We start from the raw sequence: 57025 nt of genomic DNA on the forward strand, positions 1-57025 counted from the left end.
GGGCGGCGAGAAGGAAGCGTTCGCGTTCCTCGATGCGCTGAAGATCGCCAAGCTCGCCGTGTCGCTCGGCGGCACCGAGACGCTCGCCTCACATCCGGCGGCGATGACGCATCTGTCGGTCGCCGACGAGCGCAAGCAAGCGCTCGGCATCACCGACAATCTGGTGCGCATCTCGATCGGGGTCGAGGATGCCGACGATCTCATCGCCGATTTCGCGCAGGCCCTCGACGCGATCTGACGCGTTCAACGGGGGGACAGGTCTGCGGCGCTACAGCGCCGCAGACCCCGCTTGTGAAAGGTGCGCGATGCGACCGATGATGATGACGCTGGCCGCAGCGATGCTGGCCTTGCTCCCCGAGGCGGTGCTCGCCGCGCCGCCGACGGGCACGCCGACGGGCATATGGACCAACCCGCAAAAGTCGGTCCGCGTCGTGTTCCAGAAGTGCGGCCGCGCGATGTGCGGCAAGATCGTCTGGGCGAGCCCCAAGGCGCAATCGGATGCCGAACGCGGTGGTGGCGGGCCGCTGGTCGGCACGATGCTGTTCAGCGATTTCGTCGAGCAGCGGCGCGGGCTGTGGAACGGTAGCGTGCTGATCCCCGACATCGGCCAGACCGTCACGGGGACGATCGAGCAGACCGGACCCGACACGCTCGTCGGCGAAGGCTGCCTGCTCGCCGGCTTCGGCTGCAAGCGCCAGACCTGGACGCGGACGCGCTGAACGCTTGCCGCGCAGCCGTGATCGGGCGATGACGGCGGGATGATTGATTCCGACTTCATCGCCGGCCTGCCCAAGGCCGAACTCCACCTCCATATCGAGGGCAGCCTCGAGCCCGAACTGATGTTCGCGCTCGCCAAGCGCAACGGCATCGCGATCCCGTTCGCCAGCATCGAAGACGTCCGCGCGGCCTACAATTTCTCGCGGCTGCAGGACTTTCTCGACATCTATTATGCCGGCGCCGACGTGCTGCGCGAGGCGCAGGATTTCCACGATCTCGCCGCCGCCTATTTCGATCGTGCGGCCGCCGACGGCGTCGTCCATGCCGAGATCATGTTCGATCCGCAGACGCACACCGCGCGCGGCGTCGCGTTCGAGACGGTGATCACCGGCCTGCTCTCGGCGATCGACGAAGCCAAGGCCAAGCACGGCATGTCGGTGCAGCTGATTCTGTCGTTCCTGCGGCATCTCGACGAAGCCGACGCGATCGCCACGCTCGATGCGGCACGGCCGTGGGTCGACCGGATCGCCGCGGTCGGGCTCGATTCGTCCGAACTCGGCCACCCGCCCGAGAAATTCGCGCGTGTCTTCGCGCAGGCGCGCGCGCTGGGGCTCAAGCTCGTCGCGCATGCCGGCGAGGAAGGCCCGCCCGAGTACGTCTATCAAGCGCTCGACCTCCTCGGCGTCGACCGGCTCGACCACGGCAATCGCAGCCTCGAGGATCCGCTGCTCGTCACGCGGCTCGCGCGCAGCGGCATGACGCTGACGGTGTGCCCGCTGTCGAACCTCAAGCTGTGCGTCGTAGACGACATGACCGCGCATCCGATCGACCGGATGCTGCGCGAGGGGCTTCGCGCGACGGTCAATTCGGACGATCCGGCCTATTTCGGCGGGTATATCGCGGACAATTACCGCGCGATCGCGGCGGCACGCGGCCTAGGCCGCGACGATCTCGTCACGCTTGCGCGCAACAGCTTCCTCGGCTCGTTCCTGCCCGACGCCGCCGTCACCGAGCATCTTGCCCGGCTCGACGCCTATGTCGCGCAGGCGCCCGCCGCATAGGCGCCGCGCTCAGCCTTCGCCGACACGCTCGATGTCGGCGCCGACTGCGCTCAGTTTCTCCTCGAGCCGCTCATAGCCGCGGTCGAGGTGATAGACCCGGCTGACTTGCGTCTCGCCGTCCGCCACGAGCCCGGCGATGATCAAGCTCATCGACGCGCGCAGATCGGTCGCCATCACTTGCGCGCCGGTCAGCTTGGGCACGCCGCGGACCACCGCGGTGCGGCCGTGGACTTCGATGTTCGCGCCCATCCGCGCGAGCTCGGGCACGTGCATGTAGCGATTCTCGAAGATCGTCTCGGTCAGCACGCTCGCGCCGTCGGCCATGCACAGCATCGCCATGAACTGCGCTTGCATGTCGGTCGCAAAGCCCGGGAACGGCGCGGTCGACAGCGTGAGCGGCTTGATCCCGCCCGAGGCCGAGACGAGCAGATTTTCGCCGCGCTCCTCGAGCATGACGCCCGCGTCGATCAGCGCGGCGGTCGTCGCGCGCATGTCGTCCATCTTGATGCCGACGAGTTCGACCGAACCCCCGGTGATCGCGGCAGCACACGCATAGCTGCCCGCCTCGATCCGGTCGGGCATCACGCGATAGGTCGCGCCGTGGAGCCGGTCGACGCCTTCGATCTCGAGCGTCTCGGTGCCAATCCCGCTGATCTTCGCGCCCATCGCGACGAGCAGATTGCACAGGTCGACGATCTCGGGCTCGCGCGCCGCATTCTCGATCCGGCTGCCACCCTTGGCGAGCACGGCCGCCATTACGACATTCTCGGTCGCGCCGACCGAGACGATCGGGAAGGTGTAGATGCCGCCCGACAGTCGCCCGCCCGGCGCGATCGCCTTGACGTAGCCCGCCGCCATCTCGAGCTGCGCGCCGATCGCCTCGAGCGCCTTGAGATGCAAGTCGATCGGGCGGTTGCCGATCGCACAGCCGCCCGGCAGCGACACCGTCGCCTCGCCCGCGCGCCCGATCAACGGGCCGAGCACGAGGATCGACGCGCGCATTTTCCGCACGATGTCGTACGGCGCCTCGGTCGCGGTGAGCTTGCCCGCGCGGATCGTCATCACGCGGCCGAAATCCTCGGGGCGCGCGCCCTCGATCCGCGTCGAGCAGCCAAGCTGGTTGAGCAGATGCCCGAAACTGTCGACATCGGCGAGCCGCGGCAAGTTGCGCAGCGTGACCGGCTCTTCGGTCAGCAATGCGCACGGCATCAGCGTCAACGCGGCGTTTTTCGCCCCGGAAATCGGAATGCGGCCAGAAAGGCGGTTGCCGCCACGAATGAGAATACGGTCCATGCCCTCGTTTATCGCCTCGCCTGAAAGGCGCAAGCAGGTTACACCGTGTTATAAAGGTGAAACACGCGTCTCGACCGGTTGATCGATTTTAATGCATTGTTTCTTGCGCGCTGCTTTGTGCACCTAATCAAGGGGGATTTTTCGCGCGTGCCAGGAAGTTACTTCGCCGACCGTTTGACCGGGATGGTCGTGTTAAGCGAAAACGAACGGCTCGCGCTGGCACGGTTGGAGGAGCGTGAGCGGCCAGTCCGCCGTGGCATGACGCTGCACCGCGAGCGCGATCGTACCGGCGACGTCTATATCCTGCGCAAGGGGACGATGATGAGCTCGGTGCTGCTCGACGATGGCAGCCGGCAGATTTTGCGCTTCCATTTCCCCGGCGACATGCTGGCGACCGCGAGCATGATCTATCGCGAGGCGCCCGAGACGATCACGGCGGTCTCCGAGTGTATCGTCGCCCCGTTCGAGCGATCGGCCTTCGCCGCGCTGTATACCGAGCATCCACGGCTCGCCGCGCTGATCATGGTCTATAATCAGATCGAGCGCGCGGCGCTGACCGACCGGCTGGCAGCGCTCGGTCGGACATCGGCCAAAGCGCGTGTCGCCGCGATCCTGATCGAGATGCGCAACCGCATGCAGACCGAGGTCGACGGCACGGCCAGCTTCGTGCTCGGCCTGACGCAGGAAGAGATTGGCGACGCGACCGGGCTCACCGCGGTCCATGTAAATCGCATGCTGCGCCAGCTCGAGGAGGAAGCGCTGATCGCGCGCGAAAGCGGGCGGATCAGCTTTCTCGACGAGCGCGCGATGCTGCGTACCGCGAATTACATCGACCGGTACGCCAAGCTCAATCTCGATTGGTTGCCGCCCGCGAACTGAGGCGCCGCCGGGCTCAGGCCTTTTCGAGCGTGCATTGCAGCGGGTGCTGGTTCTGCCGCGCAAAGTCCATCACTTGCGTCACCTTGGTCTCGGCGACTTCGTAGCTGAAGGTGCCGCAGACCCCGACGCCCTTTTGATGGACATGGAGCATCACGCGCGTCGCGGCTTCCATGTCCATGCGGAAATAGCGCTGCAGCACGAGCACGACGAATTCCATCGGCGTGTAATCGTCGTTGAGCAGCAGCACGCGGTACGGCGTGGGCTCCTTGGTCTTGGAACGCGTCCGGGTTGCGACCCCGGCGCCGGTGCCGTCCCCGTCATCGGTGCCATCGTCACGGCGTTCCGCCATCGAGATTCGGGTGCTGTCGATCATGTGTCGCCAAAATATGGCATTGCCGGGGGGAAGGGCAAGGGGCTCGGATACGAAAAGGGCGGCCCGTCGCCGGACCGCCCCCACTTATCGAAAGATCGCGCGTGCTTATGCGGCGACCTTGATCTTCTCGGCTGCCAGCGCGACGCGGTTCGAGATCGGCTGGGCGATCTCACCGGCGAGCTTGAGCATCGATTCGGTGTTCTTCGAGGTTTCGGCGACCATCGCGTCGAACGCGCTGCGCATGAAGTCGCTGTGGAGCTTGAGGAAGTCGGTCGGCGACTTGACGCTCGACAGCGTCTTCATCGCAGCCGTCGCGCTCTCGAGCTGCTTGCGGCCATATTCGGCGGCTTCCTGGCCCATCGTCTCGATGCCCTTGGCGGCGATCTTCGACGACTCGACGAGCGCCTCGATGTTGCCCTTCGAGAATTCGTTCATCTCTTCGATCATCTTCGAACCCTTTTCCATTGCGGTCTTGGTGCGATCGTTGACGTCGGCGAACATCGCCTGCGCACGGGCCTTGGTGGTGTCAGCGGCGGACTGTACGGTTTCCATGATCTTGGCTTCCTTCTGAGCGACGGCCGCCGCGGCTGCGACGACGGGGGTTGGGGCTGGCGTGGTAATGGGGGCAGACACCGGCAAGGCGGGCGCGAGCGCCTCGATCACCGGCTCGGGTGCTGCAACGGGCGCGACTGGCGCAACCGGCTCGACTGGCGAAGCCACGGCTGCAGGCGCGGTGGTCACTGATGCTGGCTTGGGTGCAGCGGCGGCGCGCTTCTTCGCAACAGGCTTTGCAGCGGCAAGAGCGGCGGGAACCGAGTCGGACGGCGCAGCAACCGCAGCGGCGATCGATGCGATCGAGGGCGGGGTCGCGGGGGACTTCGGGTCGTTGCTGGCCATGACGGGATTGCTCCTGCTCTATTGCTGCGCGGCAATATACGCCGGAAACACGCCACGAACAAGCGAAATGTTGCACTGCAACATAAGCGTAACGACTTGCCTTCGCAGGCGCTTCACCGCATCGATCAGCGCGCCCGGACGTAGCGTCCCGGCGCATCGTCGAGCACCGGCAGACCGCCCCCGCCCGGCTGACGCGCGCCCGTCGCGGCGACGCTGTCGGCACCGTGATCGCGCAGCCAGCCGAGCCAGTCGGGCCACCAGCTGCCCTTGGTCTCGACAGCACCCGCGATGAAGTCTGCCAAGGTAGTGACAGGCGCTGGATTGAGCCAATATTGGTATTTTCCCGCACTCGGCGGGTTCACCACGCCCGCGATATGCCCCGATCCCGCCAGCACGAACTTGCGCTCGCCGCGGAAATGCTCGGTCAGCACCCACACGCTCTCGGCCGGCGCGATATGGTCCTCGCGCCCCGCCTGGATATAGGCGGGCGTCTCGACTCGCCCGAGGTCGATCGGCACGCCGAGCGCGCTCAGTGCGCCCGGCTTGGCGAGCAGATTGTCGCGGTACAGATCGAGCAGATAGCGCATGTGCCACGTCGCCGGCAGGTTGGTCGTATCGCCGTTCCAGTGGAGCAGGTCGAAGGGCGCATAGTCCTTGCCGAGCAGATAATTGTTGGTGACGTAATTCCAGATCAGGTCGCGCCCGCGCAGCTGGTTGAACACCGACGCCATGTAGCGCCCGTCGAGAAACCCGTCGGGCGTCAGCGTCTTGAGCAAGGCGATCTGATCGTCGGCGACGAAGTGGAGCAGCTCGCCCGCCTTGGTGAAATCGACTTGCGCGGTGAAGAAGGTCGCGGTGCTGACCTTGTCCGCCTCGCCGCGTGCCGCGAGGATCGCCAGCGTCGCCGCAAGTGTCGTGCCCGCGACGCAATAGCCGATCGTGTGCACCGCAGGCACGTCGAGCCCGGTGCGGATCAAGTCGATCGCCTCGATCTGCGCGGCGATATAGTCGTCCCACGCCACGTCCTTCATGCTCGCATCGGCCGAGCGCCACGAGACGAGGAAGACGGTGATGCCTTGCTCGACCGCCCAGCGGATGAAGCTCTTCTCGGGCGTCAGGTCGAGGATGTAGAAGCGGTTGATCCATGGCGGGAAGATCACCAGCGGCGTCGACAGCACGCTTTCGGTCGTCGGCGTATATTGGATCAGCTCGTAGAGATCTGTGCGATGGACGACCTTACCCGGCGTCACCGCGAGATTGCGGCCGACCTCGAACGCGCTCGCATCGGTATGCGTCACTTGCCCCTTGGCGAGATCGGCGAGCATGTTCTGCAAGCCCTTGAGCAGATTCTGCCCGCCGGTCTCGAGCGTCTTCTCGAGCACTTCGGGATTGGTCGCGGGGAAGTTCGACGGGCTGACCGCATCAAGGAAGCCGCGCGCGGCAAAGCGCATTTGCTCGCGCTGCTTGTCGTCGACGCCCTGCACCGCCTCGACTTGCGCGAGCATCTGGTCCGAAAACAGGAAATAGCTCTGCCGGATCCAGTCGAACAGCGGGTTCTCGCGCCAGCGCGGATCCTTGAAGCGCTTGTCGCGCGCCTGTGCGGGGGTTTCGGCGACCGGCTCGGCTTGGCCGGGGATCAGCATGCGCTGCCACAGCGTCAGGCTCTCGCTCCAGAAATCGCGCGTCCGCGCGAGCGTCTCGGGATCGGTCAGACCGGGGATCGCTGGCAGGCCGGAGTCGCTCGCGCGCATCGCATCGAACCCTTGCTCGATCATCATCTGCTGCGCGCGGCCCAACAGCCAGGTCCAATGCTGCAGATCCGCCAGGCTCGGCATGGCGGGAGGGGGTATGTCGGCCATGGCATCCTCTACGCTTGACGCATCCGACCTTAGCCCGATCCGCCCTGCCAGCAACCCCGCTAACACCCTTGGGCGCAAAGCCGGGTGACGAAGCGCGCGCGAGACCGTAAGGTGTACGCGTAAGGAAATGTCTCCTCGAACCGGAATTCCGCAATGTCCGACGATTTCTACCGCATCAAGCGCCTGCCCCCGTACATCATCGCGGAAGTCAACGCGATGCGAGCGGAAGCGCGTGCGAGCGGCGAGGACATCATCGATCTCGGCATGGGCAATCCCGATCTGCCGCCGCCGCCGCACGTTATCGAAAAGCTGATCGAAGTCGCGCGCAAGCCCGACGCGCACGGCTATTCGCAGTCGAAGGGCATTCCCGGGCTGCGCAAGGCGCAAGCGAACTATTACGGCCGCCGCTTCGGCGTCGATGTCGATCCCGACACCGAAGTCGTCGTGACGATGGGGTCGAAGGAAGGCCTCGCCAGCCTCGCGACGGCGATCACCGCGCCCGGCGACGTCGTGCTCGCGCCCAACCCGTCCTACCCGATCCACACCTTCGGCTTCATCATTGCAGGCGCCACGATCCGCGCGGTGCCGACGACGCCCGACGACGCCTATTTCGATTCGCTCGAGCGCGCGATGGCCTTCACCGTCCCGCGCCCGTCGATCCTCGTCGTCAATTATCCGTCGAACCCGACGGCCGAAGCCGTCGACCTCGCTTTCTACGAGCGACTCGTCGCCTGGGCGAAGGAGAACAAGGTCTGGATCATCTCCGACCTCGCCTATTCCGAGCTCTATTTCGACGGCAAGCCGACGCCCTCGATCCTGCAAGTGCCCGGCGCCAAGGACATCGCGATCGAATTCACTTCGCTCAGCAAGACCTATTCGATGGCGGGCTGGCGGATTGGCTTCGCGGTCGGCAACAAGACGCTGATCGCGGCGATGAGCCGCGTGAAATCGTATCTCGATTACGGCGCCTTCACCCCGATCCAGGCCGCGGCGTGCGCCGCGCTCAACGGCCCGCAGGACATCGTCGCGACAAATCGCGAGCTCTATCACAAGCGCCGCGACGTGCTCGTCGACAGCTTCGGCCGCGCCGGGTGGGACATCCCCTCGCCGCGCGCGTCGATGTTCGCCTGGGCGCCGCTCCCGCCGGCGCTCGCGCACCTAGGTAGCCTTGAGTTCTCCAAACAATTGCTGACTCACGCACGCGTCGCGGTTGCCCCAGGGGTGGGCTATGGCGAGAATGGAGAAGGTTTCGTGCGCATCGCGATGGTCGAGAACGAGCAGCGGCTGCGCCAGGCCGCGCGCAACGTGAAGAAATATCTGCTGTCGATGGGCGTCAACACCCCCGCCAAGACCGGCTGACGCCTACGCCGATGCATATCAATCTGTTGTATTCGATGGCCGGCGTGCTCGTCGGCCTGGTCGTCGGGCTGACCGGCGTCGGCGGCGGCTCGCTGATGACGCCGCTGCTCGTGCTCGCCTTCGGTTTCCACCCGGCGACCGCGGTCGGCACCGATCTGCTCTATGCCTCGGCGACCAAGACCGTCGGCACCACGGTGCATGGCTGGCGCGGGACGGTCGACTGGACCGTCGTGCGCCGCCTCGCGACGGGGAGCGTCCCCGCCGCTTTGCTCACGCTCGTGATCCTGCATTATGCCGGCGAGCAATCGGCCAAGACGGGCCACGCGATCTCGGTCGCGCTCGGCATCACGCTGCTGGTGTCGGGTCTGGCGACGATCTTCCGCGCGCGGATCGTCGCGGCGCTCAGCCGGCGGCTCGGCGCCGTGCGGCCGCGGCGGCTTGCGCGGCTGACGGTGCTGCTCGGCGCGGTGCTCGGCGTGCTCGTTTCGCTGACGTCGGTCGGCGCGGGCGCGCTCGGCATGACCGCGCTGCTGATCCTCTACCCGCTGATGCCGGTCAACCGGCTGGTCGGCTCGGACATCGCGCATGCCGTGCCGTTGACGCTGCTCGGCGGAATCGGGCATTGGATCCTCGGGTCGGTCGACGGCGCGCTGCTCGTCTCGCTGCTGATCGGCTCGATCCCCGGGATCATCGTCGGTAGCCTGGTCGCGAGCCGCGTGTCGGATCGCTTCCTCACCCCCATCCTCGCCGCGGTGCTTGCCGCGGTCGGCCTGAAGTTGCTGTTCTGATGACCCGTCCCGACTTTGCCTTCTCGACCCGCTTCAAGGTCCGCTATGCCGAGATCGACGGCCAGAAGGTCGTCTTCAACTCGCGCTACCTCGAATATGCCGATGTCGCGGCGACCGATTACTGGGACTGGACCGGGATCGGCGCGGCGCTGGGCGAGGCGTGGACGCACACCGAATTCCACGTCCGCCACACCGCGATCGACTATCTGAAGCCGTTCGTGTGGGGCGACACGATCGAGGCATTCGTACGGATCGCGCGGATCGGCTCGTCGAGCCTGACGCAGCGCTTCGAGCTCTGCCATGCCGAGACTGGCGCGCTCCACACCACGATCGACATGACGATCGTCAACGTCCATCTGCCGACCGGCGCGGCGCAGCCGATCGCCGCCGACGTGCGCGCCTATCTCGAGGCGCTGCCCGCTACTTCTTGAACCCCGAGATCAGGTCGAAGCGGATCCGCACCCATGCGCCGATGACCGGCTTGCCGTTGACGCGCGGCGGCCGCACGCGGAACTGCCACGCCGCGAGCCGCAGCGCGCGCGCGAGACCACCGCCAGGCGGCGATTCGTCGAGCGAGCGGCAATTCTCGACATGATAATCGGGCGCGGTCTTGCACGCGATCATCGCCCAGCCGCCGTCGCCCTTCATATATTCCTGCATATAGGGCTTGAGCTCGGCATCGCTCGGCTCGCGATACCATTCGGCATTGTAGAGCGATCCGCCGCCCGGCCCCTGCCCCGGGCCGTACGCCGCGACGCTGTCCTTGCCCGTGCCCTCGCCGCTGCCCTCGCCCTTGGCCGAGGGGATCTTGCCGATATCCGACGCGGCGAAATCCTGGGGGCTGAGCTGGATCAGCTTCGACGGAAGCGGCGCCTTGGGCATCGGCGGGACGGTCGGCGGCGGCGGTGCGGCCGACGCGGTCGTCACGACTTTCTTCTGCTGCTGCTTGACCTTGGTCTTCGAGGCGGTCTTCTCGAGCGGCGGGCCGATCGGCCGAACGTCGAACGTGGTGAGCCTGGGCTGCTTCTCGACCTTGGTGAAAACGCCCGTGCCGAGCTGGAGCAGCAGCAATCCGACCAGCGCCTCGACCACGAGTGCGAGCACGATCCCGCGAACGCGGCGGCGATCCGACGTGGACTGATAGGAGGCGGATGCCATCGAGCGCCCCTAGGCCGCGCCGTCCCGCACTGCAACCGCTGGCGCACGACCTGAACGCTTTGTCATGCGGCGTCGGCTGCCGCGGTCGTCCAGCCAAGCGCGGGGATCGTCAGCGACCGCTTGCCCGACAGATCGACCCGCGTCACCAGCAGGTTACGCCCCTCGATATAGCCGATCACGCGCCGCGCGCGGCCGAGCGAGCTGGTGCCATAGGTATGCGCGATCTCCTCGTCGGTCGGTGCGGGGAGCCCCTCGCGCGCAGCCCGCGCGATCAGCAGGAAGCAGCCGAGCATCTCGTCGGGCAGATCATGCGCGATCGCGATCGCCTCGGCCCAGTCGCCCTCCAGCCCGTCGAAAATCCCGGCGCGCGCCGCCGCGAGCCGGCGCGAGAAGCCCGAGGAGGAGAGCGGCGCGGGATGCACCCCGACCATCCGGCAGCGCACCTGGAAATCCTGGTAGAGCACGGCGGCCGGACGCGTGCTCGAATCGCGATCCTCGACGATCGCGCGCAGCACGTCGGTCACGACGCGCGCGAGTTCCTCGGGATCGCGCTTGGGTACGTCGCGCGCGGGCTCGGACGTCGGCACGGTCTCGATCTGGTCGAGCACATATTCGGCCGGCGCCGCGCGCGGCGGGGGCGGCGGTGGGCGCACCGGCTCCTCCATCTCGGCGAAGAGGAATTGCCGCATATCGCTCGCCTGCGGCTGCGGCAACGGGGTCAGCACCGGCCCGCCGCCACGCGATCCGGTCTCGACCGAACCGACCTTGATCGCGATCGGCCGGCGACACACCGCCGGCCCGAGCGCGAGGAAGGTGCCGCGCGGTAGATCGCGGATCTGCTCGGCCTGGCGCCGCTCCATCCCGAGCAGATCGGCCGCACGCGCCATGTCGATGTCAAGGAAGGTCCGCCCCATCAGGAAGTTCGACGCTTCCGCCGCGACATTCTTGGCGAGCTTGGCGAGGCGCTGCGTCGCGATGATGCCAGCCAAGCCCCGCTTGCGCCCGCGGCACATAAGGTTGGTCATCGCGCCGAGCGACGCGCGGCGGACCTCTTCGGTCACTTCGGCGCCCATCGACGGTGCGAACACCTGCGCCTCATCGACCACGACGAGCGCGGGATACCAATGCTCGCGCGGCGCATCGAACAGCGCGCCGAGAAACGCCGCGGCGCAGCGCATCTGCCCCTCCATCTCGAGCCCCTCGAGATCGAGCACGACCGAGGTGCGATGCTCGCGGATCCGCTGGCCGAAGCGCGCGACCTCGGCGACCGAATAGTCAGCGGCGGCGATCGCGATATGGCCGTATTTCTCGCCGAGCGTGACGAAGTCGCCTTCGGGGTCGATGATGATCTGTTGCACTTGCCCCGCGCTGCGTTCGAGCAGCCGGCGCAGCAGATGCGACTTTCCCGAGCCCGAATTGCCCTGCACGAGCAACCGCGTCGCCAGCAATTCTTCGAGATCGATCGGAACGGAAGCGCCGCCCGCGTCGAGGCCCATATCGACCTGAAACGTCATCGGGAGCGCATGCCCGATTGCACGGGGTGGGGGCAAGCGCCATCGACATCGCACAGGCGCTTTGCACCCCCTTGTGTAAATGCCCACCTGTAACTGCGACTTGCCGCATGCCATCGCTCCGCCATAGGGTCGGCTCCGAAAGGACGCGCATGAAGGAACCCCGCAGCTCACGCCGCCAGCACAATGTCCCGACGGTCAGTGACGTCGCGGCGCGTGCCGGCGTTTCGCCGATGACGGTGTCGCGTGTGATCAACGACAAGGCCAGCGTGCGCCCGGCAACGCGCGAACGCGTCGAGGCAGCGATCGCCGCGCTCAATTATGCGCCTAACGCCGCCGCGCGGATGCTCGCGGGCGGCGAGGATGTGCGGATCGGCGTGCTCCACACCAATCCGAGCTTCTTCTATTTCAGCGAGTTCCTGATCGGCTGTCTCGACCAGGCGAGCCGCCAGACGGTCCAGATCCTGATCGAGAAATGCGAGACCGGCACCGAGATCGCCGCGATCGAGCATCTCACGCGCGGACGGATCGACGGTATTATCCTGCCGCCGCCGCTGTGCGATTCGGCGCTGGTGCTCGAGGCGTTGCACGAACGCGGCATCCCGGTGGTGGCGATTTCGACCGGGCGTGCGCCGGGCTGGGCGCTGTCGGTCAGCATCGACGATCGCCGCGCGGCCTATGACATGACACGGCATCTCGGCGATCTCGGCCACCGCCGGATCGGCTTCATCACCGGCGCGCCCAACCAGACCGCGAGCGCTGAGCGGCTCGAAGGCTATCGCGCGGCACTCGCCGATCTCGATCTGTCCATCATCGACGCGCTTATTGCCGATGGCCTGTTCACCTATCGCTCGGGGTTGGAAGCCGCCGAACGGCTGCTCGACCTGCCCGAGCCGCCGAGCGCGATCTTCGCGGCGAACGACGACATGGCCGCTGCCGCGATCGCGGTCGCGCATCGCCGTGGGCTCGACGTGCCGCGCGATCTCGCCGTCGTCGGCTTCGACGATTCGGCGCTCGCGACGACGATCTGGCCCGAACTCACCACGATCCGCCAGCCCGTCACCGACATGGCGCGGATGGCGGTCGAATTGCTCGTCGAGGCGCTGCGGCTCGACCGGAGCACGGCGCCGGGCGAGATTGCCGAGCCGCACGTCCGGATCGCCTATACGCTGATCCGCCGCGAATCGGACGCACCGCCGCGCGCTGCGTGAGGCGCGCGGATCACGGCTGACACGCCAGCACGTCGTCGGCGACCATCCCGAGCGAGACGCGCGCAAGGCTGATCTCGAGCGTCTGGCTGGTGCGCAGCACGAACGGCGCGTCGATCGCCTTGACGTCGGCACCCGTGCGCCCGTTGGTAGCGGCAAAGCATTTGAGCGGGATGCCGACGACGCGCCATCTCCCGACCGGCAGCGTGCCCGCCGGAAGCGGGCGTGACCCGCCGCAGCCCGTCCCGCAGGTCACACCGAGCGTGAGATCGCTGCCCTGCGGCGCGTCGAGCCGCATGGTCGCGAGCAGCATCACATCACCATTGCTTTCGCGCGACAGGTCGACGGGGTCGGAACTGCGCAGTTCGATCGCTTGCGGCGCACCCCCGGCGAGCGAGAAGTGCCGCGCGCCTTCCTGCACGCCGTAATCGATCGCGGTGACCTTGATCCGTCCCGCCAGTGCTTGGGCGGGGACGCTCGTGATCGCGGTCATGGCCGTCGCATCGCCGACGCGCAGCGACCAGCCCGGCGTCGCCACGCCGGCCTTGAGAAAGACGCCGTCGGTGCCCGGGTCGACCACGCCGGCATCCTCGGACAGCGGCTTCCACGCGGCGCGCCGCTCGCGCCCGGTCAAGCCGTAGCCGAACGAATAGAGCTTGGGGCCGCCGGGCTTGGCGGTCAGCGGCCAGTCGGCGGGGAGCTTGCCCGTGAACGGCGCGGCGGTGCCCGACGCCGCGAACAGCCGGTCGGCGACCCCTGCCCCTTCGCTCCCCGGGAGCCACGCGACGACGAAGCCGTCGGCCGCATTGAGCATCGGATTGACGAACAGCGGCCGCCCGGTGAGCATCACCGCGACGACCGGAATCCCCGCCGCCTTGAGCCGCTGCATCGTCGCCAGCGGTGCGCGCAATTCGGGGCGCAGCTGGAGCGACTTTATGTCGCCCTGGAATTCGGCATAGGGCGTCTCGCCAAACACCACGATCGCAGCGTCGGGCTTGCGCGTATACTTTCCGTCGGGTGCGAGTTCGGCCTGCCCGCCGCCAGCCTTGACCGCAGCGGCGATCCCGCCCCACAGCGTCGTCGCGCCGGGGAACATCGCATTGCTGAGCCCAGTGCCCTGCCAGCTGAGCGTCCAGCCGCCCGATTGCCGAGCGATGTCGTCGGCGCCGTCACCCGCCACCAGGATATTCGCGGACGGCTTGAGCGGGAGCACGCCGGTATTCTTGAGCAGCACGAGCGACTTGGCGACCGCCTCGCGCGCGATCGCACGGTGCGCGGGCGCGCCGAGCTGGCGCCAGTCGCCGGCAAGTGCGCGCGACGAGGGCTTGCCCGCCTCGAACAGCCCGAGCCGCAATTTCACGCGCAGGATCCGCGCGACGGCATCGTCGAGCCGCGCCATCGGCACCGTGCCGTCCTTCGCTTGCGCGAGCAGCGAGGCGTAGAGCCCGCGCCAGCTGTCGGGCGCCATGTACATGTCGACCCCGGCGTTGATCGCCTGCGGGCAATTGTCGAGGCTGCACCCGGCGATCTGCGCGTGCGCGTTCCAGTCAGTGACGACGAAGCCGCCAAAGTTCATCCGGCCCTTGAGCACATCGGTGACGAGCCCCTTGCTGCCGCCGATCTTCTGCCCCTGCCAGCTCGAAAAGCTCGTCATCACGGTGCCGACACCGGCCTCGAGCGCGGGGACATAGGGCTTGCCGTGGACGTCGCGCAGCTCGGTCTCGCTGATCCGCGCGTCGCCCTGGTCGTGGCCTTGGAAGGTCCCGCCATCGGCGATGAAATGCTTGGTGCTCGCGAGCACGTGCGGGCCGGCGAGGATCCGGCTGCCGTCGGGCCGCCCCTGCAAGCCGACGATCATCCGCCCAGCGTAACTGGCGACGAGATCGGGGTTCGACGAATAGCCCTCATAGGCGCGCCCCCAGCGATAATCCTGCGGCACGGTGATCGTCGGGGCGAAGGTCCATTCCTGCCCCGTCGTGCGGATCTCGACCGCAGTCGCGGCGCCGATCCGCTCGATCAGCGCGGGATCGCGCGTCGCGCCGAGCCCGATATTCTGCGGAAACAGCGTCGCACCGACGATATTGCTGTGGCCGTGGACCGCGTCGGTGCCCCACAGGATGGGGATGCCGTGCCCGCCCGCCGAACGATCGACCGACGCGGCATAGAATTGGTCGGCGAGTTCGAGCCATTTCGGAGCCGGCGCGAAATCGTCCTTGTTGGGCCCCGAATTGCCGCCGTTGAGCACCGAGCCGATATGATAGCGGCGGACTTCATCGGGGCTGATGCTGTCGATATCGGGCTGGAGGATCTGCCCGACCTTTTCCTCGACGCTCATGTGCGAAAGCAGCGTCGCGATCCGCGCTTCGTCGGCCGCGATCGGCGCGACCGGCCAGGCGACGCTCGGCCACACGGCGGGATGCACGACCGGGTCTGCCGCAGTCGGCGCAGCGATCGCCGCGCTCGCAGCGAGGCACGCACCGAGCGCGGTGCCCCAGGCAAATTCGCGTCTCATATCCCCTCCAGCTCCGCTTCAAATTCGATGGCGCACGCGTCGTCGGCGCGCGGCACTTGGCCGGATCGCATTGACAACGTTGACATTGCGCTGTCAAGCCGGTGTGCGCTCGTTTTCCGGCCCGACCGGGGGATAGAAGATCACTGCAAGCACCGTCAGCAGCGCGACCCCGGCGATCGCCACGAGCAGCGCGCCATTGGGCAGATACAGCGCGATTGCAATCGCTTGCGGGGCAAGCGCTTGCGCCAGTTTGCGCGCGATCGTCGCCATCGCATAGACGCGCACCGCATAGCCGCCATCGGTATCGGCCCGCTCGCACGCCGCGACGGTTGCGGGCACGAGCGACCAGAACATCACCGACATCCCCTGCCCTGCGATGATCGCCAGCGTGATGCACACCAGATCGGGCGCGACACCGCGCCCGACGAGCAGCAGCACGACCGCCACCATCAGCGCGACCGCCGCGATCCGCAACGTGGCGACTTGCCCGGAGCGCAGCGCGAGCCGCGCCCATAACGGCGCGGTCAGCAACAGCGACAGCGCGGGGACGAGCGCGACGTAATAGCCGAGCCGCCGCGCGCCGATCTGGTCGAACAGGAACAGCAGCGACTTGTTGATCAGCGTCATCGTCAGGCCGACGAGCAGGATCGTGACGATCAACCGCCGCAACGCCGCCGACCGGACGAGCAGCGCCACCATCGCCGCCACCGCACCGCCAAGCCGCCGCGGTGGCGCCGCGCGCGGCACGACGCGTTCGGTCGTGCCGAAGCTCGTCGCGAAGAAAGCTGGCATCGCGAGCCCGGCAAGGATCAGCGCGCCGAGCCGGAAATCGGCGCCGCCGCTGCGGTCCGCCGGGAGCAGCGCATAGGTCAATGCAGCGATCAGCCCGCCGAGCGCCGCGCCCTGCATCCGCGCGCCGGTCAGCTTGAGATGATCGGCAGGATCGGGCGAAAGCCGCGCGGTGAGCGCGCCGTAGGGGATGTTGCCGAGGCCGTAAGCAAAGCGCAGCGCGAGATAGGTGACGAGCGCATAGCCCGACACCCACGCCGCAGGCACTGGCGGCGGCGCGAAGGCCAGGCACAGCAACAGCACCGAGAGCGGACCGCCGATCGAGACCCAGGCGCGCAACGGGATCCGTGGTGCCAGCCGGTCCGCCACCGCGCCGATCAGCGGATCGGTCAACCAGTCGACCGCCGCCCCCGCCAGGAAGATCGCCGAGGCGACCGCGGGCGCGATGCCGAGGCCACGGATGTAGTAGAACAGCAGATACAGCTCGATCGACTGCCACACGAAGTTGAAGCCGAGATCGCCGACGCCGTAAAACCACGCTTCGAAGCGGCGCAGCATCAGGCGCGCGGCGTTGCGGCGGATTCGCGGATCATCAGCGTATGCGGGTGGACGATCCGCGCGATCGGCGCGCGATCCTCGAGCTGGGCGATCACCATCTCGGTCGCCGCCACCGCCATCTCGAACACCGGCTGGCGCACCGTCGTCAGCCGCGGCCAGGTGATCCGCGACACTTCCGAATCGTCGAACCCGACGACCGACAGATCGCCCGGGATCGACAGCCCGAACTCGCGCGCCGCCATCATCGCGCCGACCGCCATGTCGTCATTCTGCGAGAGGATCGCGGTCGGCCGATAGGGCCGCGCGAGGATGTGACGCGCCGCGGCGAGCCCGCTGTCGAAGGTGAACAAGCCAGGCTCGATCCGGTCGAACTTGAGTTCGAGCCCCGCCTGGTGGAACGCCTGGGTATAGCCGAGCATCCGCGCCTCGCTCGACGGATGCGTCGCATCGCCGCGGATGATGGCGATGTCGCGGTGGCCAAGGCCGATGACATACGCCGCGATCTCGCGCGCGGCGGCGACATCGTCGACCAGGTTGCTCGGCGCGGCGTCGATCATCCGCGTCGGCGCGATCCGCGCGCAGAAGATGCGCGCTTCGTGCAACTGCTTGAGGATCAGCGGATGGTCCGACGCCGGCGGCGCCAGCACCACCCCGTCGAGCGCGGCCGAACGCAGCAGACCCACGACTTCGCTCGCATTTTCCTGGACCGAGCGGATCGGGATCACCACCAGCCGATAGCGCTCGTTGGTCAGCCGCTCGAGCACGCCGCGTTGCAATTCAACGACATAGCTTGGGCTGGGGTTCTCATACACCAGCCCGATCATGTTCGATTTGCGCCGCACCAGCGCCTGGGCGAAGACATTGGGGTGGTAATCGAGCGTGTCGGCGGCCGCGCGGACGCGCTGCTGGACGTCCGCGCTGACATGCGGCTCGCCATTGAGCACGCGCGATACCGTCTTGGCCGACACACCGGCGAGCCGCCCTACGTCGACAATCGTTGTTCGCTTCATGCCATCCCGATCCAGAGGAGCGCGGAATAGACCAGATCGCCCGCCCTCACGCTAGAGGGTATGACTGCGTTGACAGAAGAAAGCGGACGGGATCCCTAGCGACAAAAGGGGAAGGCTGCCCGGTCGCCCACATTCGGGTCGAGGCGCGAAAGCGCTCAACAGACCATAATCTGCTTTAAGATGTACGTTTTCCTCGCATCTGCACACGATATTGGCGATGCGCGCCTCCCCGTCCCCGCCGGCGCAACTCGGAGATTCATCTTGACAACGTAGGACAAAAGGATAGCGCTATCCCAGCCGGTTCAGCAGGGGGTCGGCATGTCATCGGAGCGGCCAGATAAGGCCGCACACAGCAGGGAGGGGTCCATGAAGGCCTATCATCACGCGTCGGCCCAAGTGTGGTCGGCTTCGCTCATCGCGCTCGCCGCCGGACTCGCACTTCCACAGGCGGCCCAGGCGCAGGCAGCACCCGTTGCCGCGCAACAAGGCACGCCACAGGCCGATACAGCGCCCGGCACGCTCGCTCCCGAAAAGGGCGCTACCGCGACCAATGCAGTGCCCGAAACGACGAACCCCACCACGAACCCCGACGACATCGTCGTGACCGGCGTGCGCGCCTCGCTCGAACGCTCGATTTCGATCAAGCGCAATTCGACGGGCATCGTCGATGCGATCTCGGCCGAGGATATCGGCAAGTTCCCCGACACCAACCTGGCCGAATCGCTCCAGCGCATCACCGGCGTGTCGATCGACCGCGTCAACGGCCAGGGCGCGCAAGTCACCGTCCGCGGCTTCGGCCCGAGCTTCAACCTCGTCACCTTGAACGGCCGCACGCTCGCCTCGTCGTACGTCCAGACCGTCGGCGGCGACGAAAGCGCCGATGGCGCGGTTGGCGTGACGCGCTCGTTCGATTTCTCGAACCTCGCTTCGGAAGGCGTCAAGACGCTCGAAGTCTACAAGACCGGCCGCGCCGCGGTCCCCTCGGGCGGGATCGGCGCGACGATCAACGTCGTCACGCGCCGCCCGCTCGATTCGCGGACGTCGGGCTTCAACGGCAGCCTCGGCGGCAAGCTCAACTATGACACCAGCGCGAGCGACTGCGTCGATTGCGGATCGGTGGTGACCCCCGAAGTTACCGGACTCGCCAGCTGGTCGAACCCCGACCAGACCTTCGGCATCTCGCTGTTCGGCAGCTATCAGCAACGCCATTTCTCGACGGTGTCGGCAACGTCGAACGCGTGGAACATCAAGACGCTGTCCGAATTCCTCGATCCGGGCAACGGCTTCGTCAACGCCGCCACCAAGATCAACAACAAGCCGGGCGATCCCAAGCAATTGGTCTCGGTGCCGAACGACAGCCGCTATCATTTCTCCGACAACAAGTATGAGCGGCTCAACGGCCAGGCGATCGTCCAGTTCAAGCCGACCGACTCGCTGACGATCACCGCCGATGCGCTCTACGCGCGCACGCTGCAGAGCGAGCAGCGCTCGGATGAATCGAACTGGTTCAACCGCCCGTTCGACGTCGTCACCTTCGACAGCAACAAGGCGGTCGCGACGACGACCTATCTCCACGAGACGATCGCCGGCGTGAAGGACACCGGCTTCGAGCAGCAGGCGCGCGCGCAGAAGAACCAGCTCGAGGATTACGGCCTCAACGCCAAATGGGACATCGCCCCCAATCTGACGCTGTCGATCGACGGACATTACGGCAAATCGTCGGTGTTGCCGAACAACCCCAACGGCACCAGCTCGACCCTGGTCGGTCTCGGCGCGACAGTCATCTCCGCGCATTCGGTCGATTATAGCGGGCTGATCCCGGTGCAGGACATCGTCGTCAACGATTCCACGCTCCCCGGCGGCAACCATAACGGCATCCTCGACGTCAACGACGTCGGCTCGTCGATCGCGCGCACGTACTCCACGAGCCAGAAGCAGAAGGTCAAGGAACTCCGCGCCGACCTCGGCTGGGATCTGGGCGGCGGGAGCCGGTTCGACTTTGGCGGCCTGTATCGCGACAGCGACACCAACCAGCAGCTCGTGTCGACGCAGCAGACGCTGGGCAATTGGAGCGTCGATTTCCCTGGCGACGTCCAGAAGCTTGCGCCGGGCGTGCTCCAGCAATTCTGCCTGCTGTGCAAGTTCAGCAGCTATGACCCCAAGGCGAGCGGCGCGAACCTGATCGCGTTCCGCGGCGATACACTGAAGCTCTACAATGCGCTGTCGCCGGCCTATGCCAAGACGGGCAACGCGATCTCGATCACCGCCAACCAGAACAATTCGGTCAAGGAAACGATCTACGCGGGTTATGCGCAAGTCACCTGGAAGGGCGACATTGCGGGCCACGAAGCAAGCCTCGTCGCAGGTGGCCGCTACGAGCACACCAAGGACGTCGCGACCTCGCTTCAGGCGGTTCCGACGCAGATCGCCTGGGTTGCCGACAACGACTTCACGATCACCGTCGGATCGACCCCGCAACCGCTGGTGGCGATCGGATCGTACGACAACATCCTGCCGTCGTTCGATTTCCAGGTCGAACTCAAGCGCAACTTGATCGGTCGCTTCTCGGCGAGCCGGACGATCGCACGCCCGAATTACGACAACCTCTTCTCCTCGACGAGCGTGTTCGCGCCAGGGCGGCCGACGGCGATCGGCGGCGTCGCCACCGCCAACACCGGCAACACCAACCTGGCGCCGCTGATTTCGGACAATATCGATCTGTCGTTCGAATATTACTTCAAGCCCGACAGCTATGTCTCGGCGGGCTTCTTCGACAAGCGTGTGCACAATTTCATCGGCACCGGCCTGTCGAACGGCAGCCTGTTCGGCCTGCGCGACCCAAGTTCGGGTGCTGCGGGGACGACGTCGGGGGCGGCAAAGGCCGCGCTCAGCGCACTCGGCGCCGATATCAGCGACGTCAACCTGTTCACCTACTCGGCGCTGCTCCAACGCGACGGTGCCGCGGCCGCGGCAAGCCAGTTCAACGCGCATTACAGCGCGGTGACCAAGACGGTCGACCAGGCGTTCGTCAACCAGATCCTCTCGGCGGTCGACATCAACGGCACCGCGGCGGATCCGCTCTACAACTTCACGATCTCGCGCCCGATCAACAACAAGGACGCCGAGATCTACGGCTTCGAGATCGCCGGCCAGTATTTCTTCGGGCGCACCGGCATCGGCGTCTCAGCGAGTTTTACCTATGTGAAGGGCGATGTCGGCTTCAACAATGGCGGCGATCCGAACATCGATCAGTTCGCGCTGACCGGGCTGTCGAACACCGCAAACGCCACGCTGATCTACGACAAGAACGGTATTTCGGCGCGGCTGAGCTACAATTGGCGCGACAAGTTCCTCTCGTCGCTCAATCGCGACAGCTACAAGAACCCGGTCTACACCAAGCCGTTCGGTCAGCTCGACATGAACATCAGCTATGATCTCAACAAGAAGATCGCGCTGTCGCTCGAGGCGATCAATCTGACCAATTCGAGCCTGCGCACCTATGGCCGGTCGGAAAACAACGTCTGGTTCGCACAGGAGCTGCAACGCCGCTTCCTGTTCGGCGCGCGCTATCGCTTCTAGCGCGTGAAGCCTGACCGGACGATGCTTGAGGGGGGAGCATCGTCCGGACAGTGCACGATACGACGCGATTTGTCGGCGCCGTGCTTGGCGCTCCCTCGATCGGCGATTATCACGGCTGCATGACCATCACAGTATGACCAACACCGTTCTTCTCGATACGATCGCGCATGCCGATCTGCGTGTTGCCATCGGCCATGCCGCGCGCTTCGGCGATGCGGTCAACCAATGCGTCGTCTTCCCGACCGAGTTCGAGGCGGCGCAGCGCGACTATCCGATCGTGTTTCGGCGCGATGCGGAGGGTTCCTTCTATGCCGTCGCCTTGCTCGGGCTCGACCGCGACGAGAATCTGTTCCTCGATCCGCGCGGCTGGGACGCGCGCCACATCCCCGCGCTCCACCAGCGCGGCCCCTTCCTGATCGGCATGGTCGACCGCGACGGCGTCAGCGAGCCCGAACCGATGCTCCACGTCGATCTCGACCACGCGCGCATCGGTGCAACCGATGGCCAGCCGGTCTTCCTGCCGCACGGCGGGCAGTCGCCGTATCTCGACCATATCGTCAAGGTGCTTCGCGTGATTCATGACGGGATCGCGATGCGCGCGCCGATGTTCGCCGCGTTCGAGCAAGCCGAGCTGATCGAGCCGATCACGCTCGACATCGCGCTCGACGACGAGACGCATTACAGCGTGCCCGATTGCTTCACGATCGGACCCGAGCGGCTCGCCCGGCTCGACGCCGCCGCGCTCGATGCGCTGCACCGCGCGGGTTTCCTCCAGCATGCGTTCCTCGTCGCGTCCTCGCTCGGCAATGTCACGCGGCTGATCGAGCTCAAGAACCGCAAGCGCCGCGCGGCATGACGCTGCCACTCCACCCCGCCACGCTGATCGCGCAGCAACGTCCGGTGGTGTTGCGCGCTTTGGTGCGCGATTGGCCGATCGTGCGCGCCGGGCTCGAAAGTCCCGCCGCCGCCGCTGCCTATCTCAAGCGGTTCGATCGCGGTGCGGCAGTCGTCGGCTATACCGGCGCGCCCGAGATCGGCGGCCGCTTCTTCTACGACGAGAGCGGCACGGGGATGAACTTCACCGCGTCGCGCGTCGCGCTCGACGCCTATCTCGACCGGATGCTGTCGACGCTCGACGCGCCCGATGCGCCGTCGCTCTACGTCGGCTCGACCGACCTCGACACCTATCTCCCGGGCTTCCGCGCCGAGAACGACCTCGCCGCCGATTTTGCAGGCGCGACGCCGCTCGCGAGCATCTGGATCGGCAACCGCACCACCGCGGCGACGCATTTCGACATGTCGAACAACATCGCCTGCTGCGTCGTCGGTCGTCGCCGCTTCACGCTGTTCCCGCCCGCGCAGATCGCCAACCTCTACCCGGGCCCGCTCGAGCCGACGCCCGGCGGCCAGGTCGTCAGCATGGTCGACGCGCGTGCGCCCGATTTGGCACGCTATCCCCGCTTCGCCGAAGCGCTCGCCAGCGCGGAGGTGTTCGATCTCGAGCCGGGTGACGTGCTCGTCTATCCAGCCTTGTGGTGGCACAATGTCGAGGCGCTCGACGGCTTCAACGTGCTCGTCAATTATTGGTGGAACAACGCGCCGCGCTTCCTCGACAGCCCGATGAACACCATTCTCCACGGCTTGCTGAGCTTGCGCGACCGGCCCGATACCGAAAAGCAGGCGTGGCGCGCGCTGTTCGATTACTATGTGTTCGGCCCGGCCGATCTCCCCGCCGCGCATCTTCCCGAGCCGATGCACGGGGCGCTCGCGCCACTGACCGATCTCACCGCGCGACGACTGCGCGCGCAGCTTCTGCAAAGGCTCAACCGATGACCGCAGCCCCCTCGCCCGACCAGACGATCAAGCGCGTCGTCGTCGCGGGCGGCGGCACCGCGGGCTGGATCGCGGCCGCGGCGCTGGCGAAACATCTCGGGCCGTTGCTCGAGATCGTGCTGATCGAATCCGACGAGATCGGCACCGTCGGCGTCGGCGAAGCGACGATCCCGACGATCCGCACCTTCCACCGCTTGCTCGAACTCGACGAGCGCGAATTTTTGCGCGCGACGCAAGCGACCTTCAAGCTCGGCATCGCGTTCGAGAATTGGGCGCGCGACGGCGATCGCTACATCCATTCGTTCGGGCGCGTCGGCCAGTCGATCTGGATGGGCGACTTCCAGCATATGTGGCTGCGCGGCCGCGCGGCGGGGATCGCCGACGAGCTCGGCGCCTATTGCTTCGAGCTTGCCGCCGCCGAAGCGGGCAAGTTCGCCACCGCCGACGATGCCAAGATCAACTACGCCTATCATTTCGATGCCGGCCTCTACGCGCGCTACCTCCGCGATTTCAGCGAAAAGCGCGGTGTCACGCGGATCGAGGGCAAGATCGGCGGTGTCGTGCAGAACGCCGAGAGCGGGTTCATCGAAGCGCTCGAGCTCGACGACGGACGCCGTATCGACGGCGATCTGTTCGTCGATTGCTCGGGCTTTCGCGGGCTGCTGATCGAGCAGACGCTCAACGCCGGCTATGAGGATTGGAGCCACTGGCTGCCGACCAACCGCGCGCTCGCGGTGCAGACCAAGGCCGTCGCGCCGCCCCGACCCTACACACGCGCCATCGCGCATGAAGCGGGCTGGCAGTGGCAGATCCCGCTCCAGCACCGCGTCGGCAACGGGCTGGTCTATTGCAGCGAGTATCTGTCGGACGACGCCGCGCGCGAGAAACTGCTCGCGCAGGTCGACGGCGAGACGATCACCGAGCCGCGCACGATCCGCTACGTCACCGGGCGGCGCAAACGCGTGTGGGACAAGAACTGCGTCGCGCTCGGGCTCGCCAGCGGTTTTGTCGAACCGCTCGAATCGACCAGCATCCATCTCATCATGATCGGCATCACGCGGCTGATCCAATCCTTCCCCTTTGCCGGGATCAAGGATTCGGTCGTGCGGCGCTACAACGATCTGGCGGAGACCGAACTCGAGCGCGTGCGCGACTTCATTATCCTGCATTATCATCTGAACGAACGGCGCGAGCCGTTCTGGCAGCGCTGCGCGACGATGGAGATTCCCGATACACTCGCGCAGCGGATCGCGCTGTTCGCCGAATCCGCGCTCACGCCGCAGACCGCCGACGATCTGTTCCAGGCGGATTCGTGGTTGCAAGTGATGCTCGGCCAGCGGCTCGAGCCCGGCGGCTACCACCATATGGGGCATGTGCTGAGCGACGCGCATCTCGCGCGCGCCTTTGCCGATCTCAAGGGCAATATCGCGGGCGCGGTCGGCCGGATGCCGACGCATCAGGCGTTTCTCGACAGCTACTGCGCACGCTGAGCGCAAGCGTCGTCGCGATGCGACGGTTCGAGCTCAAGCAGCGCCAACTGTGCTAAAGGCGTGCGCATCGGCACACTTCGAACAGGGGCTTTCGCATGAGCACGATCGACACGCGTCAGGCACAGGCCTTCCCGGTGCTCACCCCGGCGCAAGTCGAAACCGCGTCGCGCTTCGCCAGCGGCCCGGCGCAAAGCTTCGCACCCGGCTCGCCGATCTTCGCGATCGGCGACGAGCATGCCCCGACCTGGCTCGTCCTCAGCGGCGGGATCGCGGTGCACCGCCGCGACGGGTTGAGCGATGAAGCGCCTGTCACGGTCCACGGCCCCGGCCAGTTCAGCGGCGAAGTCAGCCAGCTTGCCGGACGCCCGTCGCTCGCCGGTGGCACGGCGGGCGATGCGGGATGCACCGCGCTGCCGTTCGATTCGGCGCATCTGCGCGCGCTGATGGTCGGATCGGCCGATGTCGGCGAGGTCGTGATGCGCGCGCTGATCCTGCGCCGCGTCGGCTTGATCGAGGCGGGCGGATCGGGCTCGGTGCTGATCGGCGATCCCGGCAGCAAGGCGGTGCTCGCGCTACAGGGCTTTCTGACGCGCAGCGGCTATCCCAACCTCGTGCTCGATGCCGCGGTCGACGGCGAAGGCCACGACGTGGTCGAACGGCTCGGCGTGCTTCCTGGCGAACTGCCGCTGCTGGTCTGCCCCAACGGCACCGTGCTGCGCAATCCGAGCACGAGCGAAGTCGCGGCCTGTCTCGGCATGGTCACCGAGCTCGACCCGGCCAAGGTCTATGACGTCGCGATCGTCGGCGCTGGGCCGGCTGGCCTCGCCGCCTCGGTCTATGCCGCGTCCGAGGGGCTCGGCGTGATCGTGCTCGACGAAGTGGCGATGGGCGGTCAGGCGGGCCAGTCGAACCGGATCGAGAATTATCTCGGCTTCCCGACCGGCATTTCGGGCCAGGCGCTGGCCGGCCGCGCGTTCAACCAAGCGCTCAAGTTCGGCGCCGAGGTTGCGATCCCGCTCTGCGCCGAGCGGCTCGAGTGCGCCTTGGAGAAGAGACGCGCGCCCCTGTCGCTCCACTTGTCCGAGGGCCGACAGCTGCGCACGCGCACCGTGGTGATCGCCTCGGGCGCGCGCTATCGTCGCCCCGACGTTCCCGATCTCGCCACGTTCGAAGGCGCGGGCATCTCCTATTGGGCGTCGCCGATCGAGGCCAAGTTGTGCGCGGGCGAGCAGGTCGCGCTGGTCGGCGGCGGCAATTCGGCGGGGCAGGCGGTGGTGTTCCTCGCGCCGCACGTCGCGCGGTTGCATCTGATCGTGCGGCGGCCGCTCGAGGCGACGATGTCGCGCTATCTGATCGATCGGATCGCCGCGCTCCCCAATGTCGAGCTGCATGTCGGCAGCGAAATCGTCGCGCTCGATGGCGATGCGCAGGGTGCGCTCGCCGGCGCGACCTTCCGCAACCGGGCGGATGGCGCGCAATCGCACTGCGAGATGCGGCATCTGTTTCTGTTCATCGGCGCCGATCCCAATACGGCATGGCTCGACGGCTGCGTCGCGACCGATGCCAAGGGCTTTGTGCTGACCGGCGACGATTTCATCGACGACGCCAAGGGCTATGGCCGCGCCGCGCTGCCGCTGGAGACGAGCCGGCCGGGGGTGTTCGCGATCGGCGACGTCCGCGCGGGGTCGACCAAGCGCGTCGCCGCGGCGGTCGGCGAAGGCGCGGCGGTGGTCGCGCAAATTCATACCGCGCTGGCGCATCTGGCGGAGGCATAGGTTCCGATCCTCGCCGGCACGGGGGGGTGGCAGCCGAAGGCTGACGGAGGGCTAGCCGCAAGCGTTGTTCTTGCGGCGAGCCCCTCCACCGTTCGCTTAACGCTCACGGTCCCCCTCCCCGTTCCGGGGAGGATGATTAGGCGTTTGCGTTCAGCACAAGCGGCATGTCGTCGGGCGTCCACGGGGCGAAACGCTGCATCGCCTGCTCGAACAGAGGCGACGCGACATGCCGCGCGAGCCATTGCTGCACCCGCGCGATGGGCTGCGCGGCGAACCAGCCAGCGTCAACCGCCGCGAACTGGCGGACGAACGGGAAGATCGCCATGTCGCTCAAAGCGCGCTGCGGGCCGCACAGATGGACGCTGTCCGACAATCGCGTGTCGAGCTGCCCCAGCATCGCCAGCCCGGCGTCGCGATTTGCGATCGGATCGGCATCGTGGCGCTCGGGATATTTGTAGCGGTCGAGATGGTGCTTGAAGTGGGTGTCGAACGTCTCGACCAGCGCCGCGTCATACCCTGCCAGCCACCGCTCCGGGTCGTTCCGCCCGAGCGCCCACAGCATGATCTCGAGGCTCTCGTCGATCACGCGCCCGTCGGCGCACACCAATACCGGCACCGTCCCCTTCGGCGACGCCGCCAGCATCGCCGCGGGCTTGTCGCGCAGCACGATCTCGCGAAGCTCGAACGCCTCCCCGCTCGCCAGCAACGCCAGCCGCGCCCGCATCGCATAGGGGCAGCGGCGGAAGCTGTAGAGCAGCGTCACCGCGCCCGCGCGCGCTCCAGCGCGATCCCGGCAAGGTTCTGCGTGCGCTTGATGTAGCGCAGATTGGGCATCGCGCCGTCGGCGAACAGCGCGCGGAACGCCGCGAGATGCGGGACGCTGTCGCCGCGGCATTTGGTGCGGCCATTGGCCATGTCGATCACCGCCACCGAATCGCCAAGCAGGACGAAGTCGGTGAGGCCAAGCGCCTGTGCCCCCTTCAGCGCGGCGATCAGCGCGAGCCATTCCGAATCCATGCTCGAGCCTATGCCCGCGTCGAGCTCGGCATGCGCCACGCCGGCGATGACATAGGCATATTCCATCTTGCCCGGATTGGGGCGGCAACCGCCGTCGAAATAGACTTTTACCCGGTCGGTCATCGTAGCATCCTTTTCATGCCGCCCACGCGGCCAGATCATCCTGCTGACCGATCAAGGCCAGCCCGTGCGCGATCGAGGTCAGTTCACCGCCCGTCGCGATCCGCTCCTCGCCGAAGCGTTCGTCGAACAGGCGACGAATGCGCGGGGTGAGCGAGGTACCGCCGGTCAGGAAGACGCGGTCGATTGCGCTCGCCGGCGTTGCCGCCGTCGCCAGCGCGCGGTCGACCGCGTCGCCGATCCGCGCGATGTCGGGCGCAATCCACGTCTCGAACTCGGCGCGCGTGACATCGGCCTCGACCGTCAGCCCCGCACCGGCAAAGTGGAAATGCGCGTCCTCGCTGCTCGACAGCGCGCGCTTCACTTGCCCGACCGCGTCGTACAATTGGTAGCCGAGCTCCTGCTCGATCACCGCGATCATCCGCGTGATCGCATCCGGCTCGACCGCATTGCGGCGCAATTTGTCGAGTTCGGCGAGCGTGCGGCGGTTGCGCATCAGCGCGAGCCGCGACCAGTCGCTGAAATCGTTGAAATAGCCCCCCGGAATATCGAGCACCTTGCCCATCGAGCGATACGACCCGCCCTTGCCGAGCAACGGCATGACGAGATGGTCGACGATCCGGTAGTCGAAGCGGTCGCCCGCAATCCCGACGCCCGCCGCGCCGAGCGGGGTGCAGCGCCGCGCCGCGCCGGGCGCTGCGATCTGCACCACCGAAAAATCGCTCGTCCCGCCGCCGAAATCGGCGACCAGGATCGTCGCCGGGTCGCTGATCCGCGACGCATAGCTGAACGCCGCGCCGATCGGCTCATAGACATAATGGATCTCGGCACCGAGCCCGGCAAACATCGCGTCATAGCGCGTCCGTGCGAGCGCCTCGTTCGGGCGGCTGCCCGCGAACTCGACCGGCCGCCCCACGACGACGCGCGCCGCCTGTCCGTCGAGCGCACCGCCGGCGCGTGCAGCGAGCTTGGCGAGGAACAGCTGGCCGAGCTCCTCGAAGCGCAAGCGGCGTTCGAACACGTTGGCGAATTCGAAGCTCGCGCTCGCCACCACCGACTTGAACGATTGCAGGAAGCGGCTGTCCTGCGGGAATTCGAGATATTCGCGGATCGCCCATGGCCCGGCATCGGCGGCGAGCCCGCTCGGCACGCCGGGATGGCGCCCGTCGTCTTCCCAGAAGCACAAGGCCGAGCGGAAGACGGGGTCGCGCGCGTCGGGCGCATCGAGCGCGACAAGTTCGGCAGCATTATCCCGCGACAGCGCGACCACCGAGTTGGTGGTGCCAAAATCGAGGCCGATCGCGGTGGGGGAAGATATGGACATGACGCGAGGCGCTCTAGTCGCAAAGTCCGGGCGGCGCAAAACTCCCGCAAGAGGTGCGACTCGCACAGATCAGACATCAGCAACGTCCATGCGCACGCGAGAGCAGCGCATGACAAGACGCCGCTGTGTGACAAGTTAGCCGCACTTGGGTAAATACGTAAATAATCGTTTCCCGAAAGGCGCGCGTAAGATCCGGTACAGTGGCGCGCTTGCGCCGCATTTTACGCGACGTAACGATCCCGCGCGGCGGCGCCATCGATCGAAGCGCGGTTTATGACGTGAAAATGATATTTTGGTAATACCCCGGTTGCAGCGAATGTAACATTCCTGACCCAATCGAGCGCTAGCCGAGCCGGACCGGGGCTAAACGGCCCGACTGGTTCAGGGGATATCACAATGATCGTTCGTTCGGGCTTCCGCCTGCAGCTGCTCATGGGCGGCGCGCTAATCGCTCTCACCGCTTCGCCAGCCCTGGCGCAGACCGCTCCGGCCACCGACGCCGCGGCCACCGCACCGGTTGCCGACACGCAGGCGACGACGCCCGCCGCAGCTCCCGAAGAGCAGGGCGCCGGCATCGGCGACATCGTCGTCACCGCGACCCGTCGTGAAACCAACCTGCAGAAGACGCCGATCTCGATCAGCGTGCTCAGCGCACAGGGCATTGCCGATCGCCACGTGCTCAGCCTGTTCAACCTCGCCGACGGCTCGATCCCGTCGCTCCGCGTCGCGACCTTCGAAGCGCGCCAGTCGGCGCTGACGATCGGTATCCGCGGTATCGTCCCCTACGATCAGAACCAGACCGCGCGCGACGGCGGCGTCGGCGTCTATATCGACGGCGTCGCGCTGGGTAAGACCCAGGGCCTGAACGCTGCGCTGTTCGACATCGAGCGCATCGAAGTGCTGAAGGGTCCGCAGGGCACGCTGTTCGGCCGCAACACCGAAGGCGGCGCGCTGTCGCTCGTCTCGAAGGCCCCGACCGGCGTGTTCGACGCGCGCGTCACCGCTGGCATCGGCAATTACGGCGCCCGCAACACCGACCTGCACCTCGACCTGCCGAGCTTCTACAACATCTCGCTCAAGTTCGACGGCGTGTATCAGCATCAGGATCCGACGGTGAAGAACCGGCTCCAGGGTGCGACCGGCTGGAACTATTACGACCGCAAGGGCGGCCGCGTCGCAGCCCGCTGGCAGCCGATCGACGGCTTCACCGCTGACCTCGCTTATGATTATGCGAAGGACGAGAACAGCCCGAACTTCAGCCAGCTGCTCAACTACAACCCCGGCAAATATGCGGTCGGCTCCTACACCAACGGCGCGACCGGCGTCCTTGGCACCTCGCTGTTCGTGCCCGGCACCGGCACCGCTTGCGGCGGCACGATCACCGCAGCGCAGTCGGCGGCCGGGCGCCCGATCTGCGTCGCGCCCAAGGCGCCGCTCGTCGGCGTCCATCCCGAGCGCCAGTACATCTCCGATGTCGGCGTCCCGCAGCAGCCGAGCGTCGACATCACGCACGGTTTCTCGGCCAATCTGAAGTACAAGCTCGCACCGTGGATCGAGCTGCGCTCGATCACCGCATGGCGCGGCGTCAAGACCGATCAGTGGGACAACTCCGGCGGCCCAGAGCGCAGCTCGTTCTCGCCGTTCGTCGTCAACACCGCGAACCCGACCGCGATCAACACGACCGGCACGTTCAGCCGCTACAGCCTCTCGTTCCTCAAGCAGAACCAGTTCAGCCAGGAATTCCAGGCGGTCGGCAGCGTACCGCAGTTCGACTATGTCGTCGGCGCGTATTACTACACCGAACAGGCGAGCGAATATGCCGCCACCCCGCTGACCAACCAGTGGAACGCCGATGGCACCGCCTATACGATCCGCAGCCCGATCCCGGGCAATTCGAGCGCGATCACGGGGGCGAACTCAGGCCTTCAGCGCTATGATGCATCGTGCAACAACACGCTGGCGGCCACCGCACCGCAATTCGCCAACAGCTGCCAGTTCATCACGCGCGCCAGCGCCGCGACCGACCACAACTATTCGGTGTTCGGCAATCTGACCTTCTCGCCCGAGGCGCTCGGCAACGTGCTGCACATCACGGCAGGCGGTCGCTGGACCAAGGACGACCGTCACGGCAGCCTCTACGTCATCAACAACCGTACCGATCTTGCCGGTGCGACCGGCGTCGTTGCACCGTTCGGCTTCAAGAACAGCATCAGCCGCTTCGATCCGATGTTCAACATCGCGTTCGACGCAACGCGCGACATCCACTTCTACGCAAAATATGCGACCGGCTTCCGCGCCGGTGGTGCGAACGACCGCTCGCTGCAGTTCAACGCCTTCGGTCCGGAAGCGGTCAAGTCGTACGAAATCGGCGCCAAGGCCGACTTCTGGGATCACCGCGCGCGCCTCAACGTCGCAGGCTACATCATGGATCGTAGCAACACGCAGTTCGACTTCGACTATTTCGACACCAACGGCTCGAGCCCGACCAACGGCGCGCATATCGAGCAGACCACCAATGCCGGCAAATCGAAGATCCGCGGCGTCGAGATCGACCTGACGGTGAAGCCGATCCCGCAGCTGACGCTGACCGGTTCGTATGCCTACACCTACTGGAAGGCACCTTCGGCCGTGAACCCGCTGACTCCGGGTGCGCCGCCGCAGCAGCTCTACATCGTCTACACGCCGAAGAATGCGGCCTCCGCCGCGCTCGACTATGTGCTTCCGGTCAATATCGGGGATGCCAGCGTCCGCCTTCACCTCGACGGCAACTATTCGAGCAGCCAGTACAGCTTCCAGCTCGAGAGCACCAAGACCGACGCCAGCTTCGTGATGAATGGGCGCCTCGCGCTCGCCGACATCGCGGTGAACGACCATAACAAGGTCACCGTCTCGGTCTGGGCGCGCAACCTGCTCGACACGACCTACGTCTATCGTCGCTCGTCGGCGAACTCGACGCCGGTGCAGAACTACAGCGCGACCGGTGCGCTGATTTCGACCGCATACGGCGGCATCCTCGGCGACTATGGCAATTTCAACGCGCCGCGCACCTACGGCTTCGAACTCTCCGCCAAGTTCTGATCACTCGGGACTAGGCGCGAAGACCCGGTCCGAGCATTGCTCGGGCCGGGTTTTTCTTTGCCTGCGCGGTTCAACCGTGATCGGCCAGCATATAGCCGACGCCGCGGATCGTCTCGATCGGGTCTGGCTCGCCGGCTGCATTCAAATGCCCGCGCAAGCGCCGAATGTAGGATTCGACGACATTGGTCGCGGGCTCGCCGTCGTAGCGCCACACGTTGCGATAGAACATCGCGCGCGTGACGACCGCATTCTTGTTGCGGATCAGTTCGCACAGCATTTGGAACTCGAGCTTGGGCAAAGCGAGCACACGCCCGCCGCGTTGTGCGCGATACTTGATTTCGTTCACTTCGATGTCGCCCGCACGCATCACGCCGTGCCCCCCGCTGCGCGTCGCCCGCCGCAGGATCGCGCGCAACCGCGCCTCGATCTCGACCGCGGCGATCGGCTTGACAAGATAGTCGTCGGCGCCGGCATCGAGCCCGGCGAGCCGGTCGGGCAAATCGCCATGCACGCTCAGCAGCACGATCGGCAGATCGAGCCCGCGCTCGCGCAGCGTACGCGTGATCTCGACCCCGCCGACATAGGGCAGCACCAGTTCGAGCAGCACCGCGTCGAACGTTTCCTGCGTCGCCCGTGCGAGCGCGGTCCGGCCATCGCCGACGATCACGACCTCGTGCGCCAGCGCGCAGAGATCGCTCGCGAGCTGGCGCGGCGCGCGCGCATCGTCATCGGCAATCAGGAGACGCACCACTAGACTCCCGCGCGAGGGTTCGTTTCTGCCCAGCGACCATACCCGAACCGCGCCGCATTGCACGGGCGGCGTAGCGCGACCGCGCGAGCTGATCCAGGTGATTGACCCGTTTCCGTCCCCCGGCTACGCGCCGTCATGCGACAGGTTCCCCGGCGACGGGGATGAAAAGGGAACGGGAAAACCCCGGCTGCCCCTGCAACTGTAAGCGGCGAGTTGCCCGGCCATTTGCCATTGGGACCTTCGGGTCCTGAGAAGGCGGCCGGAACGACGGTGACCCGTGAGCCAGGAGACCTGCCCGTCGCAGTCGTCTTTCGACCGGCCAGGGTGCGCCGAGCGGACGGGGAAGACCCCGCGTGACGACATCGCCGACCTGCATCGTGCAGGCGGGATGGTTCGCGCCCTCCCCCTTGCGCGCTTCAGGTCTCCGACTGTCTACAAGCGGGGACTGCCATGAAACGATTCCACCCATCGACCTCGGGCCTGCTACTAGGCCTGCTGATCGCGACGCCGGCCTTCGCCGAAACGCCGCCGCGCCCCGACGATGCCCAGCTAGCGCCACGCCCCGATGCGGCGAGCGACATTCCGACCGACGCGAGCGCCGACATCGTCGTTACGGCGACACGCGTGCCGACCGCGATCGAGCGCGTCGCGGCCTCGGTCACCGTGCTCGACAAGGCTGCGATCGACCGCAGCCAGGACATCGGCGTCACCGAGCTCCTGGTGCGCACGCCCGGCGTCAGCATGTCGCGCAACGGCGGCTATGGCACCAACACCTCGCTGCGCATCCGCGGCGCCGAGACCGACCAGACCGTCGTCGTCATCGACGGGGTCAAGCTCAACGATCCCTCGTCGCCCGGCGGCGGCTACAATTTCGCCAACCTCCTCACCGGCGACGCGAGCCGGATCGAAGTGCTGCGCGGGCCGCAATCGATCCTGTGGGGCAGCCAGGCGATCGGCGGCGTCGTCAACATCGTCACCGCGCTGCCGCAAAAGCCGATCGAGGGGAGCTTCGACGTCGAGGCCGGATCGCGCGAGACCGTCAGCGCACGCGCGGCGATCGGCGGCAAGACCGGGCCGCTGACCTTCCGCATCGGTGCGCAGAGCTTCACCACCGCCGGCATCTCCGCCATCGCGCCGGCGTTCGGCGGCACCGAGACCGACGGCTATACCAACCAGAGCGTCACCGGACGCGCCGAACTCAAGCTCGCCGACGGGATCAGCGCCGACGTGCGCGGCTATTATGCGCGGGGTCGCGTCGAGCTCGATGGCTTTGCCGGCGATTCGGCGGACTTTTCGATCGATACGCAATTCGTCGGCTATGCCGGGCTCAACGTCGATCTGTTCGGCGGGCGGCTGCGCAATCGCGTCGCTTATGGCTATACCGATATCCAGCGTGACAATTACAGCCCCGAGCTGCCGCAACCGCTGACCTTCGACGCGAACGGCCGCAACTCGCGGCTCGAATATCAAGGCAGCCTCGGCATCGCGACCGGCTGGGACGCGGTGTTCGGCGTCGAACACGAGGTTTCGCGCTTCCGCACCGTATCGCCCGACGGCACGCTCGGCACGCCGATCCCGGCGCCCGACCGGGCCCGCGCCGCACTGACCGGCGTTTATGCCAAGCTCACCGCGACGGTGGCCGACGGGCTGACGCTCAGCGGCGGGGTGCGCAACGACGATCATAGCCGCTTCGGCAGCAAGACGCTGTTCGAGGCGGGCGCGGTGTGGGCGCTGCGCAGCGGCACGACGCTGCGCGCGAGCTATGGCGAGGGCTTCAAGGCACCGACGCTGTATCAGCTCTTCTCCGAATACGGGAACCAGACGCTCCGGCCCGAACAGGCCAAGGGCTGGGAAGCCGGCGTCGAACAGCATTTGTTCGGTGGCGCACTGACGCTCGGCGCCAGCTATTTCGAGCGCCGCTCGACCAACCTGATCACTTTTGCCAGCTGCCCTGACGTTCCGACGACGGCGGTGTGCTTTCAGCCCGGCACGACGATTGCGCGCTTTGGCTATTACGCCAACGTGTCGCGCGCCTTCGCCCGCGGCGTCGAGGCGCAAGGCGCGCTGCGGCTCGGGAAGCGCGTGCTGATCGACGGCAATTACACCTATTCGCTCTCGGAAGACCGGTCACCGGGCGCGACCTATGGCCTGCAGCTCGCACGGCGCCCGCGCAATGCGGCGAACGGATCGGCGACCTATACGCTGCCGAGCGGTATTTCGGGCGGCGTTGCGGTCCGCTGGTCGGGCGAGACCTTCAACGACGCGGCGCACTTCACGCGGCTTGCCCCCTACACGCTGGTCGATTTGCGCGCCGAGCTGCCGGTCACCCAGCATGTCGCGCTGTTCGGGCGGATCGAGAACCTGTTCGATGCGCAGTATCAGACGATCTATCGCTACGGCACGCTCGGCCGCAGCGTCTATGCCGGCTTCCGTGGCCGGTTTTGAGGGGGAGATGCCGATGACCACCGACCTTCACGCGCGTCAGGCCGATCTGCTGTGGATCCTGCTCTTCACCATCGCGAGCACGCTCACCACGCTGATCTTCGCTTGCGCCACGCCCTTTCCCGCACTCGCCGCCTTGGCGGCGGTGCATCTCGATCGCCGCGACGGCGTCGCGCTGATGGTTGCCGCCTGGGCGGTGAGCCAGGCGGTCGGGTTTTGCGTGTTGGGCTATCCGTGGGATGCCGCGACCGCGCTGACCGGCGTCGCGATCGGCACCGCTGCGGTGGCGGGCGCGATCGTATCGAGCCTCGTCGATAACCGCGTTCCGGCGCGCTCGACCGTCGCGCGGCTCGCGATCGCCTATGTCGCGGCCTTCGCCGTCTTCAAGCTGGCGATCCTGCTCTGGGCCCCGGTGATCGGCCATGCCGATGTCGCGCTGTCGCTGCCGATCATGCAACGCCAGTTCGTGCGCTACGCCGCGATCCTCGCTGCGTTCTACGCGCTCTACCGCGTGCTGACCGCGGCCGGCGTGCCAGCCCCAGCGGCCGCGCCACAGCCGGTGACGGCATGACCTTGCGCGAAGTGACCGACGGCCCCGCGGTCGTCGCGTGCAACACGTGCCGCTTTTCCGCCGACGCCCGCGACGATGCCGCCGACGTGCGCGGCGGGGCGCGGCTGGTCGAGGCGTTGCGCGCGGTCCAGGCCGAGCCCGGCTATGACGGCGTCGCGGTGCAGGAGATGCCGTGCCTGTTCGCCTGCCAGGATTTCTGCACGGTGCATCTGCGCGCGCCGGGCAAGGTCGGCTATGTGCTCGGCCGCTTCGAGCCCAGCGCAGAGGCCGCACGCGCGATCCTCGATTATGCGCTGCTCTATGCCGAGAGCGACGCGGGCCAGGTGCCCTATCGCAGCTGGCCCGCCGGGGTGAAGGGGCATTTCATCACGCGCACGCCGCCGGCCGGCTTCGTCGTCGAATGACCGCATTCGCCTCGGTCGCCGCGTTCGAGGCCGCGCTCGCCGCGCTGCCCGGGCCCGATCGCAGCGCGCAGGCCGAAGCGGCCGAACGGCAGGGACAATTGACCAAGCCGCCGGGTTCGCTCGGGCAGCTCGAAGACCTCGCCGTGTTCGTTGCCGGGTGGCAGGGCCTCGGCGCGCCGCGGATCGCGCATGGTCGCGCCGCGGTGTTCGCGGGCAATCACGGAATCGTCGCGCACGGCGTCAGCGCGTTCCCGGCGGCAGTGACGGCTGAAATGGTCCGCAACTTCCGGAACGGCGGCGCAGCGATCAACGCATTGGCGGCGGCGGCGGGGCTCGAATTGGTCGTCGTTCCGCTCGACCTCGACCGACCGACCGCCGACTTCACCAGCGCACCTGCGATGACCGCCGACGACTGCCTCGCCGCGCTGAATGCCGGTGCGGCGGTGGTGCGCGACGGCGTCGATCTGCTCGTGCTCGGCGAGATGGGGATCGGCAATTCGACCGCTGCCGCGGCGCTATGCGCGCGCAGCTTCGGCGGCCCGGCTGCCGACTGGGTCGGACCAGGGACGGGGGTCGACGCCGCGGGCGTCGCGCGCAAGGTCGCGGTGGTCGAGGCCGCGCTCGCCTGTCATGCGGATGCCCCGACGACCGCGTTCGAGACGCTCCGCCGCGTCGGCGGGCGCGAGATTGCGGCGATCGCCGGCGCGGTCGTCGCCGCGCGGCTGGCGGGCGTGGTGGTGGTGCTCGACGGGTTCATCTGCAGCGCCGCGCTCGCGCCGATCGCTGCGGCGCATCCCACGATTACCGACCATTGCATCGCCGGGCATTGCTCGGCCGAGCCGGGGCATGCGCGCTTGCTCGCGCAGCTGGGGCTTACGCCGCTGCTCACTCTGGGAATGCGGCTCGGCGAGGCGAGTGGTGCCGCCGTGGCCGCGGGCGTGATCCGCGCTGCACTTGCCGCGCATGCCGAGATGGCGACCTTTGCCGAAGCCGGCGTCTCGGGCGCGTGAGCGCGCCGGTCCTGCTCCATCTGCTGCGCCACGGCGCGCCCGAGTTGACGGGCACGCTGCTCGGGCGGACCGACAGCGCGGTTACGGCGCAAGGCCTTGCCGACTGCGTGGGCCGGGCCGTCGGACTCGATGTCGCGACCGTCGTAAGCTCCGACCTAATCCGCGCGCGCGCCTGCGCGGAAACGATTGCGCGCGATCGCGGGCTTTGCGTGACGGTCGACCCGCGCTGGCGCGAGCTCGATTTCGGGGCGTGGGACGGGCACGCGCCCGCGACGATCGACCCTGCAACGCTCTCCGCTTTCTGGGATGATCCCGACGCCAATCCGCCGCCCGAGGGCGAGCGCTGGTCGAGCCTGACTGCGCGCGTCGCGCTGGCGTGTCGCGACATCACCGTGCCGACCTTGGTGGTGACCCATGCCGGCGCGATGCGCGCCGCGCTCGCCACGCTGTGCGGGTTTTCGCAAGCGCAGACCTGGTCGATCGACCTTCCCTACGCTGCCCTGCTGTCGCTACGTGTCTGGCGCGAACCGAGCCTTGCCGCGCAGATCGTCGGACTGTCGGCATGAGGCGGCTGATCGTCGCGTTCGGTTTCCTGACTCGGCTGCCGATGCCGCAGGTCGCGGCTGACGGAACCGATTTTGCCGCGGCAATCCGCGCTTACCCGATCGTCGGGCTAGCGATCGGCGGACTCGTCGCGGCGAGTGGCTGGGCGGGAGGCCAGATCGATCCGTGGGTCGGCGCGCTCGCCGCGCTGATCGAGTGGGTGGCGGTGACCGGCGCGCTGCATCTCGATGGGCTTGGCGATCTCGCCGATGGGCTCGGCGCCGCGCATGGTGACCGGACGCGGCTGCTCGCGGTGATGGCCGATCCGCATATCGGCAGCTTCGGCGTCGTCACGATCGGGCTGCAGCTGCTCGCCAAGCTCGTGCTGCTCCATGCGCTCGCGGGCATCGCGTGGTGGCCCGTGATCCTCGTGCCGTTTGCGGCGCGGATCGGGCCGCTCGCCTGGGCGCGCTGGCTGCCGCCGCTGCGTGATGGGCTCGGCGCGCGCGTCGCCACAGCAGTGCGATCGCGCGATCTGATCGGCTGGGCGCTCGTGCTTGGCGCGACGGCGGTCGTGCTACCCGCTGTGCTCGCCGCGCCAGTGCTGGTGCTCGGTTTCGGCCTGTGGCTGCGCTGGCGCGTCGGCGGGGTAAGTGGCGATTGCCACGGCGCGGGGATCGAACTGGTCGAAACCGGGCTATTGCTCGCGATCGTCGCGTGCGGTCTTCGATAACGCGATCAGCGCGTCGATATCGACATGCCGTTCGAGTGTCGCGGCAATCGCATCGAGCGCGGCATCGATCGACGCGCGGTGATCGGGCCCTGCGCCCTCGACACCGATCCGCGCGAGCCACGCCGCGCGCTGGCGCGCATCGCCGAGCAGCCCGTGGACATAGCTGCCGCACACCAGCCCGTCGGCGCTCATCGCCCCCTCGGCGCGGCCATCGCCGAACCGGCCGACAGGCCGCGCGGTATCGGGGCCCGTGGTGCGCCCCATATGGATCTCATAGCCATCGAACGCCGCGCCGAGCGCCGTCCCGCTGACCGCGCCGACGGTCTTGGCGCGCCCGATCTCGGTCTCGACGTCGAGCAGGCCGAGCCCCGCGACCGCGCCGACCTGCCCCTCGATCCCATGCGGATCGGATACGACGCGCCCGAGCATCTGATACCCGCCGCACAGCCCGAGCACCGGCCGCCCGCGCCGATGGTGCGCGAGGATATCGATGTCCCACCCTTGCGCGCGCACGAACGCAAGGTCGGCGATCGTCGCCTTCGATCCGGCGAGCACGATCAGCGCCGTATCGGGAATCGGCTGACCGGGCGGCACCATCACCAGTTCGACATCGGGCTCGAGCCGCAACGGATCGAGATCGTCGAAATTGGCGATCCGCGCGGTGATCGGACACGCGATGACGATCCGCCCGTCGCCACCGACACTGCGGCGTTCGAGCACGACTGCATCCTCGCTCGGCAAGCGCACCGCTTCGGGCAGCCACGGCACCACGCCGAACCCGCGCCAGCCGCTGCGCGCCTCGATCGCGCGATAGCCATCGTCGAACAGCGTGGGATCGCCGCGAAACTTGTTGACGAGGAAGCCGTGGATCATCGCCGCATCGGCGGGATCGATCACCGCGCGCGTACCCACCAGCGACGCGATCACCCCGCCGCGATCGATATCGCCGACAAGCACCACCGGCACGCCGGCGGCGCGCGCGAACCCCATATTGGCGATGTCGCCGCTGCGCAGGTTGATCTCGGCGGGGCTCCCGGCGCCTTCGATCACGACGATATCGGCCTGCGCGCGCAAGCGGTGATAGCTCGCCAGCACATCGTCCAGCAGCCCGGCACGCCCCTCGCGCCAGTTCGCCGAGCCGAGCGTCCCGCGCACGCGCCCGTGAACGATGACCTGCGAGGTGCGGTCGCCCTGCGGCTTGAGCAGCACCGGGTTCATGTCGACATGCGGCGCGACGCGCGCGGCGAACGCCTGCGTCGCCTGCGCGCGGCCGATCTCGCCGCCATCGGCGGTGACCGCGGCATTGTTCGACATGTTCTGCGGCTTGAACGGCCGGACGACGAGCCCGCGATTGGCGAGCGCGCGACACAGGCCGGCGACCAGCACCGACTTGCCGACGTCCGACCCCGTCCCCTGCAGCATCACAGCGCCCATGCGATGCCCCCTGCCACGATCCACAGCAATGCGCACCCCCGCCGATAGACGCCGAGCGCGCGACGGATCTCGCGCGCGCCGATCACCACGGCGCCAGTCCCGATCCACGGCTTTTCGGCGACCACGCCATCATAGGCGATCGGCCCGGCGAGCCGGACGTCGAGCACCCCCGCCATCGCCGCCTCGGGCCAGCCGGCGTTGGGCGAGGCGTGCTTCCCCGCATCGCGCCACAGCGTCGCCCAGCCGCCCCCGCCGACCGCGCAGAGGATCATTCCGGCGAGGCGCGCGGGCACCAAGTTCGCCACGTCATCGCTCCGCGCCGCCACCCAGCCGAACATCCGCCAGCGCGGCTCACGGTGGCCGATCATGCTGTCGGCGGTGTTGAGCGCCTTGTAGATCCACAGCCCCGGCAGTCCCCCCAGCAGCAGCCAGAAGAACGGCGCGACGACGCCGTCGCAGAAGCTTTCGGCGAGACTCTCGATGGCGGCGCGCGCGACGCCGGCTTCGTCGAGCGCGGCGGTGTCGCGCCCGACGATCATCGCCACCGCACGCCGCGCCGCAGGAAGATCGCCCGCCTCGAGCGCCGCCGCGACGGGACGGACGTGATCGTCGAGGCTGCGCTGCGCCAGCCCCGGCCAGGCAAGCACCACGATCCCGATCCATGCCCAACCGCCTAGCAGCGCCCGCAGCGCCAGCGTCGTTCCCCAGGTGATGCCGCCCACGCTGCCGACCAGCAGCAGCACCGTCAAAATTCCGCCAATCCACCGCGCCCGCGGCATCCGCGTTGCACCATTCCAGCGCGCCTCGCACGCGGCGATCAGCCGCGCGCACCACCCGACCGGATGGCCGATCCGCGCATACAGCCCGCCCGGCCAGCCGAGCAGCGCGTCGAGCGCGAGCGCGCCGAGCGCTATGGGCTCAACCACCACCCAGCGCCCGTTCGAGCCTTGCCAAGGCAGCCGCGCTCCCCGGCAAACCGATCCGCAGCCAGTCAGGGGCGTAGTCAAAGGGCCGCGTCAGAATCCCCGCCGCGGCGAGCCGCTCGAACACCACCGCAGCATCATGCGTCTCAACTAACCGGAACAGTGGGCAATCCCCCCGCGGCGCGAGGCCGTGCCTGCGCAACACCTGGTCGAGCGCAGCAGCGGCTGCAGCAAGATCGATCCGCATCGCGTCGCGCCACTGCGTATCGCGATATGCGCCGATGCCGAGCTCGATCGCGGCCGATGAAACCGGCCAGCTTCCGAGCCGCTCGCGATACCCCGCAACGATCGCCTCGGCCCCGCAAACGAAGCCGAGCCGCACCCCGGCGAGACCGTAGAATTTTCCGAACGAGCGAAACACCAGCACGCGGTCGTCGTCGCGCAGCAGCGGCAGCACGCTCGCCCCAGCGACACAATCGGCGAACGCCTCGTCGATCACCAGCCAGCCGCCATCCGCAGTGCGCGAGCGAGCAAGGTCGAGCAGCGTTTCGGGCGCGATCACCCGCCCGTCGGGATTGTTGGGATTGGCCAGCAACGCGCTGCGCCAGCCCGCGCCGGCCAGCGCAGCGCTCGCGACCGGCGTGGCATCGGGCAAAGCGGCAAAGTGCGAGCCATAGCTCGGCGCAACGACACAGGTCGGCCCCGGCAACCCCATCGTCGCGAGCAAGCGCAGCCCGATCTCGCTCCCCGGCAGCGCGGCGATCGCCCCGCACGTCATGCCGAACGCCGCTGCCGCCGCATCCTCGAGCGCTGCCAGCCGGCTCGGCGAGGGCAGCACGCGCGGATCGGCCAGCGTCAGCGCCGCAGGATCATAGCCGTTCGGATTGATCCCGGTCGACAGATCGAGCCACGGCAAAGGAGCCGCCGGATAGCGCAGCGCCGCGGCATCGATGCGGCCGCCATGGATCGTCAATACGGACACGGCTCTAGCTCTCGACTTGCGGCATGCCGGGTGCCATCGCCAATCCGCTTGCCGCGCGCAAGCCGCGATAAGGACGCTGCCGATGCCCCCCTTTACCAAAAGCCTGTTGGTGCTCGGCGGCGCGCGTTCGGGCAAGAGCCGCCATGCGCAGGCGATTGCCGAGGCGAGCGGCGGCGACCTCGTCTTCATCGCCACCGCGCAAGCCTTTGACGGCGAGATGACCGACCGCATCGCGCGCCACCGCGCCGACCGCGATGCGCGCTGGCGTACGCTCGAGGCGCCGCTCGATCTCGCCGAGGCGATTGCGGCGGAGGACCGGCCGGGCGCGACGATCCTCGTCGATTGCCTGACGCTATGGGCGTCGAACCTGCTCCTCGCCGACGCCGATACCGATGCCGCGGCGCAAACGCTTGTCGCGACCCTCGCGCGGGCCAGCGCGCGAATCGTGTTGGTCTCGAACGAAGTCGGCTTCGGCATCGTCCCCGACAACGCGCTCGCCCGCCGCTTTCGCGACGTAGCGGGGCTGCTCAACCAGCGCGTCGCGGCGGTGGTGAGCGAGGTCGATTTCGTGATCGCCGGCCTACCGCAACGGCTCAAGGGCTAGCGCGTCGGCGCGGTTACGTGCCGTTCCCGACCGCGCCCTCGCCCCCCGTCCCGAGCAAGTCGCGAATCCGTGCGCTCATCACGTCCATCGGAAATGGCTTGGTCAGGATGTGCATCCCGGGATCGAGATGGCCATTCCCGATCACCGCATTCTCGGCATAGCCGGTGATGAACAGGATCTTGAGATCGGGTCGCTTCTGCCGCGCCGCATCGGCGAGCTGACGCCCATTCATCCCCTTGGGCAGCCCGACATCGGTGATCAACAAGTCGATCCGCACGGGTGAATCGAGGATCGCGAGCCCCGCCGGACCATCGGCCGCCTCGAGATAGTTGCAGCCGATGTCGGCGAGCAAATCGGTCACCAGCATCCGTACGGCATCCTCGTCATCGACGACGAGGACTGTCTCGCCACTCGCCAGCGGCAAAGTCGCTTCGGTCGGCAGCGCTACTTCGTCGATCGCGTGCTGGCCGACGACGCGCGGGAAATAGAGGCACATCGTCGTACCTTGCCCGAGCTCGGAATAGATCCGCACTTGTCCGCCCGACTGGCGGACGAAGCCGTAGATCATCGAGAGGCCGAGCCCGGTCCCCTCACCGAGCGGCTTGGTGGTGAAGAACGGGTCGAATGCGCGCTCGATCGTCTCGGCGCTCATTCCCGAACCTGTATCGGTGACGCACAGCGAGACATATTGGCCCGGTGGCAATTGCCGCTCGGCAGCCGCTTTCTCGTCGAGCCATTTGTTTGCGGTCTCGATCGTGATCCGCCCGCCTTCGGGCATCGCGTCGCGCGCGTTGATGCACAGATTGAGCACTGCGTTCTCGAGCTGGTTGGGATCGATCAACGCGGTCCACAATCCGCCGGCGCCGACGACTTCGAGCTCGATCGTCGGCCCGACCGAACGGCGCAGCAGATCGTCGAGGCTGACGATCAGCCGATTGATGTCGGTCGGCCGCGGATCGAGCGTCTGGCGGCGCGAGAAAGCGAGCAAGCGATGCGTCAGCGCCGCCGCGCGCTTGGCCGCCTGCTGTGCTGCCTCGACATAGCGCTCGACATCGCCGGACCGGCCCTGGCGCACGCGGATCTGCATCAGCTCGAGGCTGCCCGAGATCGCGGTCAGCAGATTGTTGAAATCATGCGCGATGCCGCCGGTCAGCTGTCCGACCGCCTCCATCTTCTGCGCTTGACGCAATTGCGCCTGCGCCGCCTCGAGCTCGAGCCGCGCTTCCTTCTCGGCGGTCACGTGGCGCCCGCTGGCATAGATCAGCCCATCGCCCGACGACGCCACCCACGACACCCAGCGATAGCTGCCATCGCGGTGGCGGATGCGGTTCTCGAACTGGCGCAAGGGTTCGACCTGCGCCTGGCGATACGCCGCTTGCGAGGCGAGCGCATCGTCGGGATGGACGAAGTCGTCATAGGCTCGCCCTTCCATATCGCGCGGATACCAGCCGAGGATTTCGGTCCAGGCGGGATTGACCGCGACGAACCGCCCGTGCGGGTCGATCACGCCGAGCAGGTCCTGCGAATTCTGCCAGGTGCGGTCGCGCTCGCGCGTTCGCACTTCGACCTCGCGCTCGAGCGAATCCGCGAGGTCCGCAAGCGCCGTCTCGGCATTGCGGCGTTCGATCGCCGATTGCGTGCGGTTCGCCACATCGCGGATGAATGCGATGTCCTCGGCCGACCAGGGGCGGACCTCGGCATGGTTGAGATAGAGTAAGGCGACGAACTGGCCGTTGTCGACGATCGGCATGTTAATGAACGCGCGCGCCGAAATCGCCTCGAGCGCGCTCGCGCCGTCGGCGGTGCGCGGGTCGAGCCGGGCGTCGGCGATCGCCGCGGTATCGCCGCGCTTGAGATCCTCGATATACGATCCGTAGTCCCGGAAATGGAGCGTGCCGGCTAGGCTCTCGATCCCCGGCATGTTCCAGTCGCGCTTGACGGTGATCGTCTCGCGCACCGGGTCGATCGTGCCGTACCCGGCGCGGCTTACCCCCATCGTCTCGCCGAGGATGCGCGCGGCGAGGAACGACATCTTGTCGGCATCGGTCATATGCCGCAACGCGTCGCCGAGTTCGAGCAGCGCTCGCTGGCGCAGTTCGTCCTGCCGCCGCTCAGTGATCTCGTGCGACACCCCGACCAGTCGCACGATCGAGCCCGACGGATCGCGTTCGACGCGGCCGTTGATCTGTACCCAGTGAAGCGACGCATCGCGCCACAGGCAGCGCGCTTCGAGATCGAAATCGACCCCCATCGCGACCGACTCCGCGAGCGCGTCCTCGAGCAGTGCGCGATCCTTCGGATGGACGGTGTCGATAAGGTCTTCGAAATCGAAGCGATCGTCGGCCCCGCGCCCGAAATGCGCCTTGCTTTCGGGCGCGGCGCTGAGCGTTCGCGCCGGCATCGCCAGCGTCCAAGTCCCGAGCCCGCCCGCCGACAGCGCGAGCTTGAGGCTCGCTTGCCCGTCATTGATTTCCTCGAGCCGCGCGCGCGCTTGATATTGCCGGATGCGCGCACGCGACGCGGCCTTGGCGAGGCTGACGAGCGTCGTCGGATGAAACGGCCGTTCGAGAAAGGTGACGTTACCGAGCGTCTCGAGCAACCGCACCGCACCCGGATTGCGCTCGAGCCCGCCGCCACGCTCGGTCAACAGGATAAACGGAAAGTCCGACCATTCCTGCTGATCGGCCAGGAATGCGGCAAGCTCGCGCAGATCGGCGTTGCGCAGCGCCTCCTCGGTGATGATCGCAAAGCCGGCGCCGCGTCGCAGCGCCGCCACCAACGCCGCAAGGTCGGGCACCGTCTCGGCGACGAGCCCCGCTTCCGCCAGCATCGCTCGCGCGATCGCTCCATCGCGACCACGCGGCGCAAGCACAACGGCACCTTCTGCAAACGTACGGTTCAACGGTCGTTCAAGCCTTCGTGCCAAGGAGCCCTTCGTCGTCCCCCAGCAAGGTCGGCACGCCCCGCAACACGCCCTGAAAGCCCGTCAACGGCTCACCGAGCGTGATCCCGTTGTCGCCGATCATGAACTCGCGGATCGTGTCCTCGTGGGGACCGGTCCGCTTCTTAACGACCGAAATCGCTCTTCGGACCCGTCCGCGCGCTTCGAAATATCGCAGCAAAATAACGGTATCGGCGAGGTAGGTGACATCGACCGGCGACTTCATGTCGCCGACCAACCCGTGCTGCGCGACCGTCAGGAACGTCATCACGCCCTGCCGGTTCAGATATTGCAGAAGCTCGTGCATGTGCAGGATCAGCGCCTGCTCTTCGGGCATCGCCGCCTGATAGCCGTTGAGACTGTCGACGATCACGGTGCGCGCGGCATGCGTCTCGACACAGGCGCGGACACGTTCGGAAAATTCGCCCGGCGTCAGTTCGGCAGCGTCGATCTGCTCGATCACCAGATTGCCCGCCGCGACCATCGCCTGCAGATCGATGTCGAGCCCCTTGGCGCGTTCGAACAGCAGACCGAGCTCTTCGTCGAAGATGAACATCGCCGCGCGTTCGCCGCGCGCGACCGCAGCCTTGACGAATCCGAGCGTCAGCAGCGACTTGCCGGTCCCGGCCGGGCCGAGGATCAAGGTGCTCGCGCCGCGCTCGAACCCGCCACCGACCAGCGCGTTGAAGGCGGGATCATCGACCCCGACGGTCTCGCGGGTGAAAGCGGTCTTGTGCTCGGCCGCAACCAGCCGCGGAAACACGCGGATCCCGCCGGTCCCGATAACGAAATCGTGATAGCCACCAAGATATTTGCGGCCGCGATATTTGAGCACGCGCAGGCGGCGGCGCTCGGCGCCGTAATTCGGCGACAGCTCCTCGAGCCGGATCACCGCATGCGCGACGCTGTGGACGGTCTTGTCGCCGACATCGGCGGTGAGATCGTCGAGCATCAGGACCGTCGCGTCGGCCTTGGCGAAATAATGCTTCAGCGCGAGGATCTGGCGACGATAGCGCAGCGAGCTTTGCGCCAGCAGACGGATTTCGGACAAGCTGTCGAGTACGACGCGCACAGGCCCGATCCGCTCGAACGATTCGAAGATCCGCTTGGTCGTCTCGCCAAGCTCGAGATCGGAGGAATAGAGCAAGCTCTGTTGCTGATCGGCGTCGAGCAGGCTTTCGGGCGGCACGAGTTCATAGATATTGAACCCGTCGGCGAAGCTCCAGCCATGCGATGCAGCGCCATCGCGCAACTCTTCTTCGGTCTCCGATAAGGTGATGTAGAGCGCGCGCTCTCCCGCCGCGACGCCCGCCAACAGGAATTGCGTGGCGATCGTCGTCTTGCCCGTACCGGGGCTTCCTTCGAGGAGAAACAACCGCCCGCGCGAAAGGCCGCCGGCCAGAATGTCATCGAGGCCCGTCACCCCGGTCGCGCAATTGTCCATCAAGCCTCACTACACCATCGTCGCTTCGCTTCGTGCCACGCGCCGACGTCTTCGATCCCTACCAAACCGTCGCCGGGGAGAGAACCACGTTCGCACTCGCGCGCGGGTCACTCAGCGGCTAGGGATGGCGCTACTATAAGATAGGAAATCCCGATGACCGATCCTGTTCCAAGCACTGGCCTCCAATTGCTGTCGCGCGTCACCAAGGACGCGCATCTCGAGGTCTCGCTGATCGACCAGCCGGTTCCCGCGCCGCGCGACGATCAAGTCGGCGTCAAGGTGCTGGCAACGCCGATCAATCCGTCCGATCTGGGATTGCTGTTCGGCGCCGCCGACATGAGCAGCGCTGTCGCGACGACGCGCGACGGCCATCCGCTCGTCACCGCCGATGTGCCGCCAGGCGGAATGCGCGCGATGGCGGGCCGGCTCGATGAAGCGATGCCGGTCGGTAACGAAGGCTCGGGGATCGTCGTCGCAGCCGGCGCCTCGCCCGCCGCGCAGGCACTGCTCGGCAAGACCGTCGCGATGCTCGGTGGCGCGATGTACGCGCAATATCGCGTTCTGCGCGTCGCCGAGTGCATGGTGCTCCCCGACGGCACCGCGCCCGCCGATGGCGCATCGTGCTTCGTCAACCCGCTGACCTCGCTCGCGATGACCGAAGTGATGCGGCGCGAAGGCCACACCGCACTGGTCCACACCGCCGCCGCATCGAACCTCGGCCAAATGCTCGTCAAGATCTGCCTCAAGGACGGGATCCCGCTCGTCAACGTCGTCCGCAGCCCGGCGCAGGCCGAGTTGCTGCGCGGGATCGGCGCGGTGCATGTCGCCGATTCGAGCCAGCCCGACTTCCTCGAGACGCTGACCGCGATGATGGTCGAGACCGGCGCGACGCTCGCCTTCGACGCGATCGGCGGCGGCAAGCTGGCCGGGCAGTTGCTCAGCTGCATGGAGGCAGCCGCAGTCAAGCGGATGACGACCTATAGCCGCTACGGATCGGACACCTTCAAGCAAGTCTATATCTATGGCGGGCTCGACGTCGCGCCGACCACGCTCAACCGCAACAGCTTCGGCTTCAGCTGGTCGCTCAGCGGCTTCCTGCTGACGCCATTCCTCGTCAAGATCGGCGCCGAGGCGGTCCAGGCGCTCAAGGATCGCGTCGTTGCCGAGCTGACGACGACCTTTGCGAGCCACTACACGCACGAAATCTCGTTGGTCGAGGCGCTTCAGCCAGACGTGATCGAAGCGTATAATCGCCGCGCGACGGGGACGAAGTATCTGATCTGCCCGCACAAGGCTGGCTGATCGCCGCAGGGCGAACGTCAGGCACCCCTAACGGGATACACCCGCCTGACGTTCGCCCGGGCCATCCGCTGCGCATTGAGGAACCGACCTGCACGGCAAAGCGTTCGAGTGGGTTAAACCCGCTCGAGGTGGAATCCGTGGCCCGACACCGAATGTCCCTGGAGTGTGCCCCTTTTGCCGAGACCGCCGGATTGCGCGCCGATCTGGCGGAGGTGAAAGCACAGCTCCGCGCGGCACGGTCGGCGCTCGACGACGAGCGCGACCGCGCGGCCCAGCTGATCACGACGATTCGATCGATCGTCTCGCAAAGTCCTGCCTCGGGCGAGCCGGCCGATAGCATTGCGGACCACTTTGCCGCACGGCTCGACGTCCTGGCACGCTATCACCGGCATCCCAGCGAATCGCACGACCTGGAAATGCTCATTCGCGATGAACTGCGCGAATTCCAATTCGGATGGGATCCGCGGATCACGATCGGTGGTCAGATCACATGGGTCCAGCCCGCACAAGCGCAAGCGCTGGCGCTCGCGTTCCACGAACTGATCATCAATGCTCTCAAGTTCGGTGCCTTGTCGCACCCTGGCGGCAAGCTGCAGATCGCCTGGGTGGCGACGACCAGCGAGCTGCGGCTCGATTGGACCGAAACCGGCGGCGCCGTCGAGCAAAACGTCGCCCACCATCACGGCTTTGGGCGCGAACTGATCGAGCAAGCGCTGCCCGATCAACTCGGTGCGCGCACGCACTTCGCGTTGCGAGCGGACGGACTCCACTGCCGAATCGGATTGCCGCTCGGTTCGCGCCACGCCTTCACGCACCGCATCGTCGCGAACATCCTATCGCAGAGCACCGCATTACAATAAATTTGGTTGGGGCGGTTCCGCGTCGCTGACATAGATACGGCACAGTATTGTCGAACTATTTGACGCGATTGATCTACATTATTGCCATTCTTACAGGCTTTCCGCAGTATCGGGTGTCAGCGAGTACGCCATGCCTATGGCGCTGGAGTGTTCACCCCAAATTACTCGGGCTATCATGGACCAGCAGACTGCTCCGCACGACTTCGACCAGGCGAAACGGGGGGCACACGTGCTCGAAGACCCGTTTGTACCGCTGTTGGCCAAATTACAGCGCGTCTCGCACCTCGACGGAGACGACCTCCTGGCGATTCGGGCGTGGCCGATTCGTATGCAGAACGTGCGCGGCAACGGCTACCTCCTGCGCGACGGGCAAATGGTGCGCGACTGCAGCCTGGTCCTTGAAGGGCACGCCTTTCGCAGCAAACTGACCGGCGTCGGGCAGCGCCAGATCCTGTCCTTCCACCGCCGCGGCGATATCGTCGATCTCCACCATCTCGAACTGCGCACCGCCGACCATAATGTCCAGGCGCTCAACGAGGCGCGGATCGCCTGGATCCCGATCGAGGCGATCCGCGCGACGATCGACGCGCGCCCGAACGTCGCGCGCGCGTTGTGGCGCGACAGCTTGATCGACGGATCGATCCAGCGCGAATGGATCCTCAACGTCGGTCGGCGCGACGCGCGGACGCGGATCGCGCATTTGCTGTGCGAGCTGATCTATCGGCGCGAAGGGCCGCCGCTCGACGACGCGCAACGCCGTTTCGAACTGCCAATGAGCCAGGAACAGATCGCCGACGCGACCGCGCTCACCCCGGTGCACGTCAACCGCATGCTGCAGAATCTCGAGGCCGAGCAGCTGATCGCCCGCGAGCGCCGGATGTTCGTGGTGCAGGATTGGGACGCATTGTGCCGCGTCGCCGATTTCGACCCGGCGTATCTGCACTTCGATTGATCCGCGCTTAGCTCGGCGGCACGCCACCACCCGCTGCCTGGAACAAGGCGACGGTATCGCTGAGCCGCGCCGCCCGCGCCTGGATAACGAGCGAGCGCGCCTGCGCATCGGTCGCGGTCGCGTTGAGCAAGGCGAGCGTCCCGACATCGCCGAGCGCGAGCTGCCGCCGGATGAAGCCAAGCGCACGCGCCGACGAATCGCCCGCGCGCGACGCCGCGTCATAAGCGTCGGCATCGGTCCGGAGCCCGGTGAGCGCATCCGACACGTCGCCGAACGCCTGGAGCACGGTCGCGCGATATTGCGCCTTGGCCGCATCGAGTGCCGCCTCGGCGGCGCGTTGCTGATGCCGCAGGGCGCCGGCGTGGAAGATCGGTTGCGTCACACCGCCGAACACCGACCAGAACGGATTGCCGCTTTTGAACATATCGAACAAATGCTGCGCGGTGCCGCCGCCGGTGGCCTCGAGCTGGATGCTCGGCAGTCGTGCCGCGATCGCCGTCCCGACATCGGCCGCAGCGCCCTCGAGCTGCGCACGCGCCGCGCCCACGTCGGGTCGTCGCGCGACCAGGTCTGATGGCAGCAGCACCGGCAAATCCTGCGGCAGCGCGAGCGCCGCCAGCGACGGCAGCGCCGGGAGCGTGCTGCCAGGGGTACGCCCGATCAGCGTGGCGATGACGACGCGCTGATGCGCCTCGGCGCGGACCAGCGCGGGAAGCGCGCTCTGCGCGTTGGCGAGCGCCGCCTGTTGCGTCGCCACATCCGCCGCGCCGACCGCGCCGAGTTGCTGCCGCTTCAGCAATTGCGCGAGGATGTCGCGATTGACCGAGACGCTCGTCTGGAGCGCCGCGATCTGGTCGGCGAGCGAGGCGCGCTGGATTACCGCCTGGACGAGATTGGCGAGCACCGTGGTGCGCGCGGCGTCGAGCCGGTGACGCTGCACTTCGGCCAGCGCGCGCGCCGAGCGGATGCGCGTCTTGATGCCGCCGAAGAGATCGGGATTGTAGCTGACGCTAAGCTGCGCGGTGTGGAGCGTGTAGAGCTGCTGGTTCGAATCGATCACCGCAGGGGAGAGCGCATTCGACACGCGCGTGCGCTGCGCCTGGTAACTCGCGTCGACCTGCGGCAGCGCGCTGCCTGCGGTGGCCGATGCCTGCTCGCGCGCCTGGCGCAGCGTCGCGTCGGCGACCGCGATGTCCGTCGCATGCCCGAGCGCTTCGCTGACCAGCGCATCGAGCTCGATGCTGCCGAAGGCGCGCCACCATTCGCGCGGAACTTCGGCAAGCCGGGTGACCTGGGTCGGCCCCTGCGGCGGCGCAAAGCTCTGCGGCGCCATCGCCGGGGGCAGCGCGACCGGCGGCACCACCGCGCCCGGCCCCATTGCGCAGGCGCTCACGCCAAGCGCGAGCAGGCTGATGGCGATCCGCTTCATGCCAGCGTCTCCCCCTCGGCCGCGGGATGCGGATGATGCCCGACATCGCGGCCATGCGCGCCGCGATCCTCGGGCGCGACACGATGCGAGAACAGGTCGATCAGCACCGGCAGCACGAGCAGGATCAGGATCGGCGCGAGCGTCATCCCACCGACCACGACCAGAGCGAGCGGCTTCTGAACCTGGCTGCCGATCCCGTTCGACAAGGCCGCCGGCAGCAAACCGATCGCCGCGACGAGGCAGGTCATCACCACCGGACGCAGGCTGTGCCGCACCGTCGTCGCGATCGCGCCTGAGCGCGCGACGCCCTCGTCGATCGCGTGATTGAAGGTGGTGACGACGAGGATGCCGTCCATCACCGCGATCCCGAACAGCGCGACGAAGCCGATCGCCGACGAAATGCTGAACGCCGTCCCCGACACCGCGAGCGCGACCACGCCGCCGATGATCGCCATCGGGATCGCCGAAAAAGCCAGCAGGCTGTCGCGGATCGAGCCGAAATTGGCGTAGAGCAGCAGCAGGATCAGCAGCAGGCTGATCGGCACGACGACTTCCAGCCGTGCGACGGCATTGTTGAGATTGTCGAGCTCGCCCGCCCATTCGAGATGATAGCCCGGCGGAAGATGGACGCTCCGCGTGATCTCCGCGCGCGCCTGATCGACCGCACCGCCGAGATCGCGCCCGCGGACCGAGAATTTGATCGGGATGTAGCGCTCTTGATGCTCGCGATAGATGAACGACGCGCCCGAGGTCAGCTTCACGTCGGCGACTTCCGACAGCGGCACCTGGATCGTCCCCGTCCCGTTCGGCGAAGGCGCACCGACGGTGATGCGGCGGATCGAATCGATGCTGTCGCGCTGTTCGGCGCGTAGGCGAACGATGATCGGGAAGTGGCGGTCGGTGCCCTTCTCGTACAGATCGGCGCTCGATTGCCCACCGATTGCCGCGGCGACGGTGGCGTTGATGTCGTCGGGGGTCAGGCCGTAGCGCGAGGCGCGCGCGCGATCGACGTCGATCCGCACGGTCGGCTGCCCGAGCGACTGGAACACGCCGAGATCGACGATGCCGGGGACCTTGGCCATCTTGTCCTTGATCTGATCGGCATACTTTTCGAGCGTCGCGAGGTCGGGGCCGAACAGCTTGATCGAATTGGCGCCCTTCACCCCCGAGGCGGCTTCCTCGACATTGTCCTCGATATATTGCGAGAAGGAGAAGTCGACGCCCGGGTATTTCGCCTGGAGCTTCTTCGACAGTTCGGCGGTGAGTGTCTCCTTGGTCACGCCCGCGGGCCATGTCCCGAACGGCTTCAACGGCACGAAGAATTCGGCGTTGAAGAAGCCCGTCGAATCCGTCCCGTCATCGGGCCGGCCATGCGCCGAGAGCACCGATTCGACTTCCGGGTAGCTGGCGATCATCCGCCGCACGCCGTCGACCACCGGCTGCCCCGCCTCGAGGCTGATCGACGCAGGCAGGCTCGCGCGGATGTACATATTGCCTTCCTCGAGATGTGGCAGGAATTCGATCCCGAGCGAGCGCACCCCGACCATCGCCGCGACGAGCAGCAGCAACACGCCCCCGACCGCAAGCACGCGGTTGCCGAGCGCGAAGGCGGCGGCGGGTTCGTAGGCGCGGCGCAGCTTGCCGACGATCCACGTCTCGACCTCGGACAGTTTGTCGGGGAGCAGCAGCGTCGCGAGCACCGGGGCGACCGTGAAGGTGGCGATCAGCCCGCCGGTGATGGCATAGGCATAGGTCTTCGCCATCGGACCGAAGATATGTCCTTCGACCCCGGTCAGCGTGAACAGCGGCAGGAAGCTCGCGATGATGATGGCGGCGGCAAAGAAGATCCCGCGGCTGACCTCATGGCTCGCGCCGAGCACCGCCGAGAAGCGGCTCGCCAGCGTGTAATGCCCCCCGGTTCCAGCCAATCGCCCGCTTTCGACATGCGCCGAACGTTCGACCATGTGGCGGAAGACATTCTCGACCATGATCACGCTCGCATCGACCACCAGCCCGAAATCGAGCGCGCCGACCGAGAGCAGGTTCGCGCTTTCGCCCTGCAGCACGAGGATGAGGATCGCGAAGGCGAGCGCGAACGGGATCGTCGCCGCGACGATGATCGCGCTGCGCAGGTTCCCGAGGAAGGCCCATTGCAGGAAGAAGATCAACGCGATCCCGGCGACGAGATTTTCGAGCACGGTGTGGATCGTCAGCTTGATCAGATCGGAGCGATCATAGACGCGGTCGAGATGCACGCCCGGCGGCAGCAGCCCCGAGGCGTTGATGTCGGACACTTCCTTCTGCACCGCCTGGATCGTCGGCATCGACTGCGCGCCGCGCTGCATCAGCACGATGCCCTGCACGATGTCGTCTTCATTGTTGTATCCGGCGATGCCGAGCCGCGGCTCGTTGCCGATCTGAACGCGCGCGACGTCCTTCAACAGGATCGGCTGGCCGTTCGCGCTGCCGACCAGCACGTTCTCGATTCCCGAGCCCGACTGGATCAGCCCGACGCCGCGGACGATCGCCGCCTGTGCGCCGAAATTGATCGTCTGCCCCCCCACATTGCCGTCGCTCTTGGAAAGCGCAGCGAGCACTTGCGACACCGTGACGCCGTGCGCCGCGAGCCGGTCATTGTCGATCACCACGTCATAGGCGCGCAGCTTGCCGCCCCAGCCGGTGACGTCGATCACGCCCGGGATGCGCTTGAAGCGGCGTTGCAGCACCCAGTCCTGCAGCGTCTTCAAATCCATCACCGAATAGCCCGGCGGCGCGGTGATCTTGTAGCGATAGATCTCGCCCACCGGACTCGTCGGCGACAGCGTCGGCTGCGCACCGCCCGACAAAGGCGGGAGCTGCGACAGGCGGTTGATCACCTGCTGCTTAGCGGCCTCGTTGGTGAGATCATAGCTGAACTGGATCTTGATGTCCGAGAGGCCGAACAGCGAGATCGCGCGGATCGCGGTGAGATGCGGGATACCCGCCATCCCGACTTCGATCGGGATGGTGACGTTGCGCTCCATCTCCTCGGCCGACAGGCCTTGCGTCTGCGTGATGACCTCGACCATCGGCGGGACGGGATCGGGATAGGCCTCGATATTGAGGTTCCAGAAGCCGATCGCCCCCGCCACCAGCATGGCGGCGAAGATACCGACGATCAGCAGCCGCTGGCGCAGCGAGAATTCGACGATTCTGTTCATTCGCCCAGACCAGCCTCGTTGACGAACAACGCGCCCGCCGTGACGATCCGCTCGCCCGGCTTGAGCCCGCTCAGGATGACGACCTGGCCGTCCTGCTCGTCGCCGGCGGTGATGGCGCGCGCCTGCAACAGCCCATCGGGCCGGACAACCCAGACGCGCGCGCTATCGCCTTCATGGATCACCGCCGCGACCGGAACGCGCAGCGCCGCGCTCTGCTGCGCCCGCTGGATCGAGAAGCTGGCGAACATCTGCGGTTTCAGCGCGCCGTCGGGATTGGCGATCGTCGCGCGCACCGGCAAGCGGTGCGTCTGCGGATCGAGCGCGGCGCCGACCAGGTCGATCGTCGCGTGGAAGCTGCGCCCCGGCAGCGCGGGGGTGGTGACCGTCACGCTATCGCCGACATGCACTGCGCTCGCATCGCCCTCGGCGAGTTGCGCGATCAGCCAGACGTGCGACGGATCGGTAATCGTCATCACCGGCTTGTCGCCGCCTTGCGCGACATATTGCCCCGCCGCCACGTCGCGCGATGCAATCAGACCGCCGACAGGGGCGTGAAGCGTCGTGCGGTCGTGGATCCCCGACACTTCGCCGACACGTTCGAGCGCGCCGATCTCGCCCGCCGACTTGCCGAGGATCGCGAGCTTGTCGCGCGCCGCGCCGAGCGCCGCCGCCGCGGTGCGCGCCGTCGCTTGCGCCGCGATCAGGTCGGTCTGTGCCTGTTGATAATCCTTCTGCGCGCCGCCTGCGGTTTCGAAGATCTGCTTCTGGCGTTCGGCGTTGCGGGTCGCAGTGGCGAGTTGTGCTTGCGCGTTCTGGAACGCCGCGCGTGCACTGAACAGGCCGCTGCGCGCATCGACGAAATCGCTCGTCTGGATCAGGAGCAGCGGCTGCCCCGGCTTCACATATTGCCCGGCATCGGCGAGCACTTTCACGACTTGCCCGGCATAGGGCAGCAGCACCGGCGTGCTGCGATCGCCGTCGACGGTGATCGCCCCGCTCGCCAGCGTGCGATGATCCGACTCGCCGACACCGACGCGCAGCGTCTTGAGCCCCGCCATTTGCTCGCGTGTCAGCCGGAGCGTGCCGGGCGGGGTCGTCGGCGGCGGTGCTGCATCGTGGTGGAACAGCGCGGCGAGCGCGCTCCACAACAGCGCCAAGCCGATCGCCACCCCTCCAACGATACCGAGCCAGCGCATTTGCGTCGCGCGCGACAGGCTACGGGTGGGGGGCAGCGCCTGGGGGGGAACGGTCGTGTGCATCGAAGGACCTGCTGTGATTTGGCTGTCAGCCCTAGGCGCGCTCGCTTACAGTCGGCTTACAGATGCCGCAGTGCACACAGAAAAGGTCCGATGCGCGTACTATTGGTCGATGATGAGCCCGCGGTCGCGACGGCGCTGGCGGATGCGCTGGTCCGGCGCGGCGTCGCGATCGACCATGCGTCGACGATCGAAGCCGCCGAAGCCTATCTCGAAGCAAGCGACTATGCCGCGGTGCTGCTCGATCTCGGCCTGCCCGATGGCGACGGGATGGGCCTGCTCACGCGAATGCGCGCGCGCGGCGATACGCGTCCCGTCCTCGTCCTGACCGCACGCGGGGCGATCGACGCGCGGATTCTCGGGCTCAACGCCGGCGCCGACGAATATATGGTCAAGCCGTTCGACCTCGACGAACTCCATGCCCGGCTGCTCGCGATCCTGCGGCGGCGCGACGGGCATGTCGGACGCGCGCTGCAATGCGGCGCGCTCAGCTTCGCGGTCGAGACGCGCGTCGCCTCGGTCGGCGATCGCGTGCTCGGCCTGTCGGCGCGCGAGACCGAATTGCTCGAGCTGCTGCTGCGCCGCGTCGGCAAGGTCGTCCCCAAGCGGATCGCCGAGGACCATCTGTTCGGGCTCGACGGCGATCTCGGATCGAATGCGATCGAGGTCTATGTCCACCGCTTGCGCAAGCGGCTCGACGAGGCGGCGACGGGTGCGCGGATCGAGACGGTGCGCGGCGTCGGCTATATGCTGCTCGCCACGCCGGCATGATGCGCGCGCCGCGCTCGCTGCTCGGGCAATTCGTTGTGCTGCACATCGCGGTCGCACTGATCGCGACGCTGGTGTTGCTGTGGAGCGCGACCACGCTGCTCCACCAGACCGCCGATCGTTTCCAGCGCAGCTTGCTCGTTCGGCAGGCACAGGTCGTCGCGGCGGCGCGCGCCGACGGCGCTGGCACGATCGCGGCCATCCCGCTGATCAACGGCATGGCGGTCGCCACCTTCGGCAGCGATCGGCGGATCGACCGCAGCAGCGGCCCCGCGCGGCGCGCCGTGC

At 67.1% G+C, this 57025-nt stretch carries 47 protein-coding genes and 1 riboswitch (2 of these 48 only partly in view); of the genes, 26 read left to right on the top strand and 21 right to left on the bottom strand.

Annotated elements, in window-relative coordinates; translation table 11 throughout:
- The 3 genes from ACP7C5_RS11280 to ACP7C5_RS11290 form a co-directional block, all read left to right on the top strand.
- Window positions 1-238 carry the 3' end of a cystathionine gamma-synthase family protein gene (locus ACP7C5_RS11280; protein ID WP_426264321.1) on the top strand. Its footprint begins 1088 nt before the window's first position, so 238 of the gene's 1326 nt are visible here — the last part of the coding sequence; its start codon lies off the left edge, out of view; it ends in the stop codon at window positions 236-238.
- Between the two features lie 76 nt (window positions 239-314).
- Complete coding sequence (locus ACP7C5_RS11285) at window positions 315-719, top strand: DUF2147 domain-containing protein (protein ID WP_426264322.1); 405 nt, start codon at window positions 315-317, stop codon at window positions 717-719.
- Between the two features lie 39 nt (window positions 720-758).
- A complete protein-coding gene (locus ACP7C5_RS11290; RefSeq protein ID WP_426264323.1) occupies window positions 759-1778 on the top strand; it encodes an adenosine deaminase in 1020 nt (339 codons plus the stop codon).
- Window positions 1779-1787: 9 nt separating this feature from the next.
- Here ACP7C5_RS11290 and murA read toward each other — a convergent pair whose 3' ends face one another.
- Window positions 1788-3071, bottom strand: coding sequence for a UDP-N-acetylglucosamine 1-carboxyvinyltransferase (gene murA, locus ACP7C5_RS11295; protein WP_426264324.1), 1284 nt, complete (start codon window positions 3069-3071; stop codon window positions 1788-1790).
- Window positions 3072-3254: 183 nt separating this feature from the next.
- Between murA and ACP7C5_RS11300 the strand changes: the two genes are divergently transcribed.
- Window positions 3255-3950 carry a Crp/Fnr family transcriptional regulator gene (locus ACP7C5_RS11300; RefSeq protein ID WP_133192163.1) on the top strand — a complete coding sequence of 232 codons (696 nt, stop codon included), beginning with the start codon at window positions 3255-3257 and terminating at the stop codon, window positions 3948-3950.
- Between the two features lie 13 nt (window positions 3951-3963).
- On the opposite strand, the gene clpS is transcribed toward ACP7C5_RS11300, so the two are convergent.
- From clpS to ACP7C5_RS11315, 3 genes are all read right to left on the bottom strand, one after another.
- The gene (gene clpS, locus ACP7C5_RS11305; RefSeq protein WP_133192162.1) at window positions 3964-4299 is read right to left on the bottom strand and encodes an ATP-dependent Clp protease adapter ClpS; all 336 of its coding nucleotides are present in this window, start codon (window positions 4297-4299) and stop codon (window positions 3964-3966) included.
- Window positions 4300-4428: 129 nt separating this feature from the next.
- Window positions 4429-5220: a phasin family protein gene (locus ACP7C5_RS11310; protein WP_426264325.1), complete on the bottom strand. Its 792-nt coding sequence runs from the start codon at window positions 5218-5220 to the stop codon at window positions 4429-4431.
- Between the two features lie 125 nt (window positions 5221-5345).
- Window positions 5346-7079: a PHA/PHB synthase family protein gene (locus ACP7C5_RS11315; RefSeq protein ID WP_426264326.1), complete on the bottom strand. Its 1734-nt coding sequence runs from the start codon at window positions 7077-7079 to the stop codon at window positions 5346-5348.
- Between the two features lie 153 nt (window positions 7080-7232).
- Between ACP7C5_RS11315 and ACP7C5_RS11320 the strand changes: the two genes are divergently transcribed.
- The 3 genes from ACP7C5_RS11320 to ACP7C5_RS11330 are packed head-to-tail and all read left to right on the top strand — an operon-like array spanning window position 7233 to window position 9657.
- A complete protein-coding gene (locus tag ACP7C5_RS11320) occupies window positions 7233-8438 on the top strand; it encodes an LL-diaminopimelate aminotransferase (protein WP_133191531.1) in 1206 nt (401 codons plus the stop codon).
- An 11-nt stretch (window positions 8439-8449) separates the two neighbouring features.
- A complete protein-coding gene (locus ACP7C5_RS11325; protein WP_133191530.1) occupies window positions 8450-9226 on the top strand; it encodes a sulfite exporter TauE/SafE family protein in 777 nt (258 codons plus the stop codon).
- Window positions 9226-9657, top strand: coding sequence for an acyl-CoA thioesterase (locus tag ACP7C5_RS11330; protein WP_133191529.1), 432 nt, complete (start codon window positions 9226-9228; stop codon window positions 9655-9657). The genes ACP7C5_RS11325 and ACP7C5_RS11330 overlap by 1 nt, the downstream gene beginning before the upstream one ends.
- Here the strand turns inward: ACP7C5_RS11330 and ACP7C5_RS11335 are convergent.
- Window positions 9647-10384 (bottom strand): hypothetical protein, encoded by a 738-nt coding sequence (locus tag ACP7C5_RS11335; RefSeq protein ID WP_426264327.1) that lies wholly within the window; start codon window positions 10382-10384, stop codon window positions 9647-9649. The genes ACP7C5_RS11330 and ACP7C5_RS11335 overlap by 11 nt on opposite strands.
- 62 nt (window positions 10385-10446) lie before the next feature.
- Window positions 10447-11898 (bottom strand): ATP-binding protein, encoded by a 1452-nt coding sequence (locus ACP7C5_RS11340; RefSeq protein ID WP_133191527.1) that lies wholly within the window; start codon window positions 11896-11898, stop codon window positions 10447-10449.
- 149 nt (window positions 11899-12047) lie between these two features.
- Here ACP7C5_RS11340 and ACP7C5_RS11345 point away from each other — a divergent pair, with 149 nt between their 5' ends.
- A complete protein-coding gene (locus ACP7C5_RS11345) occupies window positions 12048-13106 on the top strand; it encodes a LacI family DNA-binding transcriptional regulator (RefSeq protein ID WP_426264328.1) in 1059 nt (352 codons plus the stop codon).
- Window positions 13107-13116: 10 nt separating this feature from the next.
- On the opposite strand, the gene ACP7C5_RS11350 is transcribed toward ACP7C5_RS11345, so the two are convergent.
- The 3 genes from ACP7C5_RS11350 to ACP7C5_RS11360 form a co-directional block, all read right to left on the bottom strand.
- Window positions 13117-15615, bottom strand: coding sequence for a glycoside hydrolase family 3 N-terminal domain-containing protein (locus ACP7C5_RS11350; RefSeq protein ID WP_426264329.1), 2499 nt, complete (start codon window positions 15613-15615; stop codon window positions 13117-13119).
- A 93-nt stretch (window positions 15616-15708) separates the two neighbouring features.
- On the bottom strand, window positions 15709-16962 hold the full coding sequence (locus ACP7C5_RS11355) for an MFS transporter (RefSeq protein WP_426264330.1): 1254 nt from the start codon (window positions 16960-16962) through the stop codon (window positions 15709-15711).
- A complete protein-coding gene (locus ACP7C5_RS11360) occupies window positions 16962-17972 on the bottom strand; it encodes a LacI family DNA-binding transcriptional regulator (protein ID WP_426264331.1) in 1011 nt (336 codons plus the stop codon). Before ACP7C5_RS11360 ends, ACP7C5_RS11355 begins: the two co-directional genes overlap by 1 nt.
- 366 nt (window positions 17973-18338) lie before the next feature.
- Here ACP7C5_RS11360 and ACP7C5_RS11365 point away from each other — a divergent pair, with 366 nt between their 5' ends.
- The 5 genes from ACP7C5_RS11365 (at window position 18339) to ACP7C5_RS11385 (ending at window position 26649) form a co-directional block, all read left to right on the top strand.
- Window positions 18339-21551, top strand: coding sequence for a TonB-dependent receptor (locus tag ACP7C5_RS11365; protein WP_426264332.1), 3213 nt, complete (start codon window positions 18339-18341; stop codon window positions 21549-21551).
- 133 nt (window positions 21552-21684) lie between these two features.
- Window positions 21685-22407: a SapC family protein gene (locus ACP7C5_RS11370; RefSeq protein WP_426264333.1), complete on the top strand. Its 723-nt coding sequence runs from the start codon at window positions 21685-21687 to the stop codon at window positions 22405-22407.
- Window positions 22404-23384 (top strand): cupin-like domain-containing protein, encoded by a 981-nt coding sequence (locus tag ACP7C5_RS11375; protein ID WP_354287259.1) that lies wholly within the window; start codon window positions 22404-22406, stop codon window positions 23382-23384. Before ACP7C5_RS11370 ends, ACP7C5_RS11375 begins: the two co-directional genes overlap by 4 nt.
- Window positions 23381-24874: a tryptophan halogenase family protein gene (locus ACP7C5_RS11380; protein WP_426264334.1), complete on the top strand. Its 1494-nt coding sequence runs from the start codon at window positions 23381-23383 to the stop codon at window positions 24872-24874. Before ACP7C5_RS11375 ends, ACP7C5_RS11380 begins: the two co-directional genes overlap by 4 nt.
- 95 nt (window positions 24875-24969) lie before the next feature.
- A complete protein-coding gene (locus ACP7C5_RS11385; protein ID WP_426264335.1) occupies window positions 24970-26649 on the top strand; it encodes an FAD-dependent oxidoreductase in 1680 nt (559 codons plus the stop codon).
- Between the two features lie 136 nt (window positions 26650-26785).
- On the opposite strand, the gene ACP7C5_RS11390 is transcribed toward ACP7C5_RS11385, so the two are convergent.
- Genes ACP7C5_RS11390 through ACP7C5_RS11400 form a run of 3 tightly spaced genes read right to left on the bottom strand, consistent with a single transcriptional unit; the run spans window position 26786 to window position 29110 of the window.
- Complete coding sequence (locus ACP7C5_RS11390; protein ID WP_426264336.1) at window positions 26786-27412, bottom strand: glutathione S-transferase; 627 nt, start codon at window positions 27410-27412, stop codon at window positions 26786-26788.
- On the bottom strand, window positions 27409-27789 hold the full coding sequence (locus ACP7C5_RS11395) for a reverse transcriptase-like protein (protein WP_189676327.1): 381 nt from the start codon (window positions 27787-27789) through the stop codon (window positions 27409-27411). Before ACP7C5_RS11395 ends, ACP7C5_RS11390 begins: the two co-directional genes overlap by 4 nt.
- Window positions 27790-27802: 13 nt before the next feature.
- On the bottom strand, window positions 27803-29110 hold the full coding sequence (locus ACP7C5_RS11400) for an Hsp70 family protein (RefSeq protein ID WP_426264337.1): 1308 nt from the start codon (window positions 29108-29110) through the stop codon (window positions 27803-27805).
- 396 nt (window positions 29111-29506) lie between these two features.
- Between ACP7C5_RS11400 and ACP7C5_RS11405 the strand changes: the two genes are divergently transcribed.
- Window positions 29507-32188 (top strand): TonB-dependent receptor, encoded by a 2682-nt coding sequence (locus ACP7C5_RS11405; RefSeq protein WP_189676329.1) that lies wholly within the window; start codon window positions 29507-29509, stop codon window positions 32186-32188.
- A 70-nt stretch (window positions 32189-32258) separates the two neighbouring features.
- On the opposite strand, the gene ACP7C5_RS11410 is transcribed toward ACP7C5_RS11405, so the two are convergent.
- Window positions 32259-32936 (bottom strand): response regulator transcription factor, encoded by a 678-nt coding sequence (locus ACP7C5_RS11410; protein WP_426264338.1) that lies wholly within the window; start codon window positions 32934-32936, stop codon window positions 32259-32261.
- Window positions 32937-33064: 128 nt separating this feature from the next.
- Window positions 33065-33252, top strand: a riboswitch (cobalamin riboswitch).
- 137 nt (window positions 33253-33389) lie between these two features.
- Here ACP7C5_RS11410 and ACP7C5_RS11415 point away from each other — a divergent pair.
- From ACP7C5_RS11415 to cobS, 6 genes are read left to right on the top strand one after another with little or no spacing between them, the layout of a single operon-like run.
- Window positions 33390-35384: a TonB-dependent receptor plug domain-containing protein gene (locus ACP7C5_RS11415; protein ID WP_426264339.1), complete on the top strand. Its 1995-nt coding sequence runs from the start codon at window positions 33390-33392 to the stop codon at window positions 35382-35384.
- 13 nt (window positions 35385-35397) lie between these two features.
- A complete protein-coding gene (locus ACP7C5_RS11420) occupies window positions 35398-35952 on the top strand; it encodes a hypothetical protein (protein ID WP_426264340.1) in 555 nt (184 codons plus the stop codon).
- Window positions 35949-36356, top strand: coding sequence for a DUF1636 domain-containing protein (locus ACP7C5_RS11425; protein ID WP_426264341.1), 408 nt, complete (start codon window positions 35949-35951; stop codon window positions 36354-36356). Before ACP7C5_RS11420 ends, ACP7C5_RS11425 begins: the two co-directional genes overlap by 4 nt.
- A complete protein-coding gene (cobT, locus tag ACP7C5_RS11430) occupies window positions 36353-37366 on the top strand; it encodes a nicotinate-nucleotide--dimethylbenzimidazole phosphoribosyltransferase (protein ID WP_426264342.1) in 1014 nt (337 codons plus the stop codon). Before ACP7C5_RS11425 ends, cobT begins: the two co-directional genes overlap by 4 nt.
- Window positions 37363-37932: a histidine phosphatase family protein gene (locus ACP7C5_RS11435; protein ID WP_426264343.1), complete on the top strand. Its 570-nt coding sequence runs from the start codon at window positions 37363-37365 to the stop codon at window positions 37930-37932. The genes cobT and ACP7C5_RS11435 overlap by 4 nt, the downstream gene beginning before the upstream one ends.
- Entirely contained in the window at window positions 37929-38642 is a 714-nt protein-coding gene (cobS, locus tag ACP7C5_RS11440; protein ID WP_426264344.1) for an adenosylcobinamide-GDP ribazoletransferase, read from the top strand. The genes ACP7C5_RS11435 and cobS overlap by 4 nt, the downstream gene beginning before the upstream one ends.
- Here the strand turns inward: cobS and ACP7C5_RS11445 are convergent.
- From ACP7C5_RS11445 to ACP7C5_RS11455, 3 genes are read right to left on the bottom strand one after another with little or no spacing between them, the layout of a single operon-like run.
- Window positions 38607-40076, bottom strand: coding sequence for a cobyric acid synthase (locus ACP7C5_RS11445; protein ID WP_426264345.1), 1470 nt, complete (start codon window positions 40074-40076; stop codon window positions 38607-38609). The genes cobS and ACP7C5_RS11445 overlap by 36 nt on opposite strands.
- The gene (gene cbiB, locus ACP7C5_RS11450) at window positions 40064-41002 is read right to left on the bottom strand and encodes an adenosylcobinamide-phosphate synthase CbiB (RefSeq protein WP_426264346.1); all 939 of its coding nucleotides are present in this window, start codon (window positions 41000-41002) and stop codon (window positions 40064-40066) included. Before cbiB ends, ACP7C5_RS11445 begins: the two co-directional genes overlap by 13 nt.
- On the bottom strand, window positions 40995-41981 hold the full coding sequence (locus ACP7C5_RS11455; RefSeq protein WP_426264347.1) for an aminotransferase class I/II-fold pyridoxal phosphate-dependent enzyme: 987 nt from the start codon (window positions 41979-41981) through the stop codon (window positions 40995-40997). Before ACP7C5_RS11455 ends, cbiB begins: the two co-directional genes overlap by 8 nt.
- Before the next feature lie 82 nt (window positions 41982-42063).
- Here ACP7C5_RS11455 and cobU point away from each other — a divergent pair, with 82 nt between their 5' ends.
- Window positions 42064-42585: a bifunctional adenosylcobinamide kinase/adenosylcobinamide-phosphate guanylyltransferase gene (gene cobU, locus ACP7C5_RS11460; RefSeq protein ID WP_426264348.1), complete on the top strand. Its 522-nt coding sequence runs from the start codon at window positions 42064-42066 to the stop codon at window positions 42583-42585.
- 13 nt (window positions 42586-42598) lie between these two features.
- On the opposite strand, the gene ACP7C5_RS11465 is transcribed toward cobU, so the two are convergent.
- Both ACP7C5_RS11465 and ACP7C5_RS11470 read right to left on the bottom strand, forming a co-directional pair.
- Window positions 42599-45487: a PAS domain-containing protein gene (locus ACP7C5_RS11465; RefSeq protein WP_426264349.1), complete on the bottom strand. Its 2889-nt coding sequence runs from the start codon at window positions 45485-45487 to the stop codon at window positions 42599-42601.
- Between the two features lie 7 nt (window positions 45488-45494).
- Window positions 45495-46970, bottom strand: coding sequence for an ATPase domain-containing protein (locus ACP7C5_RS11470; protein WP_426264350.1), 1476 nt, complete (start codon window positions 46968-46970; stop codon window positions 45495-45497).
- 153 nt (window positions 46971-47123) lie between these two features.
- On the opposite strand from ACP7C5_RS11470, the gene ACP7C5_RS11475 reads away from it, so the two are divergent.
- The 3 genes from ACP7C5_RS11475 to ACP7C5_RS11485 all read left to right on the top strand — a co-directional run bounded on the left by ACP7C5_RS11475 (window position 47124) and on the right by ACP7C5_RS11485 (window position 50084).
- Complete coding sequence (locus ACP7C5_RS11475; protein ID WP_426264351.1) at window positions 47124-48272, top strand: zinc-binding dehydrogenase; 1149 nt, start codon at window positions 47124-47126, stop codon at window positions 48270-48272.
- 152 nt (window positions 48273-48424) lie between these two features.
- Window positions 48425-49132, top strand: a complete 708-nt coding sequence (locus tag ACP7C5_RS11480) for a hypothetical protein (protein WP_426264352.1) — start codon at window positions 48425-48427, stop codon at window positions 49130-49132.
- A 328-nt stretch (window positions 49133-49460) separates the two neighbouring features.
- Window positions 49461-50084, top strand: a complete 624-nt coding sequence (locus tag ACP7C5_RS11485) for a Crp/Fnr family transcriptional regulator (RefSeq protein WP_426264353.1) — start codon at window positions 49461-49463, stop codon at window positions 50082-50084.
- Between the two features lie 7 nt (window positions 50085-50091).
- On the opposite strand, the gene ACP7C5_RS11490 is transcribed toward ACP7C5_RS11485, so the two are convergent.
- Genes ACP7C5_RS11490 through ACP7C5_RS11500 form a run of 3 tightly spaced genes read right to left on the bottom strand, consistent with a single transcriptional unit; the run spans window position 50092 to window position 55972 of the window.
- Window positions 50092-51513: an efflux transporter outer membrane subunit gene (locus tag ACP7C5_RS11490; RefSeq protein ID WP_426264354.1), complete on the bottom strand. Its 1422-nt coding sequence runs from the start codon at window positions 51511-51513 to the stop codon at window positions 50092-50094.
- The gene (locus tag ACP7C5_RS11495) at window positions 51510-54713 is read right to left on the bottom strand and encodes an efflux RND transporter permease subunit (protein WP_426264355.1); all 3204 of its coding nucleotides are present in this window, start codon (window positions 54711-54713) and stop codon (window positions 51510-51512) included. The genes ACP7C5_RS11490 and ACP7C5_RS11495 overlap by 4 nt, the downstream gene beginning before the upstream one ends.
- Window positions 54710-55972 carry an efflux RND transporter periplasmic adaptor subunit gene (locus tag ACP7C5_RS11500; RefSeq protein WP_426264356.1) on the bottom strand — a complete coding sequence of 421 codons (1263 nt, stop codon included), beginning with the start codon at window positions 55970-55972 and terminating at the stop codon, window positions 54710-54712. The genes ACP7C5_RS11495 and ACP7C5_RS11500 overlap by 4 nt, the downstream gene beginning before the upstream one ends.
- 90 nt (window positions 55973-56062) lie before the next feature.
- Between ACP7C5_RS11500 and ACP7C5_RS11505 the strand changes: the two genes are divergently transcribed.
- Window positions 56063-56740 (top strand): response regulator, encoded by a 678-nt coding sequence (locus ACP7C5_RS11505; protein WP_426264357.1) that lies wholly within the window; start codon window positions 56063-56065, stop codon window positions 56738-56740.
- Window positions 56737-57025, top strand: the beginning of a protein-coding gene (locus ACP7C5_RS11510; RefSeq protein ID WP_426264358.1) for a sensor histidine kinase. The gene runs 1025 nt beyond the window's last position; 289 of the gene's 1314 nt are visible here — the first part of the coding sequence; it begins with the start codon at window positions 56737-56739; its stop codon lies beyond the right edge, outside the window. The genes ACP7C5_RS11505 and ACP7C5_RS11510 overlap by 4 nt, the downstream gene beginning before the upstream one ends.

It is taken from the genome of Sphingomonas sp. PWP1-2, from assembly GCF_049898305.1.
In the GTDB taxonomy this organism is placed as follows: Bacteria; Pseudomonadota; Alphaproteobacteria; order Sphingomonadales; family Sphingomonadaceae; genus Sphingomonas; species Sphingomonas glacialis.

What these genes read in the sequence shown, in the direction of transcription:
- ACP7C5_RS11285 (WP_426264322.1), top strand. Translation starts at nt 315, where the DNA reads ATGATGATGACGCTGGCCGCAGCGATGCTGGCCTTGCTCCCCGAGGCG.
- ACP7C5_RS11290 (WP_426264323.1), top strand. Translation starts at nt 759, where the DNA reads ATGATTGATTCCGACTTCATCGCCGGCCTGCCCAAGGCCGAACTCCAC.
- murA (WP_426264324.1), bottom strand. Translation starts at nt 3,071, where the DNA reads ATGGACCGTATTCTCATTCGTGGCGGCAACCGCCTTTCTGGCCGCATT.
- ACP7C5_RS11300 (WP_133192163.1), top strand. Translation starts at nt 3,255, where the DNA reads ATGGTCGTGTTAAGCGAAAACGAACGGCTCGCGCTGGCACGGTTGGAG.
- clpS (WP_133192162.1), bottom strand. Translation starts at nt 4,299, where the DNA reads ATGGCGGAACGCCGTGACGATGGCACCGATGACGGGGACGGCACCGGC.
- ACP7C5_RS11310 (WP_426264325.1), bottom strand. Translation starts at nt 5,220, where the DNA reads ATGGCCAGCAACGACCCGAAGTCCCCCGCGACCCCGCCCTCGATCGCA.
- ACP7C5_RS11315 (WP_426264326.1), bottom strand. Translation starts at nt 7,079, where the DNA reads ATGGCCGACATACCCCCTCCCGCCATGCCGAGCCTGGCGGATCTGCAG.
- ACP7C5_RS11320 (WP_133191531.1), top strand. Translation starts at nt 7,233, where the DNA reads ATGTCCGACGATTTCTACCGCATCAAGCGCCTGCCCCCGTACATCATC.
- ACP7C5_RS11325 (WP_133191530.1), top strand. Translation starts at nt 8,450, where the DNA reads ATGCATATCAATCTGTTGTATTCGATGGCCGGCGTGCTCGTCGGCCTG.
- ACP7C5_RS11330 (WP_133191529.1), top strand. Translation starts at nt 9,226, where the DNA reads ATGACCCGTCCCGACTTTGCCTTCTCGACCCGCTTCAAGGTCCGCTAT.
- ACP7C5_RS11335 (WP_426264327.1), bottom strand. Translation starts at nt 10,384, where the DNA reads ATGGCATCCGCCTCCTATCAGTCCACGTCGGATCGCCGCCGCGTTCGC.
- ACP7C5_RS11340 (WP_133191527.1), bottom strand. Translation starts at nt 11,898, where the DNA reads ATGACGTTTCAGGTCGATATGGGCCTCGACGCGGGCGGCGCTTCCGTT.
- ACP7C5_RS11345 (WP_426264328.1), top strand. Translation starts at nt 12,048, where the DNA reads ATGAAGGAACCCCGCAGCTCACGCCGCCAGCACAATGTCCCGACGGTC.
- ACP7C5_RS11350 (WP_426264329.1), bottom strand. Translation starts at nt 15,615, where the DNA reads ATGAGACGCGAATTTGCCTGGGGCACCGCGCTCGGTGCGTGCCTCGCT.
- ACP7C5_RS11355 (WP_426264330.1), bottom strand. Translation starts at nt 16,962, where the DNA reads ATGCTGCGCCGCTTCGAAGCGTGGTTTTACGGCGTCGGCGATCTCGGC.
- ACP7C5_RS11360 (WP_426264331.1), bottom strand. Translation starts at nt 17,972, where the DNA reads ATGAAGCGAACAACGATTGTCGACGTAGGGCGGCTCGCCGGTGTGTCG.
- ACP7C5_RS11365 (WP_426264332.1), top strand. Translation starts at nt 18,339, where the DNA reads ATGAAGGCCTATCATCACGCGTCGGCCCAAGTGTGGTCGGCTTCGCTC.
- ACP7C5_RS11370 (WP_426264333.1), top strand. Translation starts at nt 21,685, where the DNA reads ATGACCAACACCGTTCTTCTCGATACGATCGCGCATGCCGATCTGCGT.
- ACP7C5_RS11375 (WP_354287259.1), top strand. Translation starts at nt 22,404, where the DNA reads ATGACGCTGCCACTCCACCCCGCCACGCTGATCGCGCAGCAACGTCCG.
- ACP7C5_RS11380 (WP_426264334.1), top strand. Translation starts at nt 23,381, where the DNA reads ATGACCGCAGCCCCCTCGCCCGACCAGACGATCAAGCGCGTCGTCGTC.
- ACP7C5_RS11385 (WP_426264335.1), top strand. Translation starts at nt 24,970, where the DNA reads ATGAGCACGATCGACACGCGTCAGGCACAGGCCTTCCCGGTGCTCACC.
- ACP7C5_RS11395 (WP_189676327.1), bottom strand. Translation starts at nt 27,789, where the DNA reads ATGACCGACCGGGTAAAAGTCTATTTCGACGGCGGTTGCCGCCCCAAT.
- ACP7C5_RS11400 (WP_426264337.1), bottom strand. Translation starts at nt 29,110, where the DNA reads ATGTCCATATCTTCCCCCACCGCGATCGGCCTCGATTTTGGCACCACC.
- ACP7C5_RS11405 (WP_189676329.1), top strand. Translation starts at nt 29,507, where the DNA reads ATGATCGTTCGTTCGGGCTTCCGCCTGCAGCTGCTCATGGGCGGCGCG.
- ACP7C5_RS11415 (WP_426264339.1), top strand. Translation starts at nt 33,390, where the DNA reads ATGAAACGATTCCACCCATCGACCTCGGGCCTGCTACTAGGCCTGCTG.
- ACP7C5_RS11420 (WP_426264340.1), top strand. Translation starts at nt 35,398, where the DNA reads ATGACCACCGACCTTCACGCGCGTCAGGCCGATCTGCTGTGGATCCTG.
- ACP7C5_RS11425 (WP_426264341.1), top strand. Translation starts at nt 35,949, where the DNA reads ATGACCTTGCGCGAAGTGACCGACGGCCCCGCGGTCGTCGCGTGCAAC.
- cobT (WP_426264342.1), top strand. Translation starts at nt 36,353, where the DNA reads ATGACCGCATTCGCCTCGGTCGCCGCGTTCGAGGCCGCGCTCGCCGCG.
- cobS (WP_426264344.1), top strand. Translation starts at nt 37,929, where the DNA reads ATGAGGCGGCTGATCGTCGCGTTCGGTTTCCTGACTCGGCTGCCGATG.
- ACP7C5_RS11445 (WP_426264345.1), bottom strand. Translation starts at nt 40,076, where the DNA reads ATGGGCGCTGTGATGCTGCAGGGGACGGGGTCGGACGTCGGCAAGTCG.
- cobU (WP_426264348.1), top strand. Translation starts at nt 42,064, where the DNA reads ATGCCCCCCTTTACCAAAAGCCTGTTGGTGCTCGGCGGCGCGCGTTCG.
- ACP7C5_RS11470 (WP_426264350.1), bottom strand. Translation starts at nt 46,970, where the DNA reads ATGGACAATTGCGCGACCGGGGTGACGGGCCTCGATGACATTCTGGCC.
- ACP7C5_RS11475 (WP_426264351.1), top strand. Translation starts at nt 47,124, where the DNA reads ATGACCGATCCTGTTCCAAGCACTGGCCTCCAATTGCTGTCGCGCGTC.
- ACP7C5_RS11480 (WP_426264352.1), top strand. Translation starts at nt 48,425, where the DNA reads ATGTCCCTGGAGTGTGCCCCTTTTGCCGAGACCGCCGGATTGCGCGCC.
- ACP7C5_RS11485 (WP_426264353.1), top strand. Translation starts at nt 49,461, where the DNA reads ATGCAGAACGTGCGCGGCAACGGCTACCTCCTGCGCGACGGGCAAATG.
- ACP7C5_RS11490 (WP_426264354.1), bottom strand. Translation starts at nt 51,513, where the DNA reads ATGAAGCGGATCGCCATCAGCCTGCTCGCGCTTGGCGTGAGCGCCTGC.
- ACP7C5_RS11495 (WP_426264355.1), bottom strand. Translation starts at nt 54,713, where the DNA reads ATGAACAGAATCGTCGAATTCTCGCTGCGCCAGCGGCTGCTGATCGTC.
- ACP7C5_RS11500 (WP_426264356.1), bottom strand. Translation starts at nt 55,972, where the DNA reads ATGCACACGACCGTTCCCCCCCAGGCGCTGCCCCCCACCCGTAGCCTG.
- ACP7C5_RS11505 (WP_426264357.1), top strand. Translation starts at nt 56,063, where the DNA reads ATGCGCGTACTATTGGTCGATGATGAGCCCGCGGTCGCGACGGCGCTG.